A 55,900-nucleotide genomic window follows, 5' to 3' on the forward strand; every position below is an offset into this window, starting at 1 on the left:
AAATTACATCATATTTTATAATGAAACTAGAATTCAACAGAGATTAAATGACCAGTCTCCTGTAGAGTACAGAAAACTGGTCGCATAAGAGGTTTTTTCTCTTGTCCCATTATTGGGGTGCAGTGCCCATAAGAGGTTTTTTCTCTTGTCCCATTATTGGGGTGCAGTGCCCTTGAGATGAGTTTTTTGTTTATATCAAGCCTTCTAACAAGCCACGCATAAAGTTTTCAGAATTGAATTCACCGATGTCATCAATTTTTTCACCAAAACCAATTAATTTTACAGGAATATCCAACTCTTCTCGGATTGCAAGGACCACTCCTCCTCGAGCTGTTCCATCAATTTTAGTGAGGACGATTCCAGTAATAGGCGTGATCTTGGAGAATTCCTTGGCTTGGACCAGAGCATTCTGTCCTGTGGAAGCATCTAATGCCAAGAAGGTTTCGTGAGGGGCTGTAGGATCCACCCGCTTGATAATGCGACCGATTTTTTCTAATTCAGCCATCAGATTGTCTTTGTTCTGAAGACGACCAGCCGTATCAATCATTAATACATCGACTTGCTCTGCCACAGCCCGTTCCATTCCATCAAAGACAACACTTGCAGGGTCTGACTTTTCAGGACCAGTGACAACAGGCACATCCACACGGCGTCCCCATTCAGCTAACTGCGCAACGGCACCTGCCCGGAAGGTATCTGCTGCGACCAACATCACCTTTTTCCCTTCCTTCTTGTACTTATGAGCCAATTTTCCGATAGAGGTAGTTTTCCCAACGCCATTCACTCCCACAAAGAGCATGACAGTCAAGCCATCTTTAAAGTTAATTTGCTCATTGTATTGGCCATCTTTTTCGTAGAGATCCACCAATTTTTCAATGATCACGCGACGCAAGGCATCCGGTTTCTTGGCATTTTCCAAACGGGCTTCATAGCGGAGCTCTTCTGTCAGATTCGAAGCGACCTGGACCCCTACGTCACTCATAATCAAGAGTTCTTCTAACTCTTCAAAGAAATCTTCGTCGACAGAACGGAAGTTGGCAAAGAATGCATTAAGTGCTGCTCCAAAGCCTGTCCGAGTTTTCTTCAAGCTCCGATTGTATTTTTCTTGAACCGTTTCTGTAGGTTCAGCAATCTCTGGCTCACTTGTCGTTTTTTCTACTAAAGGCTCTTCTTCAACCTCTTCTGAAATTTCAGGTTCGCTAGCAGCTTCCTCTACTGACAATTCTGCTTCAAGCTCTTCTGTATCTTCAGGTTCGCTAGTTGTTTCTTCTACTGGAGTGTCTTCTTCAAACTCTCCTGTTTCTTCCTCTGAACTTTCAGTAGTTGCTTCTTCAATTACTTCCTCGGGTTCTTTGGAAAGACTTGAAGTCTCATCCTCTGTTTCATTCTTTGCAAAAACATCCTCATCAAAGGCTTCTTGGGCAAGATCTGATGAAGAATTCAGAGGCTCTTCTTCAAGATTCTCTTCTTGTAACGTTTCTACTTCTATAGTCTGTTCTTCAGGAACAGGAGCAGGTTCGGTTACTTCCTCAGGAGAGGTAGCTTGCTCTAGTTGAGAAGAGCCCTCTTCCTCGATAGCTGTTTCCTGATTTACATGCTCTTCTGAAGGAACTTCTTCAATGGATGCTGTCGACTCTTGCGATGATCGCGCTGATTCGGCAGCCATTCGCTCTTTTAATTCTGCATAGTAGGCTTCCATTGCCGAAATCTTTGCTTCATCACTTTGTGAAGCCTTTTGTGATACTGGCTCAGCTGACGAGCTTGCTTTCTCAGGGCTTTCCACAAGCTCTTCTGTAAGATCCTGAACTTGTGGTTTTGTTTCTTCTTTTCTTCCAAATAGTCGGTCAAATAATCCCATTATTGACCCTCCTTCAATACATATTCTTCAATCGCTCTTCCGACTGCATCTTCATCATTGGTGTAGTCTGAGACTAGTGTGGCAATCTCTTTCACCTTATCCACCGCATTAGCCATGGCGATTCCTAGGCCTGCCCATCTTAACATGCTGGCATCGTTGGCTTCATCTCCACACGCCATGACTTGGCTAGCATCGATTCCTAAATACGCAACCAAAGCTTCCAAGCCTCGATCCTTTTGAACGCCTTTGGGGCACCATTCCAAGAGCATGTCTCTGGATTTAAAAATCTCAAAACGCTCCCTTAATTCAGGAGAAATCTTTGGAATAGCGCCATCCAAATAGTCCTGTTGAAAGGCCGTTACACACTTATTGTAGGAAATCTGACTGGACAAATCTTCAATAGAAACGGGAATAAAGTTCAAGTAAGGATTATAGAGAGGGTAAAGAGATTCTTGATCAGATACAAGTGTATAAACAACCCCTTCGCTGATGGCATCTAGGGGCAAACCAAGGTCCTCTGTCTCCTCATAAATACGGACGACATCATCACGAGAGAAAACTGTCTTCGCAATGATCTCCCCTGTATTCTTTTGTACCAAGCCACCATTAAACGTAATGGTGTATTCATCTGACAAGCCGGCAGTCCCAATCTCTTGAAGCAGAAAATCCATAGCCTTGAGGGGACGACCCGTCGTCAAAACTACCTTGACCCCTTTTTCTTGAGCTGCACGAATGGCAGCTAAGTTCCGAGGGGAGATTTTCTTCTCTGAGTTTAAGAGAGTACCGTCCAAGTCTAGTGCGATAACCTTAATCTGACTCATAATTCTTCCTCCATGAAGCGAAGGATAGATCCTGTCGAATGGTGAGCTAATACTTTTTCAGCCAATTCCAAAATCTCTGGACGGGCATTTTCTGGCGCAATTGGATGGCCAACAACCTGCATCATATGAAGATCATTGAGGTTATCCCCAAAAGCTAGGACTTGATCTCGACTAATGCCTAGCTGATCCATTAGTGCTTGGATGGCGACTCCCTTGTCCACATAATCCAAGACAATATCAATGCACTCATAACCAGTGGTCATAGCCTTAACACCCTCAACATTTTGGGTAACCCAGGCTTCCCCTTCCGCTAATACTTCTTGGTCAAAATTGGTGGTCATCTTAAAGACAAGATCATCAATTTCTGAAAAATCTGACACCATTTGAATATTTTCATTGTAGTTTTGCGAAGCAGCTAGATAGTCTGGATCAACGGTCTTTAAAACATAGCTCCCGAGTTTTCCCGTTAACAAGCACTTATTTTTATCGAAATAAGGACTTTCTTGTAACTTGGCAAACAGAGCTTGGTAAAAATCAGGACTCATGGTCGCTTCATAGACATCTTCACCATGAAACTCAACAACACTGCCGTTTTCAGCTATAAAAATAATTTGATCCTGAACCTCTTTAAAGATTGTCTTCAAAGAGAGGAGAGGCCGACCACTTGCTGCCGCAAAGTAGATCCCTTTTTCTTGAAACTTCTTTAATACCTTTAGGAATAAAGCTTGATCAAATTGATGATTTTCATCCAAAAAGGTCCCATCCATGTCTGTTGCGACTAATTTAATTTCCATTATCCATTCCTTCTATATCTTTCAGCTTCACAGATACAATCTTAGAGACTCCAGATTCTTGCATGGTCACTCCGTAGATGGAATCTGCTGCCGCCATGGTTCCCTTACGGTGGGTGACCACAATAAACTGACTTTCCTTATCAAAACGATTGAGGTAATCCCCAAAACGTTTAACATTGGCCTCGTCTAGAGCCGCTTCTACCTCATCCAAGATGACAAATGGAATAGTCTTGACACGAATGATTGAGAAGAGCAGCGCTAAGGCTGACAAAGCTTTCTCCCCACCACTCATCAAATTCAAGGATTGAATTTTCTTACCTGGCGGTTGAACAGAAATCTCGACCCCAGCAGACAAGAGATCCCCATCCGTCAAGATGAGATCTGCTGATCCTCCGCCAAACATCTGTTTAAAGGTTATTCGGAAGGATTCACGAATCGCTTCAAACGTAGACTTAAAGCGTTCTTTCACCTCATCATTCATGTCATTAATGGTTTCAAGAAGAAGATTCTTCGCTGCCAAGACATCTTCTCGTTGACTGGAAAGGAAATCAAACCTAGTCTTGACCTCATCGTATTGTTCGATAGCATCAATATTGACAGGTCCTAAGGCTTTAATCGCTTTTTCCAAGTCTTTTAAGACTTGCTCAGACTGAGCTAGATTTTCTAGTTCGTTGGCCTGATTAGATGCCTCTTCAAAACTCATCTTGAATTCATCGGTCAGAGCTAACATCAATTTATTTAGCTTATCCGCCAAGCGATCACGATTGGATTCTGCTTTGGCCTGTAGGCGAATCCACTCCTCATTTTGACGACGGGCTTGTTCCATATGACCCGCTACATCTTCAGACTGGCCTTCCAAATCCTCTAATTCAAATTGCTTACGAATCACAGCTTGCTCCAGAGCGGTTTTCTCTTGAAGGGTTGCTTGCAGTTGTTTTTCAAGGACAGAAACATCGATTTGCTCATGTCGATCTTCTCCCTGCTCAATCGCATATTGGAGAGCTTGGATTTCCCGTTCAGTAGAAGCCAACTCTTGCTGCAAGCGTTCGGAATCTGTCTGGTCATAGGTCAATCGACTCTTCAACTCTGTTTTTTGTAATTGAAGCTTGGCAATGGCTACTCGTAAATTTTCAATTTTCTCAACAACGACATCTTTATTGAGCTTGACTTCTTCAATCTCAGCAGTGACTTGCTCTTTTTCCGCCTCAATTTCTTTCAGCCGCGCTTGCAAGTGATCCCGTTTTTGGAGGAGCTCCTGGTCGCTACCTTCATCCAGCTCTGTACGGATAAGTTCTAACAGTTCTTGGGCATCCAAGAGTTGCTGGTGAGCTTGCTCAAAAGCTAATTGAAGGCGTTGCTCTTCTAGTCGCGCCACTTCTCCTTGGCCTTTCAAAGATTCTAGTTTTTCTTGTGATTGGCTCACTTGGTCCTGTTGCTCTTGAACCTGCCCTTCTACTTCTCGCAAGTTCTTCTGAAGAGAGGCCAATTCTTGGTGCAAGCGATCCAGTTCTGGCTTGATAAAAATCGAATTATTGGTTCGATTCGCTCCCCCTGCATAGGAACCACCCGTGCGCAGTTCGGTTCCATCGAGCGTCACGATACGAACTTGGTAGGCAACTTTGCGAGCAGCCGACTTGGCGTGCTCAATTGTATCAAAAATAGCTGTGACACCCAAAAGGTTTTGAAAAATCGACTCGAGGGAAGGATCATAGTCCACCAAACTGCTAGCCATCCCTAGGAACCCTGGACAGGCTTCAATCAGTTCTTGATTCTTTCCTGCAAGGTGACGTGGTTTAATGGTTGTCAAAGGAAGGAAGGTTGCCCGACCCGAGCGATTCTTCTTCAGATGTTCGATTGCCCGTGTTGCTGCTCCTTCGTCTTCTACGATAATATGCTGACTGCTAGCTCCTAGAGCAATCTCTAAGGCAGTCTGATACTCTGGTGAGAAGGAAAGTTTTTCACTGACAGCTCCCACGATCCCACCTAAGCGAGCCGCTTCTTGCAAGACACTCTTTACGCCCGCATAAAAATTACTATGATTTTTTTGAATCGCCTCTAAACTGTTAATGCGAGCCTGTTTTTCCTTACTTTGATCCAGTAAATCAAACATCTTGGCTTGCGCTTCTTGATAAGCCTGGCGAGCTTCCTCAAACCGTTTTGCCTCTGATTGATAGGTATCAAGCAAGTGTTTCAGATGCTCTTGAGCTCCTTGATAAGCTTTTTGAGCAACCTGCTCTTTTTCCTGCAATTCTGTCACCATTTGGATTTGATTTTGGTAATCTTCCTTTTTACTTTGTGACAATTGAGCTGAGGCTTCCAATTGATTTTCAATGGTTGTTAATTCGTTTGACCGCTCCGCTTCATCCTGCATCAAGGCCACGTATTTTTCACGTAAATAATCGATCACCTGATCTGGATCTTCTGAGAAGCTGGCCAACTCTTTCTCCAAACCTTCCAGAGCTACTTGGCTCTTTTGTAGTTCTTCTTGAAGACTCTTTGTATTGGCTTGTTTTTCTTCCAACTGGTTCCGAAGAACTTGTAGGCGCTCTTCCAGACTATTGACCCGCTCTTGATTTTCCTGACGACTTCGAGCGACCTGTTGGGACTCCAAGCGTGCCAATTCGATTTGTTTCTCCAAATCACTTAAGAGACGAGTCAATTCCAAGAGGCTAGCTTGATTATCTGACAATTGGTGTTGAAGAGTCTGACGACTCTGTTTCAATCGGAGACTTTCCGCCTCATACTCTTCTCTTTTCTGGTAATAAGCCTTTAATTGCTCTTGGATGGAGGCTTCTTCTTGGACGGCTTGATCATAGTCTTTTTTATTGACTTCAATTTGTGCAATCAAAACATCCAAATAAAGAACCTGGCGTTGTTGATCCAATTCTAAGAAACGTTTGGCCACAAGGGCTTGCTTTTCAAGAGGTTTGATTTGCCCCTCTAACTCAAAAATAATGTCTTCCAGACGGTCCAAATTATCCTGGGTCTGAACCAACTTAGATTCCGTTTCCTTGCGACGCGTCTTAAATTTAAGAACCCCAGCGGCTTCCTCAAAAATAGTCCGTCTCTCTTCTGGTTTGGAGTTAAAGATTTCTTCAACCTTCCCTTGGGAAATAATAGAGAAAGAATCTCTCCCCAGTCCAGTATCCATAAAGAGATCATGGACATCTCTCAAACGGACTTTCTTACCATCAATCTTGTACTCACTATCACCCGAGCGATAAATATGACGCTCCACGCGGATTTCTTTAGCAGCCTGTTTGATAAAGCCATCCCGGTTATCCAGTACTACCGTTACGCAGGCGTAGTTTAAGGGTTTCCGAGTTTCAGTCCCTGCAAAAATCACATCCGGCATCTTGCCACCACGAAGGCTCTTGACACTCGATTCCCCTAAGGCCCAGCGCAGACTTTCCGTAATGTTCGATTTTCCAGATCCATTAGGGCCCACCACTGCGGTTACCCCTTGGTCAAAGATGACCCGGGTCTTATCTGCGAAAGACTTAAATCCTTGAATCTCAATTTCCTTTAAATACATGAGGGATCCACCTTATTCTCCACTGCTTTTTTTGCTGCTTCTTGCTCTGCAGCCTTTTTAGACCGGCCACGTCCTTGACCGATGATTTTCCCATTGACAGACACTTGCACTTCAAATTCTTTGGCATGAGCCGGTCCTGACTCACTCGTCACTTCATAGGTAATCAAGACATCCCCATGGATTTGAAGGATTTCTTGCAAGCGCGTCTTATAGTCAATCACTTGCTCAAATTGACCTGCTTCGACTTTAGGAATCATGACTTGCTGAATGAAGTTCCGCACCATCTCCACTCCCTTATCCAAGAGTAAGGCGCCTAAAAAAGCTTCAAACAAATCCCCTAAGATGGTATCTCGGTTACGTCCACCAGATTTTTCCTCTCCCTTGCCAAGTTTGATAAATTGATCGAAACCACAATCACGGGAAAAACCTGCTAGGCTTTCCTCACGAACAATCATGGAACGCATTTTTGACAAATCTCCCTCTGGCTTACTTGGGTAGAGGGCAAATAAATATTCGGAAATCACTAACTGGAGAACAGCGTCTCCTAAAAATTCCAAACGTTCATTATGTGAAATTTTTAAGAGGCGATGCTCATTCGCATATGAGGTATGTGTAAAAGCTGTTTCCAACAATTCTGTATCGTCAAAAGTCAGCCGAAATTTCTCAACAAGAAGGTTATATAAGGCTTGCATCACGTTACTACTTTCTTTCTTCATTTATGCATCTGGATTGAATCCTGTAACCTATTCCGTCCAAAAGATACACCCCTCTATTATACCAAAAAAGAGTGCGTCTCGCACTCCTTTCCCTTGTTTTCACGATAGGATTTAGGACCTATTCTGTCCTTATATCATTCTTCTTTATCCGGAATCACTTTGAACAAATAATAACTGATAAAAATAGTTAATCCCAGTAGACCTAATTTCACAAACCAGAGTGGTGCCAGGTAAATGGAAATCCCCATCAAAAGATAAATTTGTAGAATAATTCTTTTTTTCCGCTTTTTTGAGATCGACTTGGTTTCCCGATAATCCGCTACATAAGTTTGGTACAACTTGGTCCCATGCAACCATTTTTCAAAGCGTTGAGAGCTCTTGGCAAAACAAGCCATAGCTAATAAAAGAAACGGGGTCGTTGGTAAAATAGGTAATGGAATCCCAATAATCCCTAATCCTAAGGAAATAAACCCTACTGTTATATACACATATTTCAAACTAACTGCTCCTATCCTTTTCACTCATTTCAAGCCTACAACACTGACCTAAAAGAGGCTGAGACAAAACTCCTAGCCTCTCAATTGTCTTTGGATTTCCGAGCAAGACGCAGTGGTTGAGTGGGCTCTACTACGCTGATTTCATCAGCTTTACAGCCCTACTCAACTGTGCGGAGGTGGGACGACGAAATCGAAGTCTAACGAATTACCGATTTCTGTCCCACTCTCTTTTTAATCATTTAGATATCTACTAATGGAGTCGCTGTATCTGGAGATGTATCCAAGACGTCAAAATCGTGCCCCACTGCTAGATCTGCTCGAGCCAGTTGATTAACCATGGTCATATGGGCCAATTCCTTGATATTGTTTTCCTTGGATAAGTGGCCCAGATAAATCTTTTTGGTCTTATTGCCTAGGGTCCGAATCATAGCATCTGCGCCATCTTCATTAGAGAGGTGGCCCAAATCGGATAAGATCCGTTGCTTTAATCGCCAAGCATAAGAGCCAGCTCGTAGGATTTCCACATCGTGGTTGGACTCGATCAAATAGCCATCTGCATTTTCAACAATCCCCGCCATCCGATCACTGACATAGCCTGTATCCGTCAGCATGACAAAGCTCTTTCCATCCTTCATGAAACGATAGAACTGGGGAGCCGCAGCATCATGGCTAACACCAAAACTTTCCACATCCAAATCCCCGAAGGTTAAGGTCTTGCCCATTTCAAAAAGATGTTTCTGGGAGTCGTCGACCTTCCCAAGGTACTTGCTTTCTTCCATGGCCTTCCAGGTAGCTTCATTGGCGTATAGGTCCATCCCGTATTTACGAGCTAGCACACCAACGCCATGAATGTGATCCGAATGTTCATGTGTGATTAAAATAGCATCAAGATCTTCGGGTTTGCGATCAATCTCTGCAAGCAAACCTGTAATTTTCTTCCCGGACAAGCCTGCATCTACTAGAATTTTCTTCTTAGGAGTCTCTAAGTAAAAAGAATTACCACTCGATCCTGAAGCTAAAATACTATACTTAAACCCTTTTTCATCCATTAGTTTTCTTATTCATCCTCATTATCCCATCCATCATCCAGGATAGCATCTTTGTCATATGGTAGGACAATCGTGAAAGTAGAACCTTTTCCATATTCACTCTTGGCCCAGATAAATCCTTTGTGTTGCTTGATAATTTCCTTGGCAATGGCCAGTCCTAAACCAGTCCCACCTTGGGCGCGACTACGTGCCTTATCCACGCGATAAAAGCGGTCAAAAATTCGTGGGAGATCCTTTTTAGGAATCCCTAAGCCCTCATCTGAAATCGAGATAATCAACTGGGCATCTGTCGTTTTCATTCCCACACGAATTTCCCCACCATCTGGGGAATATTTGATAGCATTATTTAAGATATTGTCTAAGACCTGTGTCATCTTGTCTGTATCAATTTCAACCCAGACAGGCGAAATTGGATAATCACGAACAATATCATATTTCTTCTCACCAGCCTGGTTCTTCATCTTATCAAAGCGGTTCAAAATGAAGGTGATAAAGGCTGTAAAGTTGGTCAACTCAACATCCAATTGACTGGTTTCATTATCAATCCGTGAAAGACTCAATAGATCCGTCACCATCCGCATCATCCGGTTGGTCTCTGTCAAAGATACTTTGACAAATTCCGGTGCAACTGGCTCCGAAATGGCTCCGTCATCCAAGGCTTCCAGGTAAGATTTAACACTGGTCAGTGGTGTTCGGAGTTCATGACTAACGTTGGATACGAATAAACGACGTTCCCGCTCTTCCTTGTCCTGTTCGGTTGTGTCATGCAAGACGGCTACCAAACCCGAAATGAAACCAGACTCTCTCCGAATCAAAGCGAAGCGAACCCGTAAAGAGATGTACTCCCCATTTTCATCCTGCGAATCGATAGTCAATTCTGGAACATTGGTAATCAAGTCACGCAGTTCATACTCTTCACTAATGCCAAGCAGATCTAGAATACTGATATTCATGACCTCTTCGACCACGACATTAAGCTGTTTGGCAGCCATTTCATTGACCAGGATAATCTGTCCCCGACGGTTGGTCGCTAAGACCCCATCTGTCATATAGGAAAGAATACTGGTCAAGCGCTTGGTTTCTTGTTCCAGATTTTCATGCGTCAAACGAATAACTTCTGATAAATCATTGATATTGTTGGAAATCTCTGTTAATTCAGGACCCCCTTGTAAATCAATGATATCGGAATATTCTCCAGCAATCAAACTCTTAATCTTATCATTCAACAAGCGTAGCTTCATGTTATCCCGACGATTTTCTAGGATCAGCAAGGCTACCACGATAATGAATCCAAGAGTGATTAAAATAAAAACAAAATTATAAGAGGTCATGACTTCTTTGATGTGATTAATCATTGTTTCTCATATAGTAACCGACACCACGGCGCGTTAAAATATACTCTGGACGGCCAGGAATATCTTCGATTTTTTCACGCAAACGTCGAATCGTTACGTCCACTGTCCGAACATCACCAAAATAATCGTAGCCCCAGACTGTTTCCAGCAAATGCTCACGAGTCATGACTTGGCCTACATGGGTTGCCAAGTGATAGAGCAACTCAAATTCGCGATGGGTCAACTCAAGCTCTTTGCCCTTTTTCTGAGCAAGGAAGGCATCCGGAATGATTTTCAAATCCCCAATCACAATCTCTGAATCTGATGTAGACTCTGTTTGTGATTCTACCGTTAGTTCTGTCCGACGCAACAAAGCTTTTACGCGAGCTTGAAGCTCACGATTTGAGAATGGCTTGGTCACATAGTCATCCGCTCCAATTTCAAGACCGATGACCTTATCAAATTCTGTATCCTTAGCAGATAAGACAATAATCGGCACATTACTAGTCTTCCGAATGGTACGCGCCACTTCCAAGCCGTCAATTTCAGGAAGCATGAGGTCCAAGATCAAAATATCTGGGTTCTCAGCTTCGAAAACAGCCAGTGCTTCTTTCCCATCGAAGGCAGTCAAGACTTCATAGCCTTCTTTGGCCATATTGAATTTTATAATATCCGAAATCGGCTTTTCATCATCTACAACAAGAATTTTCTTCATACATGTACCTACTTCTATTTTTTCTTTGCTTCTTCAAATCTCTGTCCTTTCATTATAGCAAATTTCTTTGAAAAATGGGAGTTATACTTTGATTTGTAAAGAAAGAGAAAGAAAAAGGTTATGCAATGGAAAAAATATTAATCACAACATAGAGGTCACTAAAACAGCGCTTGAATAATTATTTTCAATCCACAAAAAAGCTAGGTTTAAAGCCTAGCTTTTCTATCTGTTAGTTTGCCACACGAGACTTGTTTGCAATGTCTGCAAGGATCAATTCTACAAATGCATCTACCGGCATGGTTTCTGTTTCTTTTTGACCATAACGGCGAACGTTTACTGCTTGCTCTTCCATTTCCTTGTCCCCAACGATCAATTGGTAAGGAATTTTTTGAGTTTGAGAAGCACGGATCTTGAACTGCATTTTTTCATTGCGTTCATCCACATCGGCACGAACACCACGGTCACGGAGTTTCTTAGCTACTTCCCAAGCGTAGTCTACGTGTTTTTCGTTAGAAACTGGGATAAGAGTTACTTGGTGTGGTGCCAACCATGTAGGGAAGGCACCCTTGTAGTTCTCAATCAAGATAGCTGTGAAGCGTTCCATCGTTGAGATAACCCCACGGTGAATCATCACTGGACGGTGTTCTTCACCATCAGCTCCGATATATTTAAGGTCGAAGCGCTCTGGAAGCAAGAAGTCAAGCTGGATAGTAGAAAGAGTTTCTTCTTTACCAAGGGCAGTCTTCACCTGAATATCCAATTTTGGTCCGTAGAAGGCTGCTTCCCCTTCTGCTTCAAAGTAGTCCACGCCCATTTCATCAAGAGCAGCACGAAGCATGGTTTGGGCATTTTCCCACATCTCATCGTTATCGAAGTACTTGTGAGTATCATGAGGGTCACGAAGAGAGAGGCGGAAGCGGTATTCGTTTAGGTTGAAGTCTCCGTATACATCGATAATCAACTGAAGGGCACGTTGGAATTCTTCTTGGATTTGTTCTGGAGTCACAAAGAGGTGACCGTCGTTAAGAGACATTTCACGTACTCGTTGAAGACCAGTCAAAGCACCAGATTTTTCATAGCGGTGCTGCATCCCAATTTCAGCGATACGGATTGGCAATTCACGGTATGAGTGAACATGGTGTTTGAAGACTTGAATGTGGTGTGGGCAGTTCATTGGACGAAGGACAAATTCTTCCCCATCTCCCATATCCATAGTTGGGAACATATCTTCTTGGTAATGATCCCAGTGACCAGAAGTCTTGTAAAGCTCTACAGAAGCAAGTGGTGGAGTGTAAACGTGTTGGTAGCCAGAAGCCAACTCCTTGTCGACGATGTAGCGTTCCAACTCACGACGGATAGTAGCCCCGTTTGGCAACCAGAATGGAAGACCTTGACCAACCTCTTGAGAAATCATGAAGAGGTCAAGCTCTTTACCAAGTTTACGGTGGTCACGTTCTTTGGCTTCTTCACGCATTTGAAGGTAGTTCTTCAAGTCTTTCTTGTCGAACCAAGCTGTACCGTAAATCCGTTGCATCATAGCGTTGTCGCTATTCCCACGCCAGTAAGCACCAGCTACATTGAGAAGGTGGAAGATTTGAATGCGACCTGTTGATGGGACGTGTGGGCCACGGCAGAGGTCTACATATTCACCTTGACGGTAGATGGTCAAACCACCTTCGTCTTCAGAGTGTTCTTCGATCAATTCCAATTTATATGGGTCATTCTTGAAGATTTCACGCGCTTCGTCTTTAGACACTTCTTCACGGATTGATGGGAAGTTTTCTTTAACGATTTTTTGCATTTCTTCTTCGATGCGAGGAAGGTCTTCGTTAGAGATTTGACCAGCTTCATTGTCAGTATCGTAGTAGAAACCATCTTCGATCGCTGGACCTACACCCAAATGAATGTCTGGGAAGAGGCGACGAGCGGCTTGGGCAAACAAGTGTGCTGCTGAGTGGCGCAAGATTGGAAGAGCATCTTCGTGATCAGGTGTCACGATTTCGATGCTTCCATCTTCAGTGATAGCACGAGTAGTGTCGATGAGTTTGCCGTTAAATTTACCAGCAAGGGCTTTTTTAGCCAAAGAATTGCTGATGGATTGAGCAATTTCAAAAGTTGTCACGCCAGATTCGAATTCACGAACAGCGCCATCTGGGAAAGTAATCTTAATCATAATCTTCTCCTTATAAATTTTTAAATATCTTAGTTATAGTGAAACTCTTTTTGATTTCTTCATCAAAAAAACAAAAAAGCGACCTCCTCGAAAGGACGTCGCAACGTGGTTCCACCTTCATTTATGTTCCTCAAAAAAGAGGAACACCTCTGATTGGCTCTAACGTGGCCACCGTTTTATGTTTGCATAAAAAGTTCACCGAGTAGTCCCAAACCTATCCTCTACGCGATTTCCAGCCCCACGCGCTCTCTTTTAGATTTCCTAGATTTGATATGTCTCTGACTAGTATTATAGCACGATTGAAATATTTTGCAAGAGGAAAAAGCTTCCTATCCCCTATGCCAGGAGCCTTACTTTAGGCCCCCTAGCTTTTGAGATGAACTCTAATCCAATAACTTGGTAATGTTGCGAATCTTTTTCACCTGTTTAAAGGAACCCTTCATGATTCTCACAGACCCATTCACAGGCATAGCGATAACTTTTTTTGGAATTTTCACAATAGACTTGGTCACCCGTTTGGTACGGCTTTCCTCAGGATGACGTTCATTATAAAAATCTTTCGAAATAATGGCATCCAGATAGAACTCATAGACCCTGCGACCAAAATTTGTCGAAGAAATTTCATAAAGCTTCTCCTCCCACTTAGCCTCATCTTTTTCTGGTGTGGCTAAGGTCGCTTCTAAAATAGCTGCTGCCAAATCTTCTTCCTGGTCATACAAGATTCCGAACATCCGATCATTGATTACATTATCTAAGTAAGGATTACTTTGAGCAATTAGGGGGGTCCCACTAGCGATACTCTCTAAATAGGTCAAGCCTTGCGTCTCACTAGTCGAAGCTGAAATGAAGAAATCTGCCGCCTTATAGTAAAGAGCTGTTTCGTTTGGTGGAATCATTCCTGTGAAGACGACCGCATCTGACACACCAAGCTTGGTCGCTTGTTTTTTTAAATCATCTAGATAAGGCCCATCTCCAGCCACAATCAATTTAATATGCGCATTTTCTTCTAACACTTTAGGCAAGGCCGCAATAACGGCTTGGATATTTTTCTCGTAAGAAACCCGTGACAAGCTCAAGAGCATGATTTCACCCTCTTGAATGCCTAATTTTTCACGAAGGGCTTGCGTCTCCACTTGTGTGATTTCAGGTCGTTCAAACTTCGCCAGCTCAATTCCTGTCGGAATAATCCGTTTTTCAGCCTTGACCTTATAGTTCAGCAAGAGGTCATAGACAATCTCACTCGGGCAGATGACCCCATCCAAGTCATTCATATAACCACGAACAATATATTTGACCATACTTGGTCGGATAACCATCCCCTTGGCAATATAACGCACATAATCTTCATACTGGGTATGATAGGTATGAATTACTGGAATCCGAAGCTCCTTAGCAATCCAAACCCCGAGTAGTCCTAAAGAAAACTCTGTCTGTGTATGGATCATATCCAGTTTGTATTGTTTGGCAATGGCCAAAGCCTTGGTAAAGCCGCGATAAGCAATCCGCCGATCCTTAAAAGCAAAGAAAGGGATACTTGGAATGCGGATAATTTGCCAGTCCTCATAGCGGTTGACATCCTTATCCGTCGTCGTAAAGATAAAAACAGTATGTCCCAACTTCTCCAATTCTGTTTTAAGGGTTCGAATACTGGTCGCAACCCCCGATACCTGCGGAAAATAAGTATCTGTAAATAATCCAATACGCATATTACATCTCCAATACTTGCTGATAGGCTTTCACTAGTTGATCCGCTACCAAATCAATTGAGCGACTTTGAGCTACTCGATCCCCTGCATCGCGCTTGTCCACTTGACCAGACAAGACTTTTTCAAGAGAGTCCACAAACTCATCCACTGAATGACACAATTCTGCCGACTCTTGGTCCACCCAACCATGATAAACTGGAATATCCCGGAGGACGACATGCTGGTGACCCGCTAAGGCCTCTAGGACAACAATCCCTTCCGTTTCCTCATAAGATGGGAAGAAGAAGGCATCCGCACCTGTCATAGCACCTTGGAACACAGCTCCCTTAAAATAGCCAGGGAATTCAACATTGCTCGGATGATCTTTCTCGACCAGACGACGAATAGCCCGAGGGATTAACCATTTATTAATCGACCCCAACCAAATAAAGCGGACATCTGGCATCCGACGAGCCACTTCTACAAAGTCTTCAATCCCTTTTCGTCTAAAGTAGAGACCCGCACATAAAACGACCTTCTCTCCTTCTTGGATATTAAAGTGCTTCCGAAAAACCTCTTCTTTTTTGGGATCTTTTTTATATTTAGACAAATCAATCCCATTAGAAACAGCGACAATTGGAGTCTTGACCCCGTAGGACTGAATCAGTTGTTTCGAATACTCTGAAGGGGTAATAATAAAATCGGCTTTTTTATACATATGAGCCAAATATTTGCCAAATAAGGGAGCAAACAAATTGGACCCAATAAATGAATTTTGGAAATCTTCCCGTGTGGAATGTCCATGCATAATGACCTTTTTCCCTCGACGTTTGGCAGCATGCAATAGCAACAAACTCCGAGGACCATAAGTATTAATATGAACCACATCGTAGTCCCCTAAAATATCTGTGGTGTAGGGGATTCCAGCCAAATCCAAGGCATGCATCTGGTGTTGGAGAGCTCGACCGATCCCCGATTTTTGTAAAACGGATTTTCCTTCTAAATACAGTAATACTTTCATACCCTCTATTATACCTAATTTAGCAGACCCCTTCAAGTTTTACCGGAGATTCATGCAGAGACAAGAAAAAAGGAAGCCTTGGCTTCCTTTGATTTTTACTTCTTCGTAGTCCCACGATGATTGATGGTATGGGCAAGAAGAACTTCTCTTTCTTCCAATTCTTCCTTATGCATAATTTTTGTCAGCATCCGCATACTGATAGCCCCCAAATCATAAAGTGGTTGGCCAACAGTTGAAAGATTTGGACGAGTGTAGCGTGTAATTTGTGAATCATCACTGGTAATCAACTCAAAATCTTCCGGTACGTTCACACCTTGATCAGCTAGACCATTAAGCAAACCTGCTGCCAATTCATCCCCAGTTACAAAGGCTGCTGTTGCTTTAGATGCAATGATGCGTTCAGCCAAGTTATAGCCTTCTTCATAGCGGTACTTAGACTCAAAGACCAAGCCTTCACTGTAAGACAATTTTTTTGCTTTCAAAGCATCTTTGTAGCCAGCCAAGCGAATCTTACCGTTGATATCATCTACTAATGGTCCACTTACAAAAGCAATCTTTTTATTTCGTTTAGCCAATAGTGTAACCGCGTCTACTGTCGCTTGCTTGTAATCGATATTGACACTTGGCAATTGATGTTCGACATCAACTGTCCCAGCAAGGACCACCGGTGTCCGAGAACGAGAGAATTCTGAACGAATCTTTTCTGTCAAGTGATAACCCATGAAGATAATCCCATCGACCTGTTTTGAGAAAAGAGTATTGACAACAGAAACTTCTTTATCATCGTCTTCATCGCTGTTGGCAAGGACGATGTTGTACTTGTACATTTCAGCAATGTCATCGATTCCCTTTGCCAGAGTAGAGAAATAACTATTGGTAATATTTGGAATCACAACACCTACCGTTGTGGTTTTCTTACTCGCAAGTCCACGAGCTACTGCATTCGGACGATAGTCCAAACGTTCAATGACTTCCAATACTTTTTTACGAGTATTTTCCTTAACGTTCTTATTTCCGTTCACGACACGGCTAACAGTCGCCATTGAGACACCCGCCTCTCGGGCAACGTCGTAAATGGTTACAGTATCGTCTGTATTCATATTACTTCCTTTCTTTATTGAAAATTTCGTTTTCAGTCTTCTATAACAACTATTTTATCACTTATTGTAAACACTTTCAAGCATTTTAACATCTTTTTGCAAACTCTTGATTTTTTAGGGAAAATCTGACAAAATATTATCAATAGAAAGAAGGTAGCTTATGTCTAAATTAGATCAAATTGTAGCATTTCTTGAAACCGAAAAAACGGATGTTGCTGTTGTATCCGATCCTGTCACCATCAATTACCTAACTGGATTTTACAGTGATCCTCACGAGCGTCAGCTCTTCTTGTTCGTTTATCCAGACCATGAACCGCTTCTTTTTGTCCCTGCTCTTGAGGTAGAACGGGCGACTGCAGTTGTGGATTTCCAAGTGGTAGGGTATGTGGATTCTGAAAATCCTTGGGAAAAAATCAAAGGGGCTAGCGCTAATCCAGAAGCCAAAACGGTCGCTTTGGAATTTGATAATTTGATTTTGACCAAGTACCATGGACTTCGTTCAGTCTTTGAACAAGCAACATTTACCAATCTCAGCCCTCGGATTAACCGGATGCGCTTGATCAAATCTGCTGATGAGATCCAAAAAATGTTAGTTGCTGGTCAATATGCAGATAAGGCTGTCAATATGGGATTTGACGCCATTTCTCTGGATAAAACTGAGACGGATATCGTCGCAGAAATCGACTTTGGCATCAAACGCTTGGGCTATGAAATGAGCTTTGAAACTATGGTCTTGACTGGTAACAATGCAGCCAACCCTCATGGCATCCCAGGAAGCAACAAAATTGAAAAAGATGCTCTTCTTCTCTTCGACTTGGGCTGTATGGTGAATGGCTATGCTTCAGATATGACGCGAACAGTCGCGGTTGGAAAACCAGATGATTTCAAAAAAGAAATCTACCACTTGACTTTAGAAGCTCAGCAGGCTGCCCTAGATATGATCAAACCGGGTGTAACGGCGCATGAAGTAGACCGTGCTGCCCGAAGCGTCATTGAAAAAGCAGGTTACGGCGAATACTTCAACCACCGCCTCGGACACGGTATCGGAATGGATGTGCATGAATTCCCTTCTATCATGGAAGGAAATGACATGGTCATCGAAGAAGGCATGTGCTTCTCAGTCGAACCAGGCATCTACATCCCTGGAAAAGTCGGAGTTCGGATTGAAGACTGTGGCTATGTCACAAAAGATGGCTTTGGCCTCTTTACCGAAACCAGCAAAGACTTGCTCTATTTTGATTAAGTTAGAAACTAAGGAGATTGTTGTATGATTGTTTGGCGTGGTAAAGGCTTGCTCGTTCCCCTTGCTCTTATGATTGGAGGAGCTTTGGCGAATATGATTTATTCCTTCCTGCATCTTAATGTAAATAAGAGTACAGATAGTATCATCTTAGGATGTATGTTGGGGATTCTTGCTGCAGCAGTCAATTATTTGCTAACAAAGAAATTTGTTTCCGATCAAGTTCGGTATCTGATTGATGAGGAAACAGGGCAACGCATTGCTTTCCGCGATCGTTCTTCCTTCATGTTCATTCCTAATCGTTACTGGACATGGATTTTTGCAATTGGATTTATTCTAGTCAGCTTCGTAGCCCTAGTGAAGTAAAGCTAGAAGGAGTGTTGCTATTTTACTCAATGAACACAAAAAGCCTTTCAGTCTATACTGAAAGGCTTTTTTATTTCAAGTTTCTTACAGACTCAAATCAAGAAACGGTTGCTAGCTCCATCTGTTTCTTGGTTTGCTCCACCACTTCTTTGAGGCTGGTCTGAGCCATTTCCTTTTCCATGGCCAATTGAATCTTTTCCAGCTTCCCATCTAGGACGCCATGGATGCTATTTCCAATCGGACAAGCTGGATTTGGATGCTCGTGGAAACCAAATAATTGACCAGTCTTCCCAAGGCATTCAACCGCCTGGTAGATATCTAACAAACTAATAGCTTCCAATTCTTTGGCCATCTCGGCCCCACCTGTTCCACGCGCTACATGGATCAAGCCTGCCTTTTTTAATTGAGACAAGGTCTTTCGAATAATGACAGGGTTCACCCCAACACTGCCAGCAATCATATCACTGGTCACCTTGGTGCAATCTCCTTTTAAAGCAATCATGACTAATACATGGGTTCCAATGGTGAAACGACTTGAAATTTGCATGGATACTCCTCTCTTCCATCTAGATAGGGATGTCTTAAACTGGATCTAAAGCCATCAGTAACTAGACACATTTACTCTTCAGACGTTAAAATTCTTTCTTTTAGTCTATTATACCCTTATTTGTTGTAATGTCAACTGTTACACTAATTGAAAAAGTCTCTCAACCATGCGTCTACTTCTACATTGTGTCCCTCTCGCTGGGCTATTTCATGTAGAAGCTCATGATTATGGGTATGGTGGATCCCATTGACTAAACTTTCATAGTAAACTTGGAAGTAAGGGAGTTTCAGATCCTTAGCGAGCTGGAGTTCTTTCTCAATGTCATAGGACACCCGCCGAAAGTCAACATCTTTCAAACCCGATTCATCAAACTCTAGAATAGCATACATGGCCCGGAGATCCTTTCGAAGATTGGCTTGCAAAAAGAAGGGTTGGCCGATGGAACCTGGATTCAAGATGAGCTCTCCACCACTTCCATATCGGAAAAACTGTTGGTGGATATGACCATAGACTGCTAGATCACAAGGGGGATTGGTTACGAGGCGATCAAAATCTTTCTGGTCTCCTATATGGATCAATTCGCGTCCCCAGTTTTTGTCTGGCAGATGATGGGTAATGCCCACTCTTAAGCCGGAAACTTCCCGATGCACTTGCATGGGCAGACTTTGCATGGCCTCTATCTCTTCTGGACGAATTTCTTCTAAGATATACTGACAATGGCGCATCAAATAACGGTGACTAGCCCTTGATGGATCCAGCATCCCCTTCATCGCTCGCCACAAGCTATCTTCCCAATTTCCTAAAATCTGTACGGTAATGGGCAATTCTTCAAGTAGGTTCAAAAGATGTCGTCTACCAGTTCCCGGCATAAGGACATCCCCTAATAACCAGTATTCTTCTACACCTGCCCGCTTGGCATCTCCAAGCACAGCCTCTAAAGCAGTTGTATTCCCATGTATATCCGAAAGCAAAGCAATTTTTGTCATGTCTCTTCTCCTTCTTTCATTATACCAAAGCTCTAAAAAACTTCCACCCTAGGGTAGAAGTTTCTTTTTTATTCAACAGATTTCAAAGCCTCCAGCATGTCTACCTTACGAAGATGATGATTGACCAAGATTCCTAAGCTAGCTAGGATCAGAATGACGCAAGCGATAGGATAAAGATAGACACCAAGGGCCACCCGCGGATAAAAGAGAATGGCATCTGGGGCGATCATGGCAATCAAGAAGCGATGGAGATAAAAGCCTCCTAGCAAACCCAATCCTATCCCTACAAGAGACAAGAGGATAGTTTCTCGATAAATATAAAGGGTGACTTCTTGATGATGGAAGCCGAGGACCTTAATGGTGGATAACTCACGGATTCGTTCTGCCACATTGATATTGGTCAAATTATACAAAATAACCATCGCTAGCAAAATAGATACCAAAACTAAAATCATCATGGTCTTATTCAATGATTGGGCTACAGAACTGAAGAGAGAAATCAAGGAAGTATTTTGCGTAACAGCAAGCACCGCCCCTTCTTCCATCATGTCCCGACTGACCTTCTGGACCAACTGCTGAGAAGAAGACTGTAATCGGACCAAATAGGCATTCTTCTTAACACTTCTTCCATAGGTTTTCTGATAGGTCGCTTGATTCATATAGACAAAATGGCCAACATAATTTTCGGTAATCGCAGCCACCCTAATCGTATGGCCATCTATCCGCAAGTCATCTCCAACGCCCACCTTGGCCAGCTGCGCTAATTTGCTGGTAATTACCGCCCCATTGGATAGGTCGAGTCTTCCCCCTTCTGAGCGGAGACTGATAAAAGGTTCCAAGCTGTCTTTAGAGGACACCATTAAGGTCATGCTTTGTTTTCCACGTCCGGAAGGATAAGAAGCCTCCACTTGTTTTGTAAAAATGGCTTCTGTCTCTTTTATATCTGCTTGCTTCAAGCGCTTCTTCAAGGATTCTTCCTCTTCGTCTGTCAGGCTGGATTTGGTCGAGAGAATCATATCGTACTTGAGGATTTCCCCAAACTGGCGTTGGGGTACTCCACCGACTGAGGATTGAATCCCCAAGCCCGCAAAAAGAAGAGCAACCGAACCAGCAACACCAAATATGGTCATCACCATCCGCTGTTTATAGCGAAAAATATTTCTAGCGGTCACCTTTTGGGTGAAACTCAGACGTTTCCACAAAAACGGTAGCCGTTCGAGCAAAATACTGGATCCGGAAACTGGCGGTTTTGGAAGGAGGAGGTTACTGGCTTCTTCCTTCAACTCTCTCTTAGCGACTAGATAAGCTGGAAAGACGCTAGAAAGAAGGGAGAGCCCCAAGGCTAATAAGCTATAGGACCCATAAAAATACTGTTGACTAGTTCCTACGACCATCCCCTGCGTAATAATTTGCGAAATGGTTCCAGATAAAACATAATGACCGAGAAGAGTTCCGATGCCTGTCCCAACTGTTCCAGCAACCAAGCCATACAAGAGAAACTTTGCTAAGATATCTTTCGTTCGATAGCCCAAGGCCTTGAACAAGCCCGCATGGCTCCGTTCTTCATCAACAAAACGAGTCATGGTCGTAAACGTGACCATGGCAGCGACTGCGTAGAGTACCACAGGAAATAGATTGCCTACGGCGGAGATACTGGCACTGGCATTACTATACATGAGGTAACCCTGGCCACCTGGAATGGTTTTTCGATCATAGACATGATAGTTTGGTTGCTCTATATTTTTCAGATCTTCCTTGGCCTTTTCCAGGTCCTTCTGTTTAGTTGCTAGTTCCGATTCACCTGTCTGAATGTTGACCAATTGCTGATCTAGTTGCTTTTGAGCTTCTGCCAACTCGAGTCGCCTTGTTTCTAGTTCTTCCTTGGGCAAGAGTGTAGACAGTTGATTCAGTTTATTGGATTGCTCCGTCAATTGTGTCTGTGCTTGACCTGCCTTTTCGCGTGCGTCTGCTAACTGTTTGTTGGCAGCATCAAGTTCTTCTTGCCCTTTTTGGATTTTTTGTTTCCCATCAGCCTGTAGCTTTCGATAGCGCTCCTGACCATTTCCAGCTAAGAGTTCTTCCAGGTCCTTTTGATGGGAGGCCAGACGATCTTGATAGCTGGTTGAGAATGGATTGAACCCCCTCAAATCATCAAACCGAATCCGAGCAAGGCTATAAACAGGACTAGTAAAGGCTTCTTTTGAGAGGACACCATAGGCATCCAAAGAACCACTCCCACTCCTAGCTTGGCCCAAGTCTTTTTCGGACCACATCTCAGCAGACTTTACAAAGCCAACAATTCGATAGTTTTTTGTCTTTAAAACAGATGGACTTCCAGCTTTTTCATGTATCCTTAGCTGATCCCCAATCTGGTAACGATCTTTCCAAAACGCTGCTAGAGCGACCTCATCTTCCTTCTGCGGAAGCCGCCCTGCAGCCAGCTGAAAGCGTGAGATGGTTTCTGGAGTGGAAAAAAGTCGAACAGCTTCGTCCTTTCTGTCAATCGTCACATCTGTCAGGTAGGAAAACTCCAAGCTGGCCCCCGTCAATCCTTGTAGCTCTTCTTGGTCAGTCTTATCCAAACCAAGATCTCCCATGACAGCGAGGTCCAGCATCTCTTGTTGGTCTATAAAGCGCTGGGCAGTCCGATGCATATTTGGGGTCGTTACTTTTAAACCGACCAGGGCTAAGCTACCCAGCATCATCAGCGTTAAAATGGACAAAAAGCGCCCTTTGGAACTGGTAAAGGAATGACATAGATCTTTCCAATATACTTTTCGCTTCATGAACAACCTCCCTAATACTCTAGGCTATCGATATCTAGTGGAGTGTTATGGATGGTCACCGATTTTACTTGAGCATCATGCATCTGAATGACACGATCGGCTATTGGCGCTAAAGAAGCATTATGGGTGACGATAATCACTGTTGCCCCTTTTTTACGAGACATGTCCTGAAGAATCTTTAAAACCTGTTTACCGGTTTGGTAGTCTAAAGCCCCTGTTGGTTCATCACAAAGGAGAATCTTAGGGTTCTTAGCCACTGCGCGCGCAATGGCTACCCGTTGTTGTTCCCCACCAGATAGCTGGGCTGGAAAGTTGTTCAAACGCTCACCCAATCCAACCTCTCTCAAGACTTGTTCAGGATCTAAGGCATCAGAAACAATTTCAGAAGCCAGCTCAACATTTTCCTTGGCTGTCAAATTAGGGATGAGATTATAAAACTGGAAGACAAAGCCAACATCATTTCTGCGATAATCCGTTCGTTGGTGCGAGGAGAAGCTTGAGATGGCTTTCCCATCCACTAAAACCTCCCCTTCATCATTGGTATCCATACCTCCCAAAATATTGAGGACTGTTGATTTTCCTGCGCCTGATGCCCCCAAAATGATGACCAATTCGCCTTTCTCAATTTCAAAAGTAACATCTTTATTGGCAATGATGTCAGTTTCTCCTGACGGATAGCGTTTATAACTATGTTTCATCTCAATATAAGCCATATCTTTTCTCCCACTTAAACACAAGTTCCTATCTTTATTATAGTCCTTTTTTACCGGAAGACCAAGAACAATCAATCCCTTAAAACGACTAAAAAACAAGAAATTTGTGAGGGATGCATTTCCTCTATTTTATGAATAAAGCTATCCAAGAAACTAATACTTTTCTATGCAAAAATAGACAAGGAAAAAGCTTGATCTTATCTAGTTCCTGATATAGAAATCTTCAAGCATCATCTGCCCTCCTCTCTTTAGTTTGTGATATAATAACAAATAAGTATGAATTGTTATGATCGTTTAAATAACTGATATTTCAAGTTTTTCTTTCATTTTTATATAATAGCCCCTTTGAAAGTAGATCTGGGAAAAAATTTTATAATCCTTCCAAAATGGCTTTTATAGTATAAGAATAAGACCTGATTTCAAGCCATTTAGACTTATAGAATGATACTAAAATTTTATTCTGTTGATGAATAAATTTGATTTCTGTATAATATGATGATTAGTGAACAACATTTATACAAAATACATGATAAAGGAGGAACTATGACCCGAAAAAAGAGAAAAACGAATTCTAAAAATGCTATCCGAAGCGCCCTATCACGCCTGCTTCTTGAACAATCACTTGAAAGTCTTACAATTAGCCAACTAACAAAGGAAGCCGGCATTAATCGAGGTACCTTTTACCTCCATTATGTAGACAAACAAGATATGTTCAACCAGCTAAAATCTGAACTTTTAGGCGAGTTGGGAGAACTTTTCGCTACAAGCACCGTCAATCGAGCAAATTTTCTTGCCTCACTTCAATATATTCAAGATAATTATGACTTTATCTATGCCTTGATGCAGATGGATTACCAAGAGTTTCATTTTCTAATGAAAAATTTCACCCTGCAACTTCTTGACGATACTCCACACGCCAAAGACCACTTGGTTAATAAATTCCAAGTTCCTTATAAGTATGCTGTTGAGATCTTTGCAGCTACGATTGAAGCCGTAATCACAAAATGGTTGTCAACTGGTGCAAAAGAAGAGCCGATTGAAATCGCGACAGTCGTATTAAGTGTAACTGACTTTACCACTTGGAACCACCCCATAACAGAATAAGAAAATGAGAAAACGAAAGTTTTCTTTTTTTTATGGATAAGAGCAACTAGCTGGAACCTAAACGCTCTCACAAGATTATTTGCCCAACTATCAGAAAACGTTTTCCTTTTCTTTCCTTTTTAGCTATAATATTTAGTATGGAAAAAAATAGAAATGAGGACCGTTTATGAAAAAGAAGAAACTTCTTTTACCGATCTTATTGCTTGCTCCTGCCTTCCTAGCTTCTCAGGTAGCTGCAGATGAGCAAACAGCTCCAGAAACTAACCTTGAAGTAGCTGCTGCTTCCACAAATGCTACAGATGCTGCTACTCCTGCTTCAACAGAAGCTAATACAGCTACTTCAGAAGGCGCTACAGAGAGCTCAGCTGACTTGCCTGAAGCAAATATCATTCATACCAACGATGTCCATGGTCGGATCGTCGAAGAAAAGGGTGTGATTGGTGATGCTAAATTAGCCGCAGTCATCGATGAAGAACGGGCGAAAAATCCATCTACTTTGGTCGTAGATGCTGGAGATGCCTTCCAAGGGCTACCGATTTCAAATAGTTCAAAAGGGGAAGAACGAGCTAAAATTTTGAACGAAATTGGCAACGATGCTATGGCAGTCGGAAACCATGAGTTCGATTTTGGTTTGGATGAGGCTAAGAAATACAAAGAAATCTTGAACTTCCCACTTCTCAGCTCCAACACCTACATCAACGGTGCTCGTTTATTTGAGGCTTCCACCATTGTCGATAAAGATAAGAATGTCGTTGGGGATGAGTTTGTCGTCATCGGGGTGACAACGCCTGAAACAGCCACTAAAACTCACCCTAAGAATGTCCAAGGTGTTACCTTTACAGATCCTATTTCAGAAGTAAACAAGGTCATCGATGAAATTGAAGCACGCGCTACTGCAGAAGGCAAGACTTACAAAAACTATGTTGTCCTTGCTCACTTGGGAGTAGATACGACTACACCAATCGAATGGCGAGGATCTACCTTAGCTGAAGAACTTTCTAAAAACTCAAAACTGAAAGGAAAACGCGTCACCGTTATTGATGGGCATTCCCATACTGTTCAATCAACCACATACGGAGATAATGTCACCTATAACCAAACCGGTAGCTACCTGAACAATATCGGTAAAATTACTTACCAAGCCAACCAATTGCTTGGTAACCCTCAACAAATTTCAGCAGCTTCAACCAAAAATGTCGTGCCAAATGCCAAAGTAGCTGCCATGGTCCAAAAAATCAAGGAACAGTACGATGCTGAGAATGCAAAAATAGTTCGTGACAATAGTCCGGTAGAACTAAATGGTCAACGGGAAAATGTCCGTGTCCGCGAGACCAACCTTGGAAATGTTGTAGCGGATGCCCTCTACGAATATGGACAAACTGGCTTTAGTCACAAGACTGACCTTGCTGTAACCAACGGTGGTGGCTTGCGCGAAACCATTGCAAAAGATAAGCCAATCACCAAAGGAAACGTTATTGCTGTTCTCCCATTTGGGAATACCATCTCTCAAATTAAAGTAACTGGTCAGAATATTGCCGATATGTTTGCTAAATCTCTTGGCTCTATTTTACAAGAAAAAGATGGCAAAACTGTTCTTGACGAAAACGGTCAACCCCTTCTTGAACCAAGCGGTGGCTTCCTCCAAGTATCTGGAGCGAAAGTTTATTACGATACAACCCTACCAGCTGAAAAGCGCGTCCTCTATATCGAAATTAAAAACCCAGAAACTGGTCAATATGAACCGCTCAACCTTGCTAAAGATTACTACTTGACTACCAATGACTTCTTAGCAGCAGGTGGAGATGGCTACACCATGTTAGGTGGAGCTCGTGAGGAAGGTCCTTCCATGGACGTTGCCTTTGCAGATTACCTTGCTAAGGCAGATCTCACAGCATATGCAACCATCAATCCAAATTCTCGTACCATTTCTATTTCTGCTAACAAAGATACCGATGGAGATGGTGTGGCAGATATTGAGGAAATCAAACAAGGAACAGATCCTGCTAATCCAAAGTCCTACCCAGGAAGCAATAACCAACCAGTTATCCCATCTACCGGTAAAAATGCTCAACCAACTAATCCATCTACCGGTAAAATGGATCAAACATATATTCCAGCTCTAGTTGGTACGAATTCTCCTAATCAACTAGCTAGCCAAACAAAGAATACTTTTACATCTGCTAAGGACGATACACAGATCAAGGCCAACAACCATCACTTGTCAGTGACAGTCGCTAAAACATTCACAGCGGGCTCTGCTACCCTACCAGAAACAGGAACTTCCGACTCTCCTGCTATCTACATGATCGCTCTGTTGACATCCATCCTAGCCTTCTTTGGTCTTAAGAAAAAAGAAGAAAGCAAATAGAATCTAGAAAAAAGCTTAGAAACAAAAGTTTCTAAGCTTTTAGAAAGTAGACAAACTATTTTAAAGTAAAATAAGTTAAGCGATTCTGCAAAGAAATAAAAATGAGTTCCAATTTTTAAATCGATTCAAAAAAAACCAAAACTTTCCGCCGTGAGAAAAGTGCCTGAAACAATTGTGTTTCAGGCACTCGGTAGTTTTGAGACCTTAGGCTCAAAACTAAGTCATGGAACTTCGTAGAAGTTCGCTGACGTCCGTACTCACCTAAGGAAAGTTTTTTAGAAGACTTTTTTCAATCTGAAGCTTAGTTTCTAAGCTTTTTTACTTATATATCGACTGAATCTTTTCCTTAGTTTTTCTTTAAAAGGTTTAGATTCGGATTTTTATGAGCGAAGAGAACGACCTCAATAAAGGTTCCCACTTGGAAGGCAAAGAGCAAGCCTACCAAAATATTGACCCGATGGTCTGTTTCATAGAATGGAGAGTTCCATAAGAAGTGATTGGCCACCGTGGAAACTACACACCAGAGACCAAAGAGCTTTTCTTTTTGCTTGGTGCACTGAGATAGGATGAGAAAGGCTCCAACAGATACAACAGCAGTGTAGACTGCATGAGATGCTAAACCACCAGAAATGCGGTTCACTGCCTCCGTTACTGCTGAGAGGTCTCCAGATCGCGTTTGACGCGCCACATAACCTAGATCTTCAATGATTTGGAAACCAAGACCAGATCCAAAGCCGGCGATTAAAATCGATTTTAAATCCTTGCGACCCAAAATCAAGAGGATCCAGAAAGCCACTAGAGCTTTGAAAAATTCTTCAGCAAAAGGGGCTGTCAAAGCATCTGTCCATTTATTAAAGGTACTAACATCCTGAATGAGATGACTATTGAAATGGTCAATGAGGCTGTTCCCTGAAAAACTGAGCCAGCCAGCAACAAAAGCACCTCCAAACATGGTCGCCCACAAAACAAGAAGAGGAACCTCAAATCTTTTTGCAAGTCGCTTAATAAAGAGATAAAGAGGAACGACAATCACCGCTAAAACGAGCAGATTTAATACCAAATCTCTTCCTGCTACTTGGCTAAACTCTTGTTGAGAGAGAGAGCCTAGCTCAAACTCCATCCCAATCCCTGCTAAGACCAGAAATAGGAAGAGCAATATTCGTTGAAACTTATTCATCCTTCTTACCTCCCTTTGCTTTCTTTGATTTGATGAAGAAAATTCCTACTCCTATCACTGTCACAAGGGCTAAGCCAATTGTAATGACAAAGTCATAGTCAAACGGTACCAAATTGATCTCTTCTTCTTGGTTTGCATCTTCTTCATCTGTTAAATCGTCAATAGCACCTTGTCCATATTGAGCAATCACCTTTTCTTCTGCTTCTTGACGAATTTCTTGCAGACGATCGAAGGTCTTTTGAGCTCGAGTCATGCTCGTTTCTGTCGCTTTTAGGCTCGCCTGCTCTGGCTGTGAAGCGAGGGCGATTTGTTCTTGATCACTGATTTCTTGCTCAGCCATCCATTGAGATTCTAGGCGTTCCATTTCAGTACGGATGGCCCCATCTCCGAATAAATCAGGATATTTGGCAACTAAATCATTAATGCGAGACATGGTCCAATACCAAGATTGGGGATTATAGGCTGTTCCTAATTCTTGATAGGCTTGGTAGGTATTGGTGATATTGCCATAGTAAGGCAAGTAAGGAGCATTTCGTGGGCTTCCCATCGCTAACCACATGGTTCCCCCGCCAGCACTATCAGGAACATTATCCTTTAATTGGAAAATATGGGCTTCCATGACATTCGGGTTCGAAATCGGGTATTTATAAACTTCATCAAACTTCCCTTTTTCTGGAATCCCTTTTCCATCCAACTCCATTTGATCTTGTGGTTTGAAGTCTGTTCCTTCTAACCGATTGCGTTGGAGATTCATCGCATCTCGTAGCGTCAATTTTCGATCCGTAGTATGCATCAAGTCAAAATACTCGTCATCGTAGTTCACATCTGCATCTGGATCCAGTGACTTAATACCAGACCAAACACGAGAACGATCTGCCTCATGCAAAGGAGGATTGTAGGATTGGGAAACATGGAACTGGCCATCGATTTCTTTATAGGTTCCTGCATCACGGGCCACTTTTTCAACATCCTTCGAGGCAATAGTCCGTTCCTTATCTGAAAAATCGACATGTCCTAAGAAGAAGGTATTTGGAAAGACTGCATAGCGATCTTCTGGGAAGAGAATGGCTACATATTGGTGACCAGAAAGGATCTCCATGTACCAGATACCTTCCTTGTCCGCGATCGTCACAATATTTCCTTCTGCTGCCCCTTTTTCTTCCACAATTTTCGCAATGAGCTCAACTCCTTCACGAGCCGTTTTGACACTTGGAAGAACGACAGTGGTGAGGGCAGATTCAGCCAAGCCGTCCTTTACATAAGGATCGACCTTTTTAATGTTGTCATTTGCTGAAGCTGAGACGGTCGCCGAGATGGACACACCATGCTCATTAAAACCAGCTTCATCAAATACACCCTGTTCTGGTGTAACATCTGGGACAGCTGTATATTTATAACTTACTTCTGGGAGCTCATACTTAAAGCCATTGGTGGCATCTTCAAAGACCTCCCCTTTCTTGTTATAAGTTCGTTCTCTGACCACAAAGTTCTTATTGTGGTTTGGTTCTAAGTCCTCCGTACGTCCGTACAAAGCATTCCCATCTGCTGTTAACTTTTTACCGATGATAAAACCTGTACAGGCCTCTACCGGTTGGGCAAAGAGGAAGAGAGCAGTGATCAAGCCCAAGGCTGATCGAGCATAACGTTTCTTCATATTGAACTCCTTTAACTAGATATTAACCGTATAACCTCTTTTAGTATACCTTTTGAACCAAAGTTTGGCAAGCGCTTACAACGACTGTAATCAAATGGTAATCTATCTGAAAATTATTTGATCTTCAAATTATCAACCAAGCTGCACTATCTAAGTGTACACTAAAAAGCTCGGAACTGCTTCCAAGCTTTTTCTGAATACTCTCTACCTTTTTAGGAAAGAATCAGGCTCGCGACAAGGGGACTTATAAAGACGTAGAAAACGCCAGTTATCCCAATTGCTAAGCCTCCCATAGCTCCGGCTACTTGACCATACTGAAAGGCTGTACCAGTCCCCACCGCATGACCTGTACCCCCAAGGGCCAAACCAATGGCAACAGGATCCTCTACTTTTAGGCATTTAAGAATCGTTGGTCCTAGGACACTTGTCAGGATACCTGTCGCTACAACGACAACCAGGGTAATGGTAGTAATTCCCTGCATTTTTTCAGCAATCCCCACTGCCATGGCTGTTGTCACAGACTTTGGAAAGAGGGAAATAGCTAGAAAGTACTTCATCCCAAAAAGCTTAGCCAAGACAGCTGTAAAAAGCGTGTTGACTACTACTGCTAGAAAACTACTAAGAAGAATACTCTTGGCATGGTGTTTCATCAGATGAAAACTCTTATACAAGGGGATTCCCAGGACAACCGTTGAGGGCACAATCAAATTACTGAGGTAGGTTCCGCCAATATTATAGGCCTTATAGGAAATCCCTGTCAGCTTTAAAAATCCAATGATCAAGACCGTTGCAACTAAGAGGGGGGTCGTGATCGGATGGGGAAAGCGACGAAAAATCATCATCCCAATCAGATAGGCAAAGACTGATAAAGAAATCCCAAAGAGAGGATTTGACCACAAACTTTCCATTATTTCTTCCCTCCTTCATAATCCCCCTCATACCTTGTCTTGATAAAGCCAACAACAAGCGCAATGAGGGTTACATTGATGATGATAGCCCCTAAAATAATCAACACGATGGGCAATAAATAAGGCTGGATGACATCAAACTTATCCATAATCCCAACCGCTGGAGGTAAAAATAAAATCGTCATATTGGCTAAGAGAAAAGATCCGACCAGATTCACATGGCGGATACGAAGCCATTTCAACTGCAAGCAAAGAAATAGAATCAGTAGACCAATAATACTACCTGGAATTGGCAAATGAAAGAGGGTCGATATCCCTTCCCCAATCAAAGAGATGGTAAAGATAATCATCAGTTGAACATAGAGTTTCACGCGCTTCTCCTCAAAATTCTTGAAAGATACACTAACAGTCTACTCCTTTTCTGTAAAAAATCAAGTATTTTCAGAATGTTTTCAGATATAAAAGACAAGGACGACTGCAAGGGGGTCCTTGTCTAGAGAGCTATTTATATTTTCTTGGCTAGCATGGTCGCAAAGCGTAAGGCAATTCGATTGCCATTTTCATCACGTCGGTGCAGATGCCCTGGATTTTCATTGTATTTAACGAGTTCCCAATCCTTGTAGTAGTCTGCTAGCTCGCCTTCCTTAAAGGTAAAGGAAAAAGGAACCTGGCAAGGATAGTCCTCTGTATCCATGGCACAAACAATCAAGTTATAGCCTCCCGGATTGGTCTGGTCTTGCATATTTCGAATAATCGCTGGAATGCGATCCGCTTGCAAGAACATGAGGACAACCGTTGAGACAATCAAATCATAACTTTGTTTTAGGTTCGCTGAGTTGATATCATAGAGTCCCACAGTCATTTCCAAATCTTCTTGTTCTACAATACTTTGGAGGATCTCTAGGGCTAATTCATTTTGATCGACTGCTGTCACTTCAAAGCCATGCTGGGCCAAAAAGAGAGCATTTCGTCCTTGTCCACACCCCAAATCCAAGGCCTTGCCTGGAGAAAGGGACTCCATGGCTTCTAGCACTTCCGAATGGACGGGATTGCTATTATATTTTTTGGGGAAATAATCTTTGGGCTCACAGTAGAATTCCAAAAACCATTCCACATCATCTGTAAGGGCCTCTACACGATGCCAAGCTTGCGGCTGTGCCATCGGGTTATCCGCACCTGCCTCAAAAACATGGCTAGCTACTTCTTCCCCATCTTCCGTCAGCTCAACAAACTTGAGTTTTCCTTTTAGGACTGTAATCTTTCCCCAAGTACCTACTTTGGTATTGTGTTTTCTTTGGACTGCTTCAGGCATGGTATCCTTGGTCCACAAAGGCATCCGTTTATAGGCAATTAATTTTTCAGGCATCCGTTTCTTCTCCTTCTTTCTATCTATCCCTATCATACAAAAATTGCATGCAAATAACAATAAAAAGAGTGGAATTACAAGCTCCTTTTCTGAAGACTTCTATTCCACTCTCTTAGAATCCAGTTGTGGCAGGATGCTGATTTAACAGTCTCTGTCTACTTATTCTTCATTTTCATTCTTTTTTGATTTTTTAAAGTAGAAACCTGCCAAGCCAAATCCTGCAAGAGCCAAAACTCCTAAGACGGCAGATAAACTGCTGTTTGAATCACTTGCCTTGCTAGATGATTGACTAGAAGCTGTTTCTTCCTTCTTATCAGTTTCTTTCGATGCATCTTTTTCAGCTTGAGCTGCTGCTACCAGATTGGCCTTGTTATAGCCGTCATATACAAAGTCTGCTTCCAAACCTTTTTCTGTACGAATCTTATCTTCCATCTCGCTTTCAACTTGCTTGATTTGTTTGAAGATCGTTTCCGCACGTTTAAGTGAGTCACTTGTTACTTCATCTGCAGTAGCTTTCGCTTGGTCATCAGTGAGTCCACTATATTTTTGATCCAAAGCTGCTTGTTCTTTGATCCAGCCTTTTTCCAATTCTTTCCACTTCTCTTGGATGCTGTTGCCAAAGAGGTCTGGGTATTTCATGACCATTTGGTCAATATGCCAAACAGCCCAATACCAAGAAGTTGGATCGTATTTGGCAGAGCGAACTTTGAATGGTGCATAGGTATCGTTGACAATACCATAGAATGGCACATAAGGCGTGTTCCGGCTTTGAGCGAGACCTAACCAAACGACACCACCAAATGGAGTCGGCAAGTCCTTCTTAATTTGGTAGACGTGGGCGTTAATGACGTTTTCATTTCCCAAAGCATATTTGTATTTATTGGTATCGACTTCTTTACCTGGTTCCACCAAGTCATCTGGTGTGTATTGTTTAAGGTGTTCGAACCGGTTCCGTTGTTCAGCGAAAACATCTTCTAGACTATACTTTTTAGAAGGATCCGTTGGTTTGCGCAAGAGGTCAAAGTGCTTATCATCATATTTGATGTCCGCCTTCGGATCCATCAAGGTAATCCCTGCATAGGTCCGTGAGCGGTTGCGTTCGGTATATTCATCTGGACCATAAGAGTCTGCAATATGGAAGTTACCATCTTTATCAGTCTTGTAGTGGTCTGCCTTTTTAGCAACTGCTTCCACATCTTTCGAAGCAATGACGTTGTCCTTGTCCTTGAAATCCACATGTCCTAGATAGTAGGTATTGGCAAAGATGGCATAGCGGTCTTGAGGGAATTTAATGGCTACATATTGGTGACCAGAGAGGATTTCCATGTACCAGAGTTCATTCTTATCTGCTACGACAATGATGTTTCCTTCGGCAGATCCTTTTTCATCAAGTACCTTAGCAACCAACTCAATTCCTTCACGAGCTGTTTTGGCACGTGGAAGAACCAAGTCTACCATAGCAGCTTCAGCCAAGCCATTTTTCACAAGTGGATCTGCTTCCAAAATCTTATCGTGTGGGGTTGCAGATACGGTAGAAGTCATGGAAACGCCCGCTTCGTTAAAGCCATGTGCTCCGAAGTTCCCGTTGGAACCATCTCCATGGGCTGCATCATAAGTTGCGGTATATTTCATTTCATGACTCAAGTGAGGATAAGCAAAGCCGTTGGATTCGTCCTCCAACATATCCCCATCCTTATAGTCTTTGGCAGGTACCACTTCATAGGTTTTATTGTGGCGACCACCATCGGGCGCATAAGGATAGTCTTCAGTCCGCCCAAAGAGCATGGAACCATCAGTCGTGAGTTCTTTCCCAACAATGAAGGCTGAGCAGGCCTGCGCAACTTGAACTGGAATCAAGGCAAAGACCATCAAAGCAATCATCAGTTTGACCAGTAGTTTTCTCATAGTCGATCTCCTTTATGACTACAAAAGAGGCTAGAAAATCAATTTCAAGCCGACGAAAAACAACTATACCAACGCTACCTTCAGTATACCCCTATCCAGATAAAAATGCAAGCGGTTTCAAGAAGAGAAATTTAAAAATAGGAACAGTTTTCAGCCCTTGCTTCAGCTGTTCCTATTTCTTACTTTAACGCGTATTGTATTGTTTCATGACACGAGCAATGTCACGATTTTGTTCCCGCCGTTTGATGGATTCACGTTTGTCATAATCGTGCTTCCCTTTGGCTAAGCCTAACAAGAGCTTAGCATAACCATCCTTAAGGTAAACCTTAAGGGGAACTAGAGTCATCCCAGTCCCTTTAGTTTCCTGCTCCAGTTTTTGAATCTGTTTCTTATGCAGCAAGAGTTTGCGACGGCGTTCTGGGTCTTGATTCCAGATATTGCCTTCCTCATAGGGAGCAATATGAACATTGCTGAGCCAGACTTCCCCATTTTTGACTTGGGCAAATCCATCCTTGAGGTTGATACGAGCTGCTCGAACACTCTTGATTTCTGTACCAGTGAGGACCATTCCTGCTTCAATGGTATCAACAATTGTATAATCGTGGCTTGCTTTCTTATTTTGTGCGACGACCTTTCCCTCGCCCTTTGCCATGCTTAGCTCCTTTCTTAGCTACTTCCTTGTAAAAAGGTTTCTTACTCTTTTTCTTCTTGTCTTTTGGTGAATGCTTGCGCTTGTTCTCTCTAAAGCCTCCTTGCTTTCGTTCTTCTTTCTTAGAAGAAGGGTGCTTAGAGTGTCCATTTCGATCTTTACGGCCCGATGCTTTAGTGACTTTTTCAATCAAATCCAGCTCACTTGGGATATACGAAAAATCAATCTCACCAGTCATCTTATCCGCTCTTTCGACCCTGATTCGGATCTCCTGACCGACACGGAAAGTGACGCCTGATTTTTCCCCGCGCAAGGTCAAATCGCGCTCGTTAAAATGATAAAAACCAGGTAAGGTGGTGATGTGGATCAAACCTTCTACAGTATTTGGCAATTCAACAAAGAGACCAAACTTGACGACACTGGACACCAGAGCATCGTACTCTTCGCCAACATAGTCCTCCATGTACTCTGCCTTCTTCATGGCTTCTACTTCCCGTTCCGCATCAATGGCGCGGCGTTCCCGACTAGAGGATTGGCTAGCAATATCTGGAATGACCTGTTCAAAATGGCTAGCCACTTCAGAATCTTTTCCATACTCTCGCACCATGCGGTGGACTAATAAGTCTGGATACCGGCGAATCGGACTGGTGAAGTGAGTATAGAACTCAGCTGCTAGCCCATAGTGTCCGTGGTTGTGCTCGGAATAACGCGCTTGCTGCATGGAACGAAGCAACATCATAGACAAGACATCAGCATAGGGTTCCCCTTCTACCTTCTTCATGATGTCCTGCAAGGTTTCCTGACTCATGGAATTAGCTGTCCCATAAATTGGAAGGCCAAAACTAGAAGCATAATCGATAAACTTTTGCACCTTCTCTGCTTTGGGTTCTTCGTGAATCCGGTAAATAAAGGGAAGTTTTCGTTTGGCAAAATGCTCAGCTACTGTCTCATTGGCGATCAGCATGAAGGATTCAATCATCCGTTCTGCAACCCCACGTTGGCGCAAGACGATGTCTACTGGTTTTCCTTGAGGATTGACCAGGATTTTTGCTTCATTGGTATCAAAGTTCAGGGCTCCTCGTTTTTCCCGCATTCCTTCTAAGATCTGATGAAGACCAACCATGGCTTCGATACTTGGGACAATGGCTTGGTATTCCTCACGCTTCTCCTGGTCTCCAGCAATGATCTCATTGACATCGCTATAGGTCATACGGAAAGTCGTTTTAATGACAGTTTGGGTGATCTGGTAACGAAGTACCCGACCACGCTGGTCAATCTCCATAATGGCTGACTGGGTCAAGCGATCCACTTGAGGGTTTAAGGAACAAATCCCATTTGATAGACGCTCAGGTAACATGGGCACGACCCGGTCTGTCACATAGACAGAGGTTGCCCGGTTGAGGGCTTCCTTGTCCAAGGCCGAACCTTCGGTCACATAATAAGAGACATCAGCTATGTGAACGCCAAGCTCAAAATTCCCACCTTCCAAACGCTTGATGTGAACCGCATCATCCAAGTCCTTGGCATCGGCACCATCAATGGTAAAGATGATTTCATCTCGAAGATCCAAACGTCCCTCCATATCCTTCTCACTAGGCTGGTCTGGGATGCTTTCTGCTTCTTTGAGGACTGCTTCTGGAAATTCTGAGACGATATCCATAGACTCTAAAACTTCCAAGACATCGATCCCAGGATCTGTCACATGCCCAACCACATCTTGTACTGAGGCAACAAAGTAATTGTGCTTCCGACTTGGATACTGTTCAATAGCTACCTTGAGAACTTCCGTTCCCTCTAATTGTAGGGCAGGTTTTTTCACGTAGATGCGTTGGCTAATCTTTTGATTCTTTGAAAGGATGTAGCCTGCATATTTGGGTTTTTCCTCATCCAAAACGATTTGGCCGACGACTGTTTGGAGGCTGTGCTCCAAGACATCAATGATTTTCCCCTCTGCCGCAGTCCCCTTTTGCCGATCGGCGACCTTGGTGATTACAACCTCAACTGTATCCCCATCAATGGCATGGTTGACATCATTTCGTCCAATAAAAAGGTCCTCTTCTTCCCCCTCTAGGCTAACAAAGCCAAAGCCACTCTTATGAGCATGGAAAATCCCTTTCACAGTAATGACGCCTTTTGGCTTGGCATCAAGGAGACTTAAAAAACCATTTTCTTCAAAGGTTAGTTGACGACGTCGCTCCATCAGCGAAATAGTCTTAATCAGTTCACGAAAACCTTTGGCGTCTGTACTCCCAATGGCTTGAGCCAACTGATCAACCTGAGCTTTTCCCTCCTGTTTTAAATAATCAATAATTTTACTTTTCATATCTTGTGCTGGATACCCAGCCTCCTTTATTTTCTTTCTTTCAGAGAGATTTCTTTGCAAGTGACAATCTCCCTATCCAACGACCCATAGATGAAAAAATAGGCAAAGACAATGTCTAAGCCTATCTTATTTACTGGATAATACCATTAGAATCATCGCAATGAGTAACCAAAGGAAAATCATTACTCCTGTCAATCGTTGCATCACTGCTTCGAATCCACGAGCTTTTGAACGTTCAAACAAGTCATTTGAGCTTGCATCGAATACGTTGCTAGATTGATTTTTAGTCGGTTGCATGAAGATAGCGATAATAATTAATACAGATAGTACCAATAAAATAGTAATCAACGGTTTAGTCATAATTTAAAAACTCCTTAAAATCCTATCTATTTTACCATAAAAATCATTTCGTTTCAAGATGTAATGTCACTTTTCTCTCTTTGGGACAATACTTCAAAACTTCAATTTTTTCAGGGTGGGTCTTCATATTTTTACTTGTCAAATAATTCTGACTACCACAGCTCGTGCAGGTTAGTTGTACTTTAATGCGCACTGATTTCTCTCACTTTCAAATACTTTCTAAAGATGAATAAAAGGAAGGCCAAATCTATAAAGGCTAGGATAGCAGTCCCATAGAATACCCAATGGTAATTGACATGCATGGCAATACTAGAGCCCATCATGGGACCAAGAACTCCCCCAACATAAAAGAAGAGTTGGTTGTAACTAAAAATCCGAGAAATTCCTTCCTTGGGAGTCATGCGGTTTAAGAGAGCCGTCACTCCGGGCATTAAGGCTCCTGTCCCAATCCCAAATAGGAAACGAAGAAAGCCTAATTGAAAAGGGGTCTGAGCAAGGGCACAGAAGATATAGAGGATACCACTATAGAGAAGAGCTAAAAGTAAGAGGCGATGGTTGCCAATTTTATCTCCGAGCTTCCCCATCCATCCCGATGTCAGGATACTAGAAATCCCCATCGCTGATACGATCAGCCCAGATACAAAAATAACATTGTCGCTCTGGCCAAGCTCTCTTACATAGAGTGGAAGAATGGGAGAAATGGACTGACCGATCATCTGAATGGTCATACTGGTCAAAAAGAGACCCAGTAAAATGTCCTTATGCTGGATAGAAGTCAATAATTCCCAGCTTGAAAGGTGCTCCTCCTTGGATATTTGTTGGTAGTCTTCCTCAATGCCCCACCAAGTCAGGACAGAGACGAGAAAGAGGAAAAAACCAACGAGGAGAAAGACATTCCGCATACCAAATTGCTCTGCAATCAATCCTCCCAACAAGGGGCCCATCAAGGTACCGGCAACAGTTCCCGTCGATAAGGTTCCTAGAGCGTATCCAGATTGATTCTTTGGCACCTGACTGGCAATGAGAGCCGTGCTGTTAGGGACAAAGCCTGAGAAGACACCATTTAATAAGCGTAGGAGCAACAACCAAAAGACGGAGGGGACAAAAGCAATTCCTCCCATGGTCAAGGTCATGGCAATCGAGGCTCTCAACATCATGGGTTTCCGACCATAACGGTCTGCCAGACTCCCCCAGATTGGGGCCATTAGAGCAGAAGTCAAAGAGGAGGAGGCGACTGCAATCCCAGCATAAAAAGGAACTGCCGGACCTTTTACCCCCAACTCCTCCACAAAAAGAGCCATAAAAGGGACCACCAATGAAAGACTGGCACCTACGAAAAAGCAGCCAATCCAGGCAATAAAAAGATTTTTACGCCAATTGATTTCCAGTGAAATAGGATCATCTTCTTTCTATTTGTTCTATAGCCCGATAGATTTCCTGATAGAGGTGATCACGCTGGCTATTGTTATCGATCACGAGATCGACAAGAGATTTTTTCTCATCTAGAGGCATCTGGGCTACCAAACGATCGCGCGCCTGGACCTCCGTTAGGGCGTTTCTTTCCATTAGACGTTGCAACTGAGTATCTTCCGTCACATAGACCAGCCAGACTTGGTCAAACCAGTCCAGATATCCTTGCTCGATTAACAAGGGGATATCCATGAAAAAGAGGTCTTCTGTTGCAGCTAGTCGGTCCCGTTCTCGCGCCAGAGCTTTGCGAATGATGTCCCCTTGTACTTGGTTGGACCAGACAATCTCTTTTTGGCTTGAGAAGATGCGTTGAGCCAGAGCAGGACGATTCAAGTCTCCTGTATCTAGAAGGATGTCCCTTCCAAAATGCTCTACCAAAGCTTGATAGAGTTCTCCACCTGGTGCCTGCAGGTCATGGACCACTCGGTCAGCATCAATGACAGGATATCCCTTTTCTCTCAAATAGGAGGTGACAGTGGACTTTCCTGAAGCAATCCCTCCTGTTAATCCGATGATTCTTGTCATCTAGTTCTCCTTTTGACAGTGAGGGCAAAAATGGGTTCCGCGTCCCCCCAGCTGGATTTTCTCAATCGGTGTCCCGCAGCGCAAACAAGGCTGGCCTGTTTTCCCATAGACCTGGTGTTCTTCCTGCATGGTGCCATCCTCACCAAAAGCATTGCTGTAAGAGCGAATGGTGGAGCCACCCTTTTCAACAGCTTGGGCAAGCACAGCAATTGTTTCTTTGCGAACGGCTTTGGCTTCTCTAGCAGTCAAGCTTTGACCTAAACGGGCTGGATGAACCTTGGCTCGATAAAGGACCTCATCTACATAGATATTGCCCAGACCAGCCACTAATTTTTGGTCCAAAAGAGCTGATTTAATGGGTTTCTTTGATTTTTTAAGAGCTGCTTGGAAGGCTGGTTCTTTAAAATCCGCTTCTGTCGGCTCTGGACCAATCTTTTTCGCCAAAAAGTAGCTGTCGACAAGCTCAGGTACTAGGACTTCCATGGTTCCAAACTTGCGGACATCTTCATAGACCAGAGTGCTGCCGTCTGTAAAATGAAAGAAGACATGGGCATGCTTGCGAAGAGGGACTTCGTCTGGATAAAAGAAATACTTGCCTTCCATCCGCAAATGCGAGATGAGGACCAGATCCGTCAGATAAAACAAGAGATATTTCCCACGGCGCCCCATGGCCCGAATTTCTTGACCTGGGAGATCTTGTTGAAAAGCATCCAGATCCGTCTGAATCATCTTTAGATACTTTACTTCCACGGACTGGATGGTTTTTCCAAGAATTAATTTCTCAAGACCGCGTCGGACAGTCTCTACTTCTGGTAATTCAGGCATAGAACTCCTTTCAAAAACAAGAAGCAGGCTTCTGCCCACCTCTTATTAATATTCTTTTTCGTTGTATCCGAAATCAGCAAGATCCAATTTCTTATCCCGCCAATTTTTCTTGACTTTCACCCAGGTTTCTAGGAAGACCTTGTCCCCTAGCATGAGCTCAATATCCTTACGCGCAAGGGTTCCGATCTTCTTGAGCATGGCCCCGCCTTTTCCGATGACAATGCCTTTTTGGCTATCGCGCTCGACCATGATGGTTGCTCGGATATGGACCTTATCTGTCTCTTCATCCCGCTTCATAGAATCCACGACTACTGCAACAGAGTGGGGAATTTCTTCCCGCGTTAAGTGCAAGACCTTCTCGCGAATCATTTCAGAAACTAAGAAGCGCTCTGGGTGATCAGTAATCTGATCCGCAGGGAAATATTGGAAACCTTCTTCTAAGTTTTCGCTCAAAATATCAATCAAATGCGAAACATTGTTTCCTTGAAGGGCTGAAATCGGCACGATTTCCTTGAACTCCATCTGACTACGGAAGTCATCGATTTGCGCCAAGAGTTGGTCAGGGTGGACCTTGTCGATCTTGTTGACCACCAGAATAACCGGTACCTTAGCTGCCTTGAGGCGCTCGATGATCATGTCATCGCCCTTCCCACGTGGCTCGTCTGCTGGGACCATAAAGAGAACGGTATCGACTTCTCGAAGGGTGCTATAGGCCGACTCTACCATGAAGTCTCCAAGCGCTGTCTTGGGTTTGTGAATCCCTGGGGTATCGATAAAGACGATCTGTTCCTTATCGGTCGTGTAGATTCCCATAATCTTGTTGCGCGTTGTCTGCGCTTTATCACTCATGATGGCAATTTTTTGCCCCATGACGTGGTTCAAAAAAGTTGACTTCCCGACATTGGGACGTCCTAAAATGGCTACAAAGCCTGATTTAAATGTCATAGTTTCCTTTCATGAGGGAAGTCTCCCTCTTATCCAAATACCAAAGCCCACAACTTGGGCACAAATATGATGAGACCTGTCACAAAGGCAAAGCCCGAAATAACGAGAACCGCTCCTGCCGCCATATCCTTGGCATTCTTTGCCAGCATGGAGAAATGGTAATCGCTCGCCAAATCCACTACATTTTCAAGAGCAGAATTCATGATTTCAAAGGCAATGACCAAAGAAACACTTAAGAGTAGAAAGAGCCACTCTGTTGCTGAAATGCCAAAAAGGAAGCCTGCAACAATCGCTAAGATAGCTGAAAGTGCATGCTTACGCATATTTCGTTCCTCTTTAAAGGCTGTGAAAATCCCTGTTAAAGCAAATTCAAGACTGGCAATCAGTTCTCGATTTTTCCATTTTCGTTTATTGTCTTGTGAGTCCATAGGCTGTCAAAATCTCTTCCTGTAAGCCAAACATTTCCTTTTCTTCTTCCGGCGTATAGTGATCATAACCGTTGATATGAAGGAAGCCATGCACTGCTAAAAAGCCCATCTCGCGCTCAAAGCTATGACCATACTCAGCTGCTTGCTCACGCGCCTTGTCTACAGAAATAAAAAGCTCTCCAATATAGGTATCGAATTCAGCCATCATCTCGGCTAACTCTGGATGGTCTTCTAAATCTTCTTCCGAAAAAGCAATGTCCATCTCTGGTTTGTATTCCAGACTGATTACATCCGTTGGGCGATCCGTGTCCCGGTATTCCAAGTTCAATTCATGGCTACGTTCGTTGGTTACAAAGGTCACTGCCATTTCCTTGTCTTCTTTGCCCAATTTTTTTGCAGCAAATTCTAAAATTTCCTGGGTTTGTTTGATCATTTCTTCAGAGACTTGACCGGTCTCATCAACCATTTCAATATACATCTTGGATCACCTCACTATCATTTCAATTATAGCATAAAAATAGCGTATATACTAGAATACACGCTACTTTTACTATTTGAAGAATGCCCTTTTATTCAACCGTCTGTTGGATAGCTTGCATCTGGGCATAGATGCCACCATGAGCAATCAAGTCTGCATGTTGCCCACGTTCGACAATGCGCCCTTCTGATAGAACCAAGATCTGATCTGCATCTTGAATGGTCGATAAGCGGTGGGCAATAATAAAGGTCGTCCGGCCCTTTTGCAGGACTGCCATAGCCTTCTGAATGATCTCCTCTGTCTCCGTATCAATGTGGGAGGTTGCTTCGTCCAGAATCAAAATTTTCGGGTTCATGTAGAGGGTCCGAGCAAAGGAAATCAATTGGCGCTCCCCGCTTGAGAAGGCAGATCCCTTTTCAACCACTGGATGGTCGATTCCCTTTTCTAATCTCTGGATCATAGGCAGGGCACCGACCTGTTTTAGAGCATCCAAGACGCGATCACGGTTGATATCTGTTTGACTCATGGCCACATTGCTAGCAATGGTCCCTGAGAACAGATAGGGATCCTGTAAGACAATTCCCATATGGGAGCGAAGACTCTCTCTAGAGAAATGGCGAATATTCTGGCCGTCGATCCGGATTTCCCCCTCCTGCGGATCATAGAAACGATAGAGCAAGTTCATAATGGAGGATTTACCCGAACCGGTATGGCCAACCAAGGCAAGGGTTTGACCCGGATGAGCTTGGATGGAAATGTCCTTCAGAACTGGCTTGCCTTCTTCATAGGCAAAAGTGACCTGATCAAACTCCACAGCCGCCCGATCTATTTGGATCTCTTCTGTTGCATCTGCCTCTACCTCTTCATCTAGGAAAGTCAAGACTCGCTCCCCTGTTTCCAGAGAGCGTCGGATATCTGGAAGACGACGGATCAAATTGGCCATGAGATCAAAAAGCTGAATAACATAATTGAGATTGATAAACAAGAAACCTGCAGTCATCCCCAAATCTCCCCCAAGATAGGATAGGCCTGCAATAGTTAAAATTCCTGCAATGACAATGTATTTCAAGAATTCTGTCAGGCTCCAAGAGGCAATGGAGTCTGCTAGAACCAAACGATCATAGGCCACAGTCATCTTGTCTGTCGTCTGATCAAACTCATCAATCACGCGCTCTTCTTGTCCGTAAAGTTGGATCATACTCGCTCCATGAAGCAGTTCATTAACCTGGGTATTGATCTCACTTCTGGAATCAAAGAAGTCCTTCATGGGCTTGTCCGTCATGCGCTTATACAAGGCCTGAATCCCGTAAAAGATAGGGAAAATCAAGCATAAGAGGAGACCCATCATGGGATTGATAGTAAAGAGAACTCCCATGATAAAGAAGAAACGCATCAAATGAATGACCAAATACATACAGGAATTGTAAAATTGAGTCCGTAAGGTCTCTGTATCATTAACAATTCGTGTAGCAATTTTCCCTGCTGGCTTGTCATCAAAGTAGGAAATCGGTAGTTGTTGCATCACGAGGAAGGCTTGATCGCGTAGCTGTGCAGTTACCTTATTGCCTCCATGGATCAAAACCCGATTGCCTATATAACTGACAATCTGACCCACTGCCAAAACAATCAGATAGAGGATACCCATAGGATAGAGTGCTCCTAACTCTCCTCCCTGACTCAAGGCTGTCAAGGGACCATCAATCATTTTTTGTAGAATAAATGGCGATAGATCTGACAAAATCGTTGCCAGCAAAAGACAGATGAAACCAAGGATAAAAATACCAGGAAAAAGCGATAGTTTTTGTAATAGTCGTTTTAAAATACCCATCTTATTCTCCTTCCTGTCTTTGTTGCCGTTGGTATTGTTCGTAATACCAACCTTCTTGAGCTAGTAAATCACTAGCTGTTCCTTCTTCTACAATCCGTCCTTGATCTAACACAAGGATCCAATCTGCCTTATGGACAGCTGAGAGACGGTGAGAGACTATCAAGGTTGTCTTTCCTTGTCGCTCTCTTTGAATGGTCTCAATAATGGCCTGTTCCGTCTTGGCATCCACTGCGGATAAAGAATCATCCAAGAGCAGCAACTGGGCATCACGTAAAAAGGCACGTGCCAGAGAAATCCGCTGCTTCTGCCCTCCCGATACGGATACTCCCTTTTCTCCGATCAAAGTATCCAGGCCATCCGACATCCGTTCCAAATCATCTGCAAAGGCTGCCTGAGCGATAGCATCCATGATTTCCTCTTGACTAGCTCCCTTCTTACCAAGGGAAATATTTTCTAAAATAGACTTCGAAAATAGGATGTGTTCCTGCGAGACGTAACCGATTTTTTCCTCAATAGAGCGTCTCACGTAACGAGCAACGGACTCCCCATTAATGGTAAATGTCCCTTGCCCAAGTGGGTATTGACGTAAAAATTGACGGACCAAGCTTGTCTTTCCTGCTCCTGTTCGACCCACAATCCCAATGGTTTGCCCTTTATTGAACTGCAAAGAAATCTGAGAAAGACTCTCCTTCTCCGCCATCGGATAGGTAAAAGAATAGTTTTCGAAAACTACCTCATTCAGTTCCTCTAGCCAATCGTCCCCATCTCTTTCCAAGTCATCATCCTCTTCGACCAATTCTGACAATTTTTTGTGGGATGTTTTGGCTGTTTGATAGACAAGGATGAAGTCTGCTAGCATCCACATCGGCTCAATCAAGGCCACTAGATACAATTCTAGACCTAGCAGTTGACCCAAGCTAATCTGTCCAGTCTTCAAGAAGTGACCCCCACAGACCAAAAGCAGGACGGTTGAAACCCCGATAAAGAAGAGGGCAAAAGGACCAAAGGCATTTTGAATAGAGGCGATCTTATCCCCCGTCTTGGCCAAACTTTCTGTCCGCTCTTGAAATTGTCGCACCTGACGCTCCTTGCGGCTATAGGCCCGCATGACCCGAATCCCTTCGATGGATTCTAAGACCTCATCGTTTAAATGGGCCACCGCATCACGGTTTTCATCCACATAGATCTCTTCCTTCTTCCCCAGGAGATAGGTTGATAAAACCAGAAAACTCATAGGAATAAAGGAAATTAAACTTAACTGCCAGGAAATCAAGAACATAGCTGGAATAATAAAGAGGAACAAGCCTCCTCCATAAAGGACAATCAGCATCCCATAGCCGACCATCCCCATCATCCCGTCTACATCCGTGGTAAAACGAGTCAGAAGATCCCCTGAACGAAACTTTTCATAAAATGCCCGTCTCATGGCTACGAGCTTACGAAAAGCTTGCCCCTGTAGCCTGGCCTTGTAATGGACCGAAGCTTGAAACAACTTCAGATGCCAGTAGTAAGCAGAAATGTAATTTAAAAAAGTAGCTCCCAACAAGAGAGCAATATCTCTCGTAAAACTTGCCTGAGTCAAGGTCTGCTTGCTTAGCTGGTCGACTAGTCGTTGAATGACCTGTGTCGGTATTAAAATTGTATAATCATAAATCACTAGGACCACAGCAATGCTGAGATACAGCCACTTATGCTCCCAGATGTACTTACATAAAGCTCCTATCATCTTCTCCCCTTTCAATTTGGCACAGAAAAAACCCAAGTAGGAGCTGAGTACGTGCTCAGTCCACACTTGGGCCTTCTGATGCCTGTCACCAATTCAGTTAAGGCAGGCAAAAATGCATACAAAAAACCCAAGACAGACTCCTCCATCTTGGGTTTCATTCAATTTTTACATCGAACTCAACTGAGATTGGAGAAGCTGTGTATTCAATTGTGTCATCAAAACATCTACTTTGTTCATGATGGTTTTCTCCTTTCTCTTTGTTGTTCTAACTTTACCACGGATTTCTGTGCTTGTCAACGTTTTTTTGAAGATTGTTGAAAAAAGGTCCATAAATAGGCACTCAATTAGAAATTAAAGCACAAAAAGAAGCCTAGATCCTCTCTAAGCTTCTCTCTTCTTCTATGCTAGTTGCCGGGATTGAACCGGCGACCTCATCCTTACCATGGATGCGCTCTACCGACTGAGCTAAACCAGCAGTACCTATCTACTATATCATGGAGATAGGCCTTTTGTCAATATCCTGACTCATTTTTCTGCCAAATATTCTTCCTTCGTGAGGACATAATGAACTCTCGTCACCATTCGCCCTTCTTCATGCAGGTCTAGCATCGCGTAGGGCTCCTCGTGAGAATATTTCATCCCTGATTTGGCCATCACCCGTCCAGAAGCTGGGTTGTCCTGATCATGAACAGCAGTGAGCTTGTTCATCCCTAACTGTTCAAAAGCCAAGGCAATGACTGCCTTGGTAGCCTCTGTCGCAAGACCTTGGTTCCAATAGTCTTTATTCAGAACATAGCCGATACTCCCCTTCTTCAGACAAAGATCCAAATCCAGTAAATCAATCGTCCCGATAAATTTTCCATTTTCTTTGAGCTCGATCCCCCATCTTCCAAGTGGGCTCGCTAGGTAAAAGAGGGCAATATTATTACGCGTCTCTTCTAGACTTTGATTGGTTGCAAAGGTATAGCGCGTAACTGTCTCATCAGAAGCATACTCAAGCATAGCCGGTGCATCTTCAAGAGTGACCGGACGCAAGTGCAAGCGATCAGTCTCTATTTCTCGATAAGCCACTAACTTCACATATAAATTTTCCATTTGACTCTCCTTCTTTAGGGATTAGTTTAGCAAATAACATTAAGGAAGGCAAGCTCAATTTTTTCTTGCTTTTTAACCCACTTTTCTATAAAATAAAAACAATCAATTAAAAGAGTTGGATAAGGAGTGAAAAGGTCATTGAGTCAAGAGAGCAATCTCACACCAATGGCCTTTTCACACCCATATCTAATCAAGGAGAAATAATCATGTTAATCGGTATCCCAAAAGAAATTAAAAACAATGAAAATCGTGTTGGCTTGACACCTGCAGGTGTACAAAGCTTGGTGAAGAAAGGCCATCAAGTTTTGGTAGAAACAAATGCTGGACTTGGTTCTGGCTTTGGCGATGAAGATTACGCCAAACAAGGAGCGACTATCGTTGCAACTGCTGCAGAAGCTTGGGCAGCTGAATTGGTGGTCAAGGTCAAAGAACCCCTCGCTGAAGAATACGACTTCCTTCGTGAAGACCTCTTGCTCTTCACCTACTTGCACATGGCTGCTGCTCCTGAATTAGCTGATGCCATGGTGACTGCCAAGACAACTGGGGTAGCTTACGAGACTGTACGAGACCTTGAAGGACAATTGCCTCTCTTGGTGCCAATGAGTGAGGTTGCTGGACGAATGGCGGTGCAAATCGGGGCTCACTTCCTCACTAAACAAGAAGGTGGATCTGGCGTCCTCCTAGGTGGGGTACCTGGTGTTCCTAAAGGGAAAGTTACCATCATCGGTGGTGGAGTCGTTGGAACCCACGCAGCTCGTATCGCCCTTGGACTCGGTGCCCAAGTGACCATCTTAGATATCAGCGCTAAACGTTTGGCTGTTCTGGAAGATGTCTTTGGTCATCAAATCCAAACCCTTATGTCCAATCCATTTAACATTGAAGCCAGTGTCCGTGATGCCGATGTTGTCATCGGAGCTGTCCTGATCCCTGGAGCTAAAGCTCCTAAATTAGTGACTGACGATATGGTCAAACAAATGCGTCCAGGTTCTGTCATCGTGGACGTAGCCGTTGACCAAGGTGGGGTTATTGAAACAGCAGACCGTGTGACAACACATACGGAGCCTGTTTACGAAAAACACGGCGTGCTCCACTATGCCGTTGCCAATATTCCAGGTGCTGTCGCTCGTACTTCTACCATCGCCCTTACCAATGTAACCCTTCCTTATGTAGAAGCTTTAGCTGACAATGGCTTCCATAAGGCCATCGCCCTCGACGAAGGCTTGCGCCAAGGTGTTACTACTTACCAAGGCCATATCACAAGCCAACCAGTTGCAGAAGGTCTAGAACGCAACTTCACACCAATTGATGAATTGGTTTAATTTCTAATATTTAAAAGGCTGGGCAAAAAGTGTCCAGCCTTCGTTGTATGATAGTAATAACTACATGACGCAGTGGTTGATTGGCATCTTTGTTCCCTTTTAAAGCTCCAAAGACGACCTAATCAACTGTGCGGGGGTGGGAAAACGAACTCTTTTTAATTGGTCTGAGTTCTTTCTCACTCCCTTTTTTATTCTGCTTCTTCTTCCACATCCAGTTTTTCTTTGAGGACTGGATTCGGAATGGGCTCGTAGGCTCGGATAATCTCTGCTACTACTGGATGACGAACAACATCCTTGGCAGAGAAATGCACAAAGTCAATCTGAGAAATATTTTTTAATTTCTCCTGAGCATCAATCAAGCCGGATTTGACATTTCGCGGAAGGTCAATCTGGCTGGTATCTCCATTGACAATCATCTTGGAGTTAAAACCAAGACGGGTCAAAAACATCTTCATCTGCATGATAGTTGTATTTTGCGCTTCATCTAAAATGACAAAGGCATCGTCCAAGGTCCGTCCCCGCATATAGGCCAGAGGGGCAATCTCGATAATCTCGCGCTCCATCATACGAGTTGTTTGGTCTTTCCCTAAGATTTGGTAGAGGGCATCATAGACTGGTCGTAGATAAGGGTCTACTTTTTCCTTGAGATCTCCTGGAAGGAAACCAAGGCTCTCTCCTGCTTCTACAGCTGGACGGGTCAAAATGATCCTCTTAACTTGACCACGCTTGAGGGCGGTGACAGCCAAAGTCACAGCTAGGAAGGTTTTCCCTGTCCCAGCTGGTCCAATCCCGAAGGTCACATCATGGTGCTTGACACTATCGACATAAATCTTTTGCCCCAGCGTTTTGACCCGAATGGGCTTGCCGTAGCTATCCTTGATGATTTCTTCTTCATACAAGGCGACGAACTTATCCAACTCATCATTACGGACCATTTGAATAGCTGTTACGACATCCGGCGTCCCGATGGTCATACCACGATTCACCAAGATCAGCAAAGCCTCAATGACTTGTCTAGCTTTCTCACAATCTTCTTCTTGCCCAATGACCTGGACAATTTCTGTTCGAGCATGGATGATCACATCCAACTCTTGCTCCATCAAACGCAAATGACGCTCATTGGATCCAAACAGATGGAAGAGATCATCTGGATGACTTAATTGAATATCAATTGAATGTTCTTTCAAATAAAGAACCTCTCTATTTCTGTAAGTTTTCTCTATTATAACAAAGTGACCGAGAATTGACCATCCCCGGCTCACCACTATCTTCTGTTACTAATGACCTAAGTATTCTTCCCAGATCGCATCAAAATCTCCTAGATTAAAGGAGAAACTGGCATGCTCTTCCAGAAAGCGACTGACCTCATCAAAATCATCTGTATGTTTTGGAAAGGCAGACTCATGAAAAGCTAGATCAGCTAGCAAGGCTTTCGGAGCATTGCTTTTGGGATTGCGCTCTGTCATCAGCCAAGTGTAAAATGATTTTCGCATAAAGCTCCTCTTAGATTAGTTCCGTTCCAAACTGGTCTTGCTTGATTTTTTTCGCTTTCATCAAGCCACCCAGAGCCTTTTTGAACTGCCCCTTGGAAATTCCAAAGGTTGCCTTAATCTCTTCTGGGGAGGACTTGTCATTCAAGGTCATAAAGCCACCATTCCCCTCCAAGTAGGCCAAAATCATCTGCGCATCGTTTTCAAGCATTTCAAACGAGCGTGGTTTCAAGGACAAATTCAAGGTCCGATCCACCTCTCGGAAACCGATGACCCGAGCATCTAAGACTTGTCCCAAACGGGGTTCGGCATAGCGCTCACTTGGATGGATAAAGCCCAGCATATTATTCTCAGGCAGGTAAACAAAGGTCCCTGAAAGTTTTAAGCGATAGACGATGGCCGGCCAGTTCTGGTTTTGCATATTGTTGTAGGCTGGACGAGCAATTCGTTGGAAGTCTTCTTGGTAGGCCAAGACACCCCAGATCCGATCTTTTTTATCAACTTCTAGGCGAACAAAGAGTTTATCGCCTTTTTTCGGCCACAGATCCTTGATTTCTGGCAAAATATCCAGAGAGACGACAATCTCCTTATCGGGTAGACCCGTATCGACAAATACACCCAGGTCCTTGCGAACTTCAGTCACTGTCCCCCAGCCGAATTGGTCCTGACGGGCTGTGACTTCTAGGGTAGTCAGGCGCAAACGTTGCTTCATATCCGTATAGGCAAAGCCCTTGACGGATTCTCCAAGTGCATGCTCTCCTTCAGACTTGTCCAAGGCATAAGTCTGCCCATCCTTCTGGACAAAGTAAAAGCGATCATTCTCATCCGTCACAAGGCCCACGATATCATGTGCGAGGTTGGTATTCATTTTTTCCTTCTTTCTGGCTAAAGCTCATCAATAGCCCCTTAATGGAAATAAAACTCAGCCAGCAGTGCCAACTGAGTTCATTTCCTCTGTAAACTGCTGGAAATGATTAAACTTCAAGCAATTCTTTTTCTTTGTGTGCTGTCATTTCATCAACATGTTTCACAGCATCATCGGTTACTTTTTGGATCTCTTTCTCAAGATTCTTCAATTCATCTTCCGTGATTTCTTTAGCTTTTTCTTGCTTCTTGGCTTCATCCATCGCATCACGGCGGATGTTACGGATCGCTACTTTAGCATTTTCACCGACTTTTTTCACTTCTTTGGCCAAGTCACGACGAGTTTCTTCTGTCAAAGCTGGGATGACCAAGCGGATAACCGAACCATCGTTGGCTGGAGTAATGCCAAGATCAGAAGCATTCAAAGCGTGCTCGATATCTTTCAATGAAGACTTGTCAAAAGGTGTAATCAACATCACACGAGCTTCTGGAATGGTGATCGATGCGATTTGATTCAATGGAGTATCAACTCCGTAATATTGAACATAGATACGATCCAAGAGACTTGCATTTGCACGGCCTGCACGGATACTTCCAAATTCACGTCCCAAACTTTGGTGAGACTGAGTCATTCTTTCTTTAGCTTTTTCTACGATTGGATTTGCCATTTTATTCCTCTAACTTCCTTATTTTTCTACATTATTAGAAACGGTAGTACCGATATTTTCTCCAAAGACAACGCGTTTGATGTTCCCTGGCTCATTCATGTTGAAAACGACTAAGTCAATATCATTGTCCATTGAGATGGTCGATGCTGTCGAATCCATGATACGAAGGCCTTTATTGATGACATCACGGTGAGTTAATTCTTCAAACTTCACAGCTGTCTTGTCTTTCTTTGGATCAGCATTATAAACGCCGTCAACACCATTCTTAGCCATCAAGATTGCATCTGCTTCAATTTCAGCGGCACGAAGAGCAGCCGTTGTATCCGTTGAGAAGTATGGAGAACCAATGCCTGCACCAAAGATAACAATACGCTCTTTTTCCAAGTGACGAAGGGCGCGACCACGGATATAAGGCTCAGCGACTTGTTGCATGGCAATCGCTGTTTGGACACGCGTATCTACTCCAACCTGTTGAAGAGAATCCGCCATCACCAAGGCATTCATAACTGTTCCAAGCATTCCAGTGTAATCTGCTTGAACGCGATCCATACCTGCTTCCGCCGCAGGTTCTCCACGCCAGAGATTTCCTCCACCGATAACGAGAGCAATTTCAATTCCAAGGTCATGAACTTCTTTGATTTCAAGGGCCATCTTTTGAACCGTTTTGATATCAATTCCGACACCCCGTTCACCGGCTAACGCTTCACCTGATAACTTAATTAAAATACGTTTATACTTAGGTTCTACCATTTTGTCACTCCTTTTATGATCTGTATTATTTTACCACAAAAAGCGTTTTTTATATAGTAATATCTATCAAAAAAATTATAACTTATCCACTGAAAAGATATTCATTTTTATCCTACTTTTTCTAAAGGACCTAGATTTAGGTAATGAAACTTTTTTACATATGTGATTTAAGGATTGTCGCTTTTATCAATCATCAGTTCATCAACAATCATATTATCTTTTCCAGATGATTATCACTCTGAATCAGGTTAGCTGCTACTATAATATTTAATTTCAAATAAGTAATTTAAACTTGCATTTACTTTCTTGATTATAAGAAAAGAGCCCCCTTTTTTTAGATAAACAGTATAAAACTTTTAAACTGTTTATGGTGGGAGGCTCGTTTTATATCAATTTAATGCTTCTTAGTTAGGTGTATGACTAGTTGAAAAAGGGGAGTGATCATCCCCTTTTTCAAGGCTTTAAGGCCTATTCTAGTCACCAATTAGAACTGCCGTTTTGAATGAAGCCAAATCAATCATTCACCAAAGGAAGTAGAATTATTTTTCGTCTTCCTCTTTACGACGTCCAAGTGCTGCCAATCCTACAAGTCCTGCAACTAGTCCGAGTACAGTTGATCCTACAGATGTAGTTTCACCAGTATTTGGAAGTTGTCCTTTAGCTGGTGTTGACTCTACTGGTTTACCTGATGTTGGGTCCACTGGTTTACCTGGTGTTGGATTCACTGGTTTACCTGGTGTTGGATCCACTGGTTTACCTGGTGTTGGATTCACTGGTTTACCTGGTGTTGGATCCACTGGCTTATCTGGGGTTGGATTCACTGGTTTACCTGGTGTTGGATCCACTGGCTTATCTGGGGTTGGCTCTACAGGCTTGTCTGGAGTTGGCTCTACAGGCTTGTCTGGAGTTGGTTCTACAGGTTTGTCTGGAGTTGGCTCTACAGGTTTGTCTGGAGTTGGCTCTACAGGCTTGTCTGGAGTTGGCTCTACAGGCTTGTCTGGAGTTGGCTCTACAGGCTTGTCTGGAGTTGGCTCTACAGGCTTATCTGGAGTTGGTTCTACAGGCTTGTCTGGAGTTGGCTCTACTGGTTTGTCTGGAGTTGGCTCTACAGGCTTGTCTGGAGTTGGCTCTACAGGCTTGTCTGGAGTTGGCTCTACAGGCTTGTCTGGAGTTTCTTTAAGTTTGTATACATAGGTTACATTCTTATCACCTTCGATGACTTTACCAGTTGTTGGATCTGTTGACTTCAAGTGACCTTCTTTATCAACTTCACCTACTGTGTAGTTACCAGCTGGTACCAATTCGTAAGTCTTACCTTCGAATTCAATCTCTTGTGGACGGTTGTCTACAACTGTGTCGTAGTCTTTGTCTACTGGTTGAGCTTTTTCGTCAGTAACATCTTCTTTGATTGTCTTGCCTTCTGTATCTACATAGTGAACATAAACGTTACCCTTAGGCTCGGCTGGTGTTTCCTTCACTTCTTTATAAACGTAAGTGATGATTGACTTAGGTTTGTCAACTTTACCTTTAATTGGATCAGATGATTCCAAATGGCCATCTTCGTCCACTTTACCTACTGGGTAGTCACCTTTCGGTACGATCTTGTAGGTCTTACCGTCTGGTGTCTTGATAGTGTTAGGTTTTTCACCTTCCTCAGTGGTGTTATATGGTGTGTCATATGGTGAGTTTGGTGTATCTTGACGAGGTTTTTCGATTTCCTTGCCATTTTCGTCTACGTAAGTGATGATGACCTCACCCTTCTTAGGCTCAGCAGGGGTTTCCTTCAGTTTGTAAACATACGTTACATTCTTATCGCCTTCGATCACTTTACCTGTAGTAGGATCGGTAGATTTAAGGTGACCCTCATCATCTACTTCACCGACTGTGTAGCTACCAGCTGGTACCAATTCGTAAGTCTTGCCTTCGAATGCAATCTCTTGTGGGCGGTTGTCTACCACTGTGTCGTAGTCTTTGTCCACTGGTTGAGCGTCTTCATCCGTCACATCTGACTTGATGGTCTTACCTTCTGTATCTACATAGTGAACATAAACGTTACCCTTAGGTTGAGTTGGTTCTTCCTTCACTTCTTTATAGACGTAAGTGATGATTGACTTAGGTTTGTCAACTTTACCTTTAACTGGATCAGATGATTCCAAGTGCCCATCTTCGTCCACTTTACCTACTGGGTAGTCACCTTTCGGTACGATCTTGTAGGTCTTACCGTCTGGTGTCTTGATAGTGTTAGGTTTTTCACCTTCCTCAGTGGTGTTATATGGTGTGTCATATGGTGAGTTTGGTGTGTCTTGACGAGGTTTTTCGATTTCCTTGCCATTTTCATCAACGTAAGTGATGATGACCTCACCCTTCTTAGGCTCTGCTGGGGTTTCCTTCAATTTATATACGTAGGTGACGTTCTTATCGCCTTCGATGACCTTACCGGTTGTAGGGTCGGTTGACTTGAGGTGACCCTCATCATCCACTTCACCAACTGTGTAGTTACCCGCTGGGACCAATTCATAAGTCTTGCCTTCGAATGCAATCTCTTGTGGGCGGTTGTCTACAACTGTGTCGTAGTCTTTGTCCACTGGTTGAGCATCTTCATCCGTCACATCTGACTTGATGGTCTTGCCTTCTGTATCTACATAGTGAACATAAACGTTACCCTTAGGTTGAGTTGGTTCTTCCTTCACTTCTTTATAGACGTAAGTGATGATTGACTTAGGTTTGTCAACTTTACCTTTAACTGGATCAGATGATTCCAAGTGCCCATCTTCGTCCACTTTACCTACTGGGTAGTCACCTTTCGGTACGATCTTGTAGGTCTTACCGTCTGGTGTCTTGATAGTGTTAGGTTTTTCACCTTCCTCAGTGGTGTTATATGGTGTGTCATATGGTGAGTTTGGTGTGTCTTGACGAGGTTTTTCGATTTCCTTGCCATTTTCATCAACGTAAGTGATGATGACCTCACCCTTCTTAGGATCAGCTGGGGTTTCCTTCAGTTTGTATACATAGGTGACATTCTTATCGCCTTCGATGACCTTACCGGTTGTAGGATCGGTTGACTTGAGGTGACCTTGGTCATCCACTTCACCGACTGTGTAGGTACCTGCTGGAACCAATTCATAAGTCTTGCCTTCGAATTCGATCTCTTGTGGACGGTTGTCTACCACTGTGTCGTAGTCTTTGTCCACTGGTTGAGCATCTTCATCCGTCACATCTGACTTGATGGTCTTGCCTTCTGTATCCACATAGTGTACATAGACGTTACCTTTAGGTTCTTCTTTCAGTTTGTATACGTAGGTGACATTCTTATCACCTTCGATGACCTTACCGGTTGTTGGGTCGGTTGACTTGAGGTGACCTTGGTCATCCACTTCACCAACTGTGTAGTTACCCGCTGGTACTAATTCATAGGTCTTGCCTTCGAATGCAATCTCTTGTGGACGGTTGTCTACCACTGTGTCGTAGTCTTTATCCACTGGTTGAGCGTCTTCATCCGTCACATCTGACTTGATGGTCTTGCCTTCTGTATCCACATAGTGTACATAGACGTTACCCTTAGGTTCTTCTTTCAGTTTGTATACGTAGGTGACATTCTTATCACCTTCGATCACCTTACCGGTTGTTGGGTCGGTTGACTTGAGGTGACCTTGGTCATCCACTTCACCAACTGTGTAGTTACCCGCTGGGACCAATTCATAGGTCTTGCCTTCGAATGCAATCTCTTGTGGGCGGTTGT

At 43.3% G+C, this 55,900-nt stretch carries 48 protein-coding genes and 1 tRNA gene; 6 read left to right on the forward strand and 43 right to left on the reverse strand.

The annotated features are described in order from the left end of the window. The first annotated feature begins 10 nt into the window (after positions 1 to 10). Positions 11 to 88: an IS3 family transposase gene (locus QM873_RS09060; protein ID WP_414278829.1), complete on the forward strand. Its 78-nt coding sequence runs from the start codon at positions 11 to 13 to the stop codon at positions 86 to 88. Positions 89 to 190: 102 nt separating this feature from the next. On the opposite strand, the gene ftsY is transcribed toward QM873_RS09060, so the two are convergent. The 13 genes from ftsY to ccpA form a co-directional block, all read right to left on the reverse strand. After that, positions 191 to 1,858 (reverse strand): signal recognition particle-docking protein FtsY, encoded by a 1,668-nt coding sequence (gene ftsY / locus QM873_RS09065; RefSeq protein ID WP_414279186.1) that lies wholly within the window; start codon positions 1,856 to 1,858, stop codon positions 191 to 193. Continuing rightward, the gene (locus QM873_RS09070) at positions 1,858 to 2,679 is read right to left on the reverse strand and encodes a Cof-type HAD-IIB family hydrolase (RefSeq protein ID WP_023023906.1); all 822 of its coding nucleotides are present in this window, start codon (positions 2,677 to 2,679) and stop codon (positions 1,858 to 1,860) included. Before QM873_RS09070 ends, ftsY begins: the two co-directional genes overlap by 1 nt. Next, positions 2,676 to 3,473, reverse strand: a complete 798-nt coding sequence (locus QM873_RS09075; protein WP_023023908.1) for an HAD family hydrolase — start codon at positions 3,471 to 3,473, stop codon at positions 2,676 to 2,678. The genes QM873_RS09070 and QM873_RS09075 overlap by 4 nt, the downstream gene beginning before the upstream one ends. Next, on the reverse strand, positions 3,463 to 7,008 hold the full coding sequence (gene smc, locus QM873_RS09080) for a chromosome segregation protein SMC (protein ID WP_414279187.1): 3,546 nt from the start codon (positions 7,006 to 7,008) through the stop codon (positions 3,463 to 3,465). Before smc ends, QM873_RS09075 begins: the two co-directional genes overlap by 11 nt. Beyond that, positions 6,999 to 7,700: a ribonuclease III gene (gene rnc / locus QM873_RS09085; RefSeq protein WP_129269696.1), complete on the reverse strand. Its 702-nt coding sequence runs from the start codon at positions 7,698 to 7,700 to the stop codon at positions 6,999 to 7,001. Before rnc ends, smc begins: the two co-directional genes overlap by 10 nt. 158 nt (positions 7,701 to 7,858) lie before the next feature. Beyond that, a complete protein-coding gene (locus QM873_RS09090) occupies positions 7,859 to 8,221 on the reverse strand; it encodes a YbaN family protein (RefSeq protein ID WP_006596984.1) in 363 nt (120 codons plus the stop codon). Between the two features lie 239 nt (positions 8,222 to 8,460). After that, the gene (locus QM873_RS09095) at positions 8,461 to 9,270 is read right to left on the reverse strand and encodes an MBL fold metallo-hydrolase (RefSeq protein WP_223355564.1); all 810 of its coding nucleotides are present in this window, start codon (positions 9,268 to 9,270) and stop codon (positions 8,461 to 8,463) included. An 8-nt stretch (positions 9,271 to 9,278) separates the two neighbouring features. After that, positions 9,279 to 10,625, reverse strand: a complete 1,347-nt coding sequence (gene vicK / locus QM873_RS09100) for a cell wall metabolism sensor histidine kinase VicK (RefSeq protein WP_154857663.1) — start codon at positions 10,623 to 10,625, stop codon at positions 9,279 to 9,281. After that, on the reverse strand, positions 10,618 to 11,319 hold the full coding sequence (gene yycF, locus QM873_RS09105; protein WP_048689541.1) for a response regulator YycF: 702 nt from the start codon (positions 11,317 to 11,319) through the stop codon (positions 10,618 to 10,620). The genes vicK and yycF overlap by 8 nt, the downstream gene beginning before the upstream one ends. 229 nt (positions 11,320 to 11,548) lie before the next feature. Beyond that, positions 11,549 to 13,492: a threonine--tRNA ligase gene (gene thrS / locus QM873_RS09110; RefSeq protein WP_414279188.1), complete on the reverse strand. Its 1,944-nt coding sequence runs from the start codon at positions 13,490 to 13,492 to the stop codon at positions 11,549 to 11,551. A gap of 383 nt (positions 13,493 to 13,875) precedes the next feature. Then, positions 13,876 to 15,198 carry a glycosyltransferase family 4 protein gene (locus tag QM873_RS09115; protein WP_048689547.1) on the reverse strand — a complete coding sequence of 441 codons (1,323 nt, stop codon included), beginning with the start codon at positions 15,196 to 15,198 and terminating at the stop codon, positions 13,876 to 13,878. 1 nt (position 15,199) lies between these two features. Continuing rightward, the gene (locus QM873_RS09120; RefSeq protein WP_006597024.1) at positions 15,200 to 16,198 is read right to left on the reverse strand and encodes an LTA glycolipid anchor biosynthesis glycosyltransferase, IagA/BgsA family; all 999 of its coding nucleotides are present in this window, start codon (positions 16,196 to 16,198) and stop codon (positions 15,200 to 15,202) included. Between the two features lie 95 nt (positions 16,199 to 16,293). Next, positions 16,294 to 17,298: a catabolite control protein A gene (gene ccpA / locus QM873_RS09125; protein WP_006595886.1), complete on the reverse strand. Its 1,005-nt coding sequence runs from the start codon at positions 17,296 to 17,298 to the stop codon at positions 16,294 to 16,296. A gap of 160 nt (positions 17,299 to 17,458) precedes the next feature. Between ccpA and QM873_RS09130 the strand changes: the two genes are divergently transcribed. Both QM873_RS09130 and QM873_RS09135 read left to right on the forward strand, forming a co-directional pair. Next, positions 17,459 to 18,541, forward strand: coding sequence for a M24 family metallopeptidase (locus QM873_RS09130; protein ID WP_048689552.1), 1,083 nt, complete (start codon positions 17,459 to 17,461; stop codon positions 18,539 to 18,541). Positions 18,542 to 18,565: 24 nt separating this feature from the next. Further along, positions 18,566 to 18,904 (forward strand): hypothetical protein, encoded by a 339-nt coding sequence (locus QM873_RS09135; protein WP_048689555.1) that lies wholly within the window; start codon positions 18,566 to 18,568, stop codon positions 18,902 to 18,904. 97 nt (positions 18,905 to 19,001) lie between these two features. Here the strand turns inward: QM873_RS09135 and QM873_RS09140 are convergent, their stop codons facing one another. The 4 genes from QM873_RS09140 to QM873_RS09155 all read right to left on the reverse strand — a co-directional run bounded on the left by QM873_RS09140 (position 19,002) and on the right by QM873_RS09155 (position 23,936). Then, positions 19,002 to 19,451 carry an Rrf2 family transcriptional regulator gene (locus QM873_RS09140; RefSeq protein WP_023023935.1) on the reverse strand — a complete coding sequence of 150 codons (450 nt, stop codon included), beginning with the start codon at positions 19,449 to 19,451 and terminating at the stop codon, positions 19,002 to 19,004. Positions 19,452 to 19,594: 143 nt separating this feature from the next. Next, positions 19,595 to 20,437: a metallophosphoesterase family protein gene (locus QM873_RS09145; RefSeq protein ID WP_048689558.1), complete on the reverse strand. Its 843-nt coding sequence runs from the start codon at positions 20,435 to 20,437 to the stop codon at positions 19,595 to 19,597. A gap of 68 nt (positions 20,438 to 20,505) precedes the next feature. Continuing rightward, positions 20,506 to 23,223: an FtsX-like permease family protein gene (locus tag QM873_RS09150; RefSeq protein ID WP_414279189.1), complete on the reverse strand. Its 2,718-nt coding sequence runs from the start codon at positions 23,221 to 23,223 to the stop codon at positions 20,506 to 20,508. Positions 23,224 to 23,234: 11 nt separating this feature from the next. Then, a complete protein-coding gene (locus QM873_RS09155) occupies positions 23,235 to 23,936 on the reverse strand; it encodes an ABC transporter ATP-binding protein (protein WP_006597027.1) in 702 nt (233 codons plus the stop codon). A gap of 543 nt (positions 23,937 to 24,479) precedes the next feature. Between QM873_RS09155 and QM873_RS09160 the strand changes: the two genes are divergently transcribed. Both QM873_RS09160 and nt5e read left to right on the forward strand, forming a co-directional pair. Continuing rightward, positions 24,480 to 25,040, forward strand: coding sequence for a TetR/AcrR family transcriptional regulator (locus QM873_RS09160; protein WP_048689565.1), 561 nt, complete (start codon positions 24,480 to 24,482; stop codon positions 25,038 to 25,040). Between the two features lie 166 nt (positions 25,041 to 25,206). Next, on the forward strand, positions 25,207 to 27,408 hold the full coding sequence (gene nt5e / locus QM873_RS09165) for a cell surface ecto-5'-nucleotidase Nt5e (RefSeq protein WP_414279190.1): 2,202 nt from the start codon (positions 25,207 to 25,209) through the stop codon (positions 27,406 to 27,408). Positions 27,409 to 27,754: 346 nt separating this feature from the next. Here nt5e and QM873_RS09170 read toward each other — a convergent pair whose 3' ends face one another. The 20 genes from QM873_RS09170 to QM873_RS09265 all read right to left on the reverse strand — a co-directional run bounded on the left by QM873_RS09170 (position 27,755) and on the right by QM873_RS09265 (position 47,070). Continuing rightward, positions 27,755 to 28,585 (reverse strand): PrsW family glutamic-type intramembrane protease, encoded by an 831-nt coding sequence (locus QM873_RS09170; RefSeq protein ID WP_129269621.1) that lies wholly within the window; start codon positions 28,583 to 28,585, stop codon positions 27,755 to 27,757. Then, positions 28,578 to 30,239, reverse strand: coding sequence for a C69 family dipeptidase (locus QM873_RS09175; protein WP_195323711.1), 1,662 nt, complete (start codon positions 30,237 to 30,239; stop codon positions 28,578 to 28,580). Before QM873_RS09175 ends, QM873_RS09170 begins: the two co-directional genes overlap by 8 nt. Before the next feature lie 212 nt (positions 30,240 to 30,451). After that, positions 30,452 to 31,147 carry an LrgB family protein gene (locus QM873_RS09180; RefSeq protein WP_048789588.1) on the reverse strand — a complete coding sequence of 232 codons (696 nt, stop codon included), beginning with the start codon at positions 31,145 to 31,147 and terminating at the stop codon, positions 30,452 to 30,454. After that, a complete protein-coding gene (locus tag QM873_RS09185; protein ID WP_061564218.1) occupies positions 31,147 to 31,518 on the reverse strand; it encodes a CidA/LrgA family protein in 372 nt (123 codons plus the stop codon). Before QM873_RS09185 ends, QM873_RS09180 begins: the two co-directional genes overlap by 1 nt. A gap of 134 nt (positions 31,519 to 31,652) precedes the next feature. After that, positions 31,653 to 32,513 carry an SAM-dependent methyltransferase TehB gene (tehB, locus tag QM873_RS09190; protein ID WP_048689588.1) on the reverse strand — a complete coding sequence of 287 codons (861 nt, stop codon included), beginning with the start codon at positions 32,511 to 32,513 and terminating at the stop codon, positions 31,653 to 31,655. Positions 32,514 to 32,672: 159 nt separating this feature from the next. Next, the gene (locus QM873_RS09195; RefSeq protein ID WP_125374362.1) at positions 32,673 to 34,418 is read right to left on the reverse strand and encodes a C69 family dipeptidase; all 1,746 of its coding nucleotides are present in this window, start codon (positions 34,416 to 34,418) and stop codon (positions 32,673 to 32,675) included. Between the two features lie 184 nt (positions 34,419 to 34,602). Continuing rightward, entirely contained in the window at positions 34,603 to 35,070 is a 468-nt protein-coding gene (gene smpB, locus QM873_RS09200; protein ID WP_006595871.1) for an SsrA-binding protein SmpB, read from the reverse strand. Then, positions 35,033 to 37,390, reverse strand: coding sequence for a ribonuclease R (rnr, locus tag QM873_RS09205; RefSeq protein WP_195323710.1), 2,358 nt, complete (start codon positions 37,388 to 37,390; stop codon positions 35,033 to 35,035). The genes smpB and rnr overlap by 38 nt, the downstream gene beginning before the upstream one ends. 126 nt (positions 37,391 to 37,516) lie before the next feature. Further along, positions 37,517 to 37,750 (reverse strand): preprotein translocase subunit SecG, encoded by a 234-nt coding sequence (gene secG, locus QM873_RS09210; RefSeq protein ID WP_006595869.1) that lies wholly within the window; start codon positions 37,748 to 37,750, stop codon positions 37,517 to 37,519. A 43-nt stretch (positions 37,751 to 37,793) separates the two neighbouring features. Then, positions 37,794 to 37,943 carry a 50S ribosomal protein L33 gene (rpmG, locus tag QM873_RS09215; protein WP_081453577.1) on the reverse strand — a complete coding sequence of 50 codons (150 nt, stop codon included), beginning with the start codon at positions 37,941 to 37,943 and terminating at the stop codon, positions 37,794 to 37,796. Next, positions 37,933 to 39,132 carry a multidrug efflux MFS transporter gene (locus tag QM873_RS09220; protein ID WP_324250040.1) on the reverse strand — a complete coding sequence of 400 codons (1,200 nt, stop codon included), beginning with the start codon at positions 39,130 to 39,132 and terminating at the stop codon, positions 37,933 to 37,935. Before QM873_RS09220 ends, rpmG begins: the two co-directional genes overlap by 11 nt. Before the next feature lie 16 nt (positions 39,133 to 39,148). Beyond that, positions 39,149 to 39,745 carry a dephospho-CoA kinase gene (gene coaE, locus QM873_RS09225; protein ID WP_195323709.1) on the reverse strand — a complete coding sequence of 199 codons (597 nt, stop codon included), beginning with the start codon at positions 39,743 to 39,745 and terminating at the stop codon, positions 39,149 to 39,151. Further along, complete coding sequence (gene mutM, locus QM873_RS09230; RefSeq protein ID WP_195323708.1) at positions 39,746 to 40,570, reverse strand: DNA-formamidopyrimidine glycosylase; 825 nt, start codon at positions 40,568 to 40,570, stop codon at positions 39,746 to 39,748. Positions 40,571 to 40,615: 45 nt separating this feature from the next. After that, the gene (gene era / locus QM873_RS09235; RefSeq protein ID WP_048689615.1) at positions 40,616 to 41,515 is read right to left on the reverse strand and encodes a GTPase Era; all 900 of its coding nucleotides are present in this window, start codon (positions 41,513 to 41,515) and stop codon (positions 40,616 to 40,618) included. Between the two features lie 29 nt (positions 41,516 to 41,544). Beyond that, complete coding sequence (locus tag QM873_RS09240) at positions 41,545 to 41,943, reverse strand: diacylglycerol kinase family protein (RefSeq protein WP_048689618.1); 399 nt, start codon at positions 41,941 to 41,943, stop codon at positions 41,545 to 41,547. Continuing rightward, entirely contained in the window at positions 41,924 to 42,421 is a 498-nt protein-coding gene (gene ybeY, locus QM873_RS09245; protein WP_048689623.1) for an rRNA maturation RNase YbeY, read from the reverse strand. The genes QM873_RS09240 and ybeY overlap by 20 nt, the downstream gene beginning before the upstream one ends. 91 nt (positions 42,422 to 42,512) lie before the next feature. After that, positions 42,513 to 44,249, reverse strand: coding sequence for an ABC transporter ATP-binding protein (locus tag QM873_RS09250; RefSeq protein ID WP_195323707.1), 1,737 nt, complete (start codon positions 44,247 to 44,249; stop codon positions 42,513 to 42,515). A 1-nt stretch (position 44,250) separates the two neighbouring features. After that, positions 44,251 to 45,975, reverse strand: a complete 1,725-nt coding sequence (locus QM873_RS09255; protein ID WP_195323706.1) for an ABC transporter ATP-binding protein — start codon at positions 45,973 to 45,975, stop codon at positions 44,251 to 44,253. 402 nt (positions 45,976 to 46,377) lie between these two features. Beyond that, positions 46,378 to 46,450 (reverse strand) — tRNA-Thr (locus tag QM873_RS09260). Between the two features lie 50 nt (positions 46,451 to 46,500). Then, positions 46,501 to 47,070, reverse strand: coding sequence for a GNAT family N-acetyltransferase (locus QM873_RS09265; RefSeq protein ID WP_195323705.1), 570 nt, complete (start codon positions 47,068 to 47,070; stop codon positions 46,501 to 46,503). A gap of 206 nt (positions 47,071 to 47,276) precedes the next feature. On the opposite strand from QM873_RS09265, the gene ald reads away from it, so the two are divergent. Continuing rightward, entirely contained in the window at positions 47,277 to 48,389 is a 1,113-nt protein-coding gene (ald, locus tag QM873_RS09270) for an alanine dehydrogenase (RefSeq protein ID WP_048789576.1), read from the forward strand. Between the two features lie 188 nt (positions 48,390 to 48,577). Here the strand turns inward: ald and QM873_RS09275 are convergent, their stop codons facing one another. From QM873_RS09275 to QM873_RS09300, 6 genes are all read right to left on the reverse strand, one after another. Beyond that, positions 48,578 to 49,576, reverse strand: coding sequence for a PhoH family protein (locus tag QM873_RS09275; protein WP_195323704.1), 999 nt, complete (start codon positions 49,574 to 49,576; stop codon positions 48,578 to 48,580). A 90-nt stretch (positions 49,577 to 49,666) separates the two neighbouring features. After that, a complete protein-coding gene (locus QM873_RS09280) occupies positions 49,667 to 49,882 on the reverse strand; it encodes a YozE family protein (protein WP_195323703.1) in 216 nt (71 codons plus the stop codon). A gap of 10 nt (positions 49,883 to 49,892) precedes the next feature. After that, positions 49,893 to 50,747 (reverse strand): RNA-binding virulence regulatory protein CvfB, encoded by an 855-nt coding sequence (cvfB, locus tag QM873_RS09285; RefSeq protein WP_048717452.1) that lies wholly within the window; start codon positions 50,745 to 50,747, stop codon positions 49,893 to 49,895. Between the two features lie 106 nt (positions 50,748 to 50,853). After that, positions 50,854 to 51,411 (reverse strand): ribosome recycling factor, encoded by a 558-nt coding sequence (gene frr / locus QM873_RS09290; protein WP_048689643.1) that lies wholly within the window; start codon positions 51,409 to 51,411, stop codon positions 50,854 to 50,856. Positions 51,412 to 51,429: 18 nt separating this feature from the next. Beyond that, the gene (pyrH, locus tag QM873_RS09295; RefSeq protein ID WP_006595852.1) at positions 51,430 to 52,161 is read right to left on the reverse strand and encodes a UMP kinase; all 732 of its coding nucleotides are present in this window, start codon (positions 52,159 to 52,161) and stop codon (positions 51,430 to 51,432) included. 539 nt (positions 52,162 to 52,700) lie between these two features. Continuing rightward, a partial coding sequence (locus QM873_RS09300) for an LPXTG cell wall anchor domain-containing protein (RefSeq protein ID WP_414279191.1) occupies positions 52,701 to 55,900 on the reverse strand: 3,200 nt, incomplete at its 5' end.

This window comes from Streptococcus australis, from assembly GCF_047463015.1.
Classification (GTDB): Bacteria; Bacillota; Bacilli; order Lactobacillales; family Streptococcaceae; genus Streptococcus; species Streptococcus australis_F.

Coding starts and splice junctions, on each gene's coding strand:
- QM873_RS09140 (WP_023023935.1), bottom strand. CDS start 19,451: ATGCAAATTTCAAGTCGTTTCACCATTGGAACCCATGTATTAGTCATG.
- ybeY (WP_048689623.1), bottom strand. CDS start 42,421: ATGTATATTGAAATGGTTGATGAGACCGGTCAAGTCTCTGAAGAAATG.
- QM873_RS09070 (WP_023023906.1), bottom strand. CDS start 2,679: ATGAGTCAGATTAAGGTTATCGCACTAGACTTGGACGGTACTCTCTTA.
- tehB (WP_048689588.1), bottom strand. CDS start 32,513: ATGCCTGAAAAATTAATTGCCTATAAACGGATGCCTTTGTGGACCAAG.
- smpB (WP_006595871.1), bottom strand. CDS start 35,070: ATGGCAAAGGGCGAGGGAAAGGTCGTCGCACAAAATAAGAAAGCAAGC.
- vicK (WP_154857663.1), bottom strand. CDS start 10,625: ATGATTAATCACATCAAAGAAGTCATGACCTCTTATAATTTTGTTTTT.
- ald (WP_048789576.1), top strand. CDS start 47,277: ATGTTAATCGGTATCCCAAAAGAAATTAAAAACAATGAAAATCGTGTT.
- QM873_RS09155 (WP_006597027.1), bottom strand. CDS start 23,936: ATGGCTTATATTGAGATGAAACATAGTTATAAACGCTATCCGTCAGGA.
- pyrH (WP_006595852.1), bottom strand. CDS start 52,161: ATGGTAGAACCTAAGTATAAACGTATTTTAATTAAGTTATCAGGTGAA.
- QM873_RS09265 (WP_195323705.1), bottom strand. CDS start 47,070: ATGGAAAATTTATATGTGAAGTTAGTGGCTTATCGAGAAATAGAGACT.
- QM873_RS09170 (WP_129269621.1), bottom strand. CDS start 28,585: ATGAATAAGTTTCAACGAATATTGCTCTTCCTATTTCTGGTCTTAGCA.
- QM873_RS09240 (WP_048689618.1), bottom strand. CDS start 41,943: ATGGACTCACAAGACAATAAACGAAAATGGAAAAATCGAGAACTGATT.
- QM873_RS09145 (WP_048689558.1), bottom strand. CDS start 20,437: ATGACAAAAATTGCTTTGCTTTCGGATATACATGGGAATACAACTGCT.
- QM873_RS09160 (WP_048689565.1), top strand. CDS start 24,480: ATGACCCGAAAAAAGAGAAAAACGAATTCTAAAAATGCTATCCGAAGC.
- rnc (WP_129269696.1), bottom strand. CDS start 7,700: ATGCAAGCCTTATATAACCTTCTTGTTGAGAAATTTCGGCTGACTTTT.
- secG (WP_006595869.1), bottom strand. CDS start 37,750: ATGACTAAACCGTTGATTACTATTTTATTGGTACTATCTGTATTAATT.
- QM873_RS09150 (WP_414279189.1), bottom strand. CDS start 23,223: ATGAAGCGAAAAGTATATTGGAAAGATCTATGTCATTCCTTTACCAGT.
- QM873_RS09120 (WP_006597024.1), bottom strand. CDS start 16,198: ATGAAAGTATTACTGTATTTAGAAGGAAAATCCGTTTTACAAAAATCG.
- coaE (WP_195323709.1), bottom strand. CDS start 39,745: ATGACAAGAATCATCGGATTAACAGGAGGGATTGCTTCAGGAAAGTCC.
- QM873_RS09255 (WP_195323706.1), bottom strand. CDS start 45,975: ATGATAGGAGCTTTATGTAAGTACATCTGGGAGCATAAGTGGCTGTAT.
- QM873_RS09195 (WP_125374362.1), bottom strand. CDS start 34,418: ATGAGAAAACTACTGGTCAAACTGATGATTGCTTTGATGGTCTTTGCC.
- QM873_RS09175 (WP_195323711.1), bottom strand. CDS start 30,239: ATGAAGAAACGTTATGCTCGATCAGCCTTGGGCTTGATCACTGCTCTC.
- yycF (WP_048689541.1), bottom strand. CDS start 11,319: ATGAAGAAAATTCTTGTTGTAGATGATGAAAAGCCGATTTCGGATATT.
- QM873_RS09180 (WP_048789588.1), bottom strand. CDS start 31,147: ATGGAAAGTTTGTGGTCAAATCCTCTCTTTGGGATTTCTTTATCAGTC.
- frr (WP_048689643.1), bottom strand. CDS start 51,411: ATGGCAAATCCAATCGTAGAAAAAGCTAAAGAAAGAATGACTCAGTCT.
- QM873_RS09135 (WP_048689555.1), top strand. CDS start 18,566: ATGATTGTTTGGCGTGGTAAAGGCTTGCTCGTTCCCCTTGCTCTTATG.
- QM873_RS09130 (WP_048689552.1), top strand. CDS start 17,459: ATGTCTAAATTAGATCAAATTGTAGCATTTCTTGAAACCGAAAAAACG.
- ftsY (WP_414279186.1), bottom strand. CDS start 1,858: ATGGGATTATTTGACCGACTATTTGGAAGAAAAGAAGAAACAAAACCA.
- QM873_RS09095 (WP_223355564.1), bottom strand. CDS start 9,270: ATGGATGAAAAAGGGTTTAAGTATAGTATTTTAGCTTCAGGATCGAGT.
- mutM (WP_195323708.1), bottom strand. CDS start 40,570: ATGCCTGAATTACCAGAAGTAGAGACTGTCCGACGCGGTCTTGAGAAA.
- era (WP_048689615.1), bottom strand. CDS start 41,515: ATGACATTTAAATCAGGCTTTGTAGCCATTTTAGGACGTCCCAATGTC.
- QM873_RS09280 (WP_195323703.1), bottom strand. CDS start 49,882: ATGCGAAAATCATTTTACACTTGGCTGATGACAGAGCGCAATCCCAAA.
- ccpA (WP_006595886.1), bottom strand. CDS start 17,298: ATGAATACAGACGATACTGTAACCATTTACGACGTTGCCCGAGAGGCG.
- QM873_RS09075 (WP_023023908.1), bottom strand. CDS start 3,473: ATGGAAATTAAATTAGTCGCAACAGACATGGATGGGACCTTTTTGGAT.
- QM873_RS09115 (WP_048689547.1), bottom strand. CDS start 15,198: ATGCGTATTGGATTATTTACAGATACTTATTTTCCGCAGGTATCGGGG.
- QM873_RS09250 (WP_195323707.1), bottom strand. CDS start 44,249: ATGGGTATTTTAAAACGACTATTACAAAAACTATCGCTTTTTCCTGGT.
- rnr (WP_195323710.1), bottom strand. CDS start 37,390: ATGAAAAGTAAAATTATTGATTATTTAAAACAGGAGGGAAAAGCTCAG.
- thrS (WP_414279188.1), bottom strand. CDS start 13,492: ATGATTAAGATTACTTTCCCAGATGGCGCTGTTCGTGAATTCGAATCT.
- smc (WP_414279187.1), bottom strand. CDS start 7,008: ATGTATTTAAAGGAAATTGAGATTCAAGGATTTAAGTCTTTCGCAGAT.
- cvfB (WP_048717452.1), bottom strand. CDS start 50,747: ATGAATACCAACCTCGCACATGATATCGTGGGCCTTGTGACGGATGAG.
- nt5e (WP_414279190.1), top strand. CDS start 25,207: ATGAAAAAGAAGAAACTTCTTTTACCGATCTTATTGCTTGCTCCTGCC.